Below are 46,645 nucleotides of genomic sequence, written 5' to 3'. Positions count from 1 at the left end.
CTGTACTACCTGAAACATAGGACTATACCCCTCCCCAATTGAAGGAATTGAACCCTGTCCAATGGAATCATACCATAAATGTGCAACGCCGTCGGCTCTGACGTACAATGCAGACTGATAATAAGGTGGATTTTCAGGAAACATTAAAGCGGCAAACCTATAGCCATTATCTTTTGCAGCAACAGAAATGATCGGAGACAGGGTAAAGGCAATATCCCACTGTTTCTGAGCTATTCGATTCTTAGCTTCTTGGTAAGGTAGATTCTGCTCACCATCGATCGCCAAGCCTACTTTTTTCCCCAGAAAAAATTCAATAAAATTACTGGGAATTAACTCTTTTTGCAAATAATCGGCTAAATCCCCGTTGTACTTGGGATCGCTTAACGTTCCAATCGTTAAGGCTTTGGCTTGTACTTTCGGTTTCCATAAGTAGGGAAGCGATCGCATCCCCATTCCTAAAACAACCAGAGAAACAACAGCAGCAATCACCAAACCCTGTCTATTTTTTGATGCCGATAAGCGGGATGCTGTTGCTATGGGTGTAGGTGGTGGCACAGGATAAGGAGTATTCGGCTGCACCTGCGTAAAAGATTCTAAGGCATAGAGCATTTCCCCTGCGCTAGAGTAGCGATCGCGAGCGTGGGAGCGAACTGCCTTATCTAACACATCGCCTAAACTGGTACTCACGACAGGCGCATCATGCCGCCAAATAATTTCTCCCGTAACGGGATCCGTCGCCAAATCTTGCGGCAGCTTACCCGTGAGCAAATAAATTGCCGTCAGTCCCAAACTATATAAATCACTAGAATAAACAGGTCTACCCGTTGCCTGTTCGGAAGCCATAAACCCAGGAGTACCAATTACAATCGAGTTAACAGCGTTTCCTTGGGTATTGAGCAGGGTACTCATGGCTTCCTTAACCGCACCAAAGTCAATCAAAACCGGCTTGCCATCGGGATGGCGCAAAATAATATTGTCCGGTTTGATATCGCGATGAACTATTTTATTGCCGTGGATGTACTCCAGCACTCGCAAGAGACTGGTCAAAATTTCTCTAACGGCACTTTCACTGAGTTTACTCTCCCTTTGCACCTTCGCTTCTAGGGTTTCACCGTTGATATATTCCTGCACCAAGTAAAACTCTCCCGCATCCTCAAAGTAAGCGTACAACCGAGGAATCTGATTATGCTCCCCCAAAGTTTGCAATGTAGCGGCTTCCTGTTTGAATCGTTCTTTAACGATTTGGTAAAATTGGGGTTTGACTTGGGGTTTGAGTTGCTTAATGACACAGTTTTGCTGCAACGGCATCTGGGTGTCTTCTGCCAGGAATGCCTCGCCGAAACTACCGCTTCCCAGGGATTTTATAACTTTATAGCGATTATTTAAGAGGATCGGCACGATGGGTACTCCTGGCTAGGGATGGCTAAATGAGTATGATGCTCTGGGAACTCTGCTTGCTTTTTACCGTCTATAGTGGATTTTGCTTATTACTTATTAAAACTTTTCTTATGTTTCCAAGCATCAGTAATTTTACGGAATTTTGTTAAAAAAATCAAGGAGCCATATTAGCTCTTTTAGGGATGGTAATGGGTGATTATATGAGAAAGTGAGCAGCACAAAGTAATAAGCCTTGGGGTAGGATGTTGGCAATCGGTGAGGAGGATGGCGAGTTTTTGCAGATCGCCTGGAGGTTGGATGGTGTGGATGTGGCAGCGCAGTTGTGAGGCGGTGGTGACTTCAGGATCGTGGCGATCACTCTGAGGTTGGCAAAGGACGATCGCCTCAACACTCCTAATTCTCACCACCTCTATTTTCTCAATTCTATATACTCGAATTTTTTGTAAAAATACACCTCACTTGACTACTGATTTCTTGAAGTTTTTTGATTCGTTCTAAATGAAATTCTTCTGGATTTTCCAGCCCTTCTCCTAGATAAAGCGCCCGTGGAGATAGTAAATACCAACTGGCTGGAACTACCTCTAATAACCACCAGTCAAATAAATGACGTCGTTCCGAAGAAGCCGGGGAAATGGCATATCCTGCCAGACAATCTTTTAAAATTGCTAAGGTTGCTTCTTTCGCTTGCTCGCGATCTAGCACCCCGATGGCATTTTTAAAAACATTTCGGCATTCAGAAATAATTTGTAAATTTGCTATTTCTCCATTTTTAACTGGATCAATTGGGTCTGAAAAAATGGCTTCTAACTTGTTTGTATCTTGTTGTAATTCAAGATTTAACTGTGCGGATGATAGGGTGGAGTCAATTTGGAAAAATATCCAACGCTCTAAAACTTCTAAGGTGGCTTTTGTAAAATTATTTTGCGGCTGATAAGACTCTACTATTGGCTCGACGACTAACGCCAAAATTAAGGCTAACCAGACATATCGAAGGTGACACAAGGTTTTTCCACTGTTTTGAAAAACATCTAAAATGTCGGTTAAAGCATCGTCTAGGGAGGCTGTTTCATCAGCCTCGGGTTCATAAAGCTCTGGATAATGATCCTCCCTGATTTTGTTGATTAAGGTTTTGAGAGGTTCAGGTATTTTATTTAATAAAGGTAATTTTTTATCCGCTGAAGATTGTACCATAAATTTACCCTTGTTTACTGTTTTTGTAGGATACGAATAATTCCCCGAGACGATTCCCTCTAAGTGGAGAGAATAGTCGGGCTCAAGCATCAATTTTATCGAAGCTAGATTCAGTAAGATGTGAGCGCGATCGCCCCTTACTGTCCCCAGTTGCGATCGCCTCTAATTATACGAAAGATAATCACATCCGTCAAGAGACAAGGCCGAAATAAGATATACAGGTTCTTCTCTCAATCCCGCCCTCAAAACCCCAGTCATACATCAAGGACGAGCTTCATTCTGTAACATTTAGGAGAAATTTCATTAAAAAAAGGTGGGTGATCCTTGTTCAACCCACCTTGACCCTAGATTTTATTGATGGGTAATTGATTTTCCAGAGTATTGAGTCTCTCTACCCAATTCCTCGGCGCAATCTTTTAACTGATTTCATCATTATCGACCCATTCATCATAGGAGGAATCATAATCGAGATAATGCAGGAAAGATTGCTTGCGTTTAACCTCCTGGATGATGGCGGTGTACCATTCCTCCTCTTCGTCATCCCAAACTTTCACTTTTTGACCAACGGCATAATCATAGTCATCTGAGGGCGAATAATTGCGATCGCGCAGATCTTCTTCCTCTATCCAATCATCATCAGAGGAACCATACCCCACATAATGGACAAAATATTCATCCTCTTTAATTTTGAGGATAGTTGCCTCATACCAATCCTCGTCCTCTCCATCCCAAACTTCTACCGTTTGACCCACCGCATACCCCGAGGAAATTTTTCCCGCTTCGGGTAGTTCCCCTAAGTTGATAGAATTTTTAGCCTCTACAATCAATTTTCGGGCTACAGTTTGAAGGCCAGTATGTTCGTAATAATTGGTCGTTTGGTCTAAAAATACTGCTACAAAGTCTAAGTTATCATCAGCAATTTGAATGAAATTTCCTAAACTTTGCACAATAGATTGAGGCGTCACCCCCGTTTTAGCCACTAGGTTATTCATCCAACCTTCTACCGCAGCAAAACCTTGATTAATAAATCCCACTTTATCCGAGGGACTGTTTCCGGGAATAAAATTATTCACCGCTACAAATATAGGATTTCCGGTGATGAGATTTCCCTCTGTCCCAGCCATCACTTCGTGAATTTTTCCTAGAAAATTGGGGCCAAGAGGCAACACGCCATCAATGCAAACCAATGCCATCATTCGCATTAAAGCTGCATCTTGATAGTTATTTGCCAAGGCAGCCGCAAATTGTTGAGGATTGGGATTTGGTAACCCATTAAGTTTGCAGTAGGCAATCAGTTCTACAACAACTTTTAGCAATAAATCAATGGTTTGTGTCGTATCGGCTTTTGGCGTCATTTTATTTAAAAACGACAGAAAACTGATTTTTTCTCCCACCTTATTGGCTAAAGCTGCCGTTGCTAAGGCTGCATCAGCACGGTCAATCGTCTGATAGAGTTTGATGGCGGTTTGATACCCTTGTTTCGGGTCTTGATACAAAGCGGCAGCCCGATCGCGAATCTTCTGTATAACCTGGGGGTCACTTTCTCCCGTAATGGCTCGGATACTATTGTCAAAACCAACTAGATTATCCCACTGACCGGGCATCAAATAATCCAATGCCTTTAACGCTTTTACCGTAATGTTGTCAGTGGGTAGCTCGTCAACTAACTGAATAATGGACTTATCCACAATTCGGAATCCTCACCATAAAAAAGGTTGTCTGCAATCATAGCTTTTCCCCTCTAAAATGGCCGGTTTCTTTAGGGAAACTTAATCTTGCAACCCAGAGAATATTTTGAACGCTCAAATTCAAGCTTTTTTCGCCTCACCAAGGGTTTGGATCCATTACCCCTAACCCGACTGCCCTCAATCTCGGTTCTACACCCTAGCAATTTTGCTCAGAGACTAGAGAGCGGTCACACCAGTAGCGTAAGATAAAAGATTATCCCGTTTTTACCAACCCCCCTGACCCCATGTATTGCGATTACCTGGTCCAAATCCTGACCGCCCGTGTCTACGATGTTGCCCAAGAAACGCCCCTAGAGTATGCCCCCAATCTCTCCGCCCGACTGGATAATCAACTCCTACTCAAACGGGAAGATATGCAGTCCGTGTTTTCCTTTAAATTGCGGGGTGCATACAACAAAATGGCGCAACTGCCGCCAGAACTCCTGGCAAAGGGCGTCATTGCTGCTTCTGCGGGGAACCATGCTCAAGGGGTTGCCCTCGGTGCCTCCCGTCTGGGAACCCAGGCGATTATTGTGATGCCGGTGACAACGCCTCAAGTCAAGGTAGATGCGGTAAAATCCCGTGGGGGAGTAGTGGTGTTGCATGGGGATACTTATGATGATGCTTATGCTTATGCCCGGGAATTGGAGGCGGAAAAAGGATTAACCTTTATTCATCCCTTTGATGACCCTCATGTAATTGCGGGACAGGGAACCATTGGCATGGAAATTTTACGGCAACATCAGAAACCGATTCATGCCATTTTTGTGGCGATCGGGGGGGGTGGTTTGATTTCGGGAATTGCCGCCTATGTTAAGCGCTTACGTCCAGAAATTAAGATTATCGGGGTTGAACCCATAGATGCCGATGCTATGTCCCAATCCCTCCAAGCGGGACATCGTGTGCGCTTATCTCAAGTGGGATTATTTGCTGATGGGGTAGCAGTTCGAGAAGTCGGGGAAGAAACATTCCGGTTGTGTCAACAATATGTAGATGATATTATCCTCGTCGGCACTGATGATACTTGTGCGGCGATTAAAGATGTGTTTGAAGATACGCGATCGATTGTAGAACCTGCCGGTGCCTTGGCGATCGCCGGTGCAAAAGCCTATGTCGAACGAGAAGGCATCCAAAGCGAAACCTTAATTGCCGTTGCCTGCGGTGCAAACATGAACTTTGATCGCCTCCGATTTGTTGCCGAACGTGCCGAATTTGGGGAACGCCGCGAAGCAATCTTTGCCGTTACTATTCCCGAAGAACCGGGAAGTTTGCGCAAATTTGGCGACTGTATCGGGAGACGAAATCTCACAGAATTTAACTATCGCATCGCCGACCAAAAAGAAGCACATATCTTTGTGGGAATGCAAATCACCAACCGCGCCGATGCCGCTAAGATGGTAGAAACCTTCGAGGCCAATGGATTCAAAACCCTCGACCTCACCGATGACGAACTCACAAAGTTACATTTACGTCACATGGTCGGAGGACATTCTCCCCTTGCTCACAATGAATTACTCTACCGCTTTGAATTTCCCGAACGTCCCGGGGCCCTAATGAAGTTCGTCGGACACATGAGCCGCAACTGGAATATCAGCTTGTTCCACTATCGGAATAATGGGTCTGACTACGGGCGCATTGTCGTGGGAATGCAAGTCCCGCCGGAAGAAATGCAGGAATGGCAAGCCTTTTTAGATAATGTCGGCTATCGCTATTGGGATGAGAACAAAAATCCCGCTTATACTCTGTTTTTGGGATAAAACAAATTGATTGTTCTCAGGATGAAGGTCTGAACAGGTAGAAGCGTTCCCTTCATCCTCTTCCCCTCCACTGGAATACGGCGCAAAAAATTTGGGGTGAAGGGGATTGCAATTCTTGATTTGATGTCGTATTATATTCATAATGGGATGTTGACTCTAATAATATTTTTACAAATCCTCCCATTATAAATAATAATTTATCAAAGTCAATCCCCCCTGTCAACCCCATTTCCCTTTTTTAGCGAAAAATCCCTAAAATTTTATAAAAATCAGTGAAACTAGGTGTAATCAGTGGTTAGAGATGTCAGCGCCCCCTCACACCACCCCGAGGAATAATTACATCAGTCGGGTCAAAAGTCGGGCCAATGCCCCGAACTTCAGGAGAAATCGGTACAAGTCCGGCATCGCTTTCTACACCTCCGCCAATCGTTCCGCCACCGATCGGGTCACTATTTCCATTGAGGGCATCCCGTAAAAAATTGTCAAATCCTCGCTGTTGAAATCCTCGTCTTTCCTCTTCAGAAAAAGTGGGTTGAATGGGGGTGCGGAGTCTGGGGGGACAAGCGGGAACCGGACTGGTGCCGGGTCTGGCTTCGACTAAACAGGGTTCGGTTTCTTGGGCGATAACCTTGATGGATGAAAGGAGTCCCAACAGGATGGGAAATATAGTCAGGGATAGGATTAATTTTGCAGTTTTTTCAGACATAAAATGAGTTTCCTAAAAGCGGAAGGTAGTACGAATGGTGCCGATAAAAATATCTTCATTATTAGCATTATGTTCGGGATTGGTGATGAACATGATGCCGGGGGTAATAGAAATGCGATCGCTGACACGCCAGCGATAAAAGGTTTCAAAATGCAGGGAGGTATCCGGGTCTTCCTCTAAAAATAAATCGGTGCTATCCACTAATTTTGGGGGTTGACCAACGAGCAAGGCGAGCAAATCTCCGGGTCTGCCGAAGGGGTCGGAATATCCGAGGGAAAAAAGGTAAGTGGTGGTAGTGGCAGAGGCATCGGAAACGGTGGAGTTGGTGAACATCCAGGCTCCCCAAGTACCAAAAGTGAGATTTGGATGAAAACGCCATTGCAGGGAACCCCCGATCGCATTAATCTGGGCTGGTTCATCCATAATTCCGCCGGTATCTGCGAGAAAACTGCCGGTGAAAGTATCTAGGCGGCCATCTTTGGCGTAGGCATTCACATAAGTTAAACCCGCGATCGCAGTATTGGTGGGTTTAAGTAGCAATTGTATCCCTGTCGCACTATGATCACCACCGACTATCCCAGCGCCTTCCGTGAGACTACTACTATTGCGGGTGCCATAAGCCGCCTGTAATCGCACGCGATCGCTGAGTAACAAATCCACCCCGGCACCGGCATCCAGGCTGCCAATTTTAAAAATCGGACTCGCTTCGGCAAAACGAGACAGGGCACCTCGACCGGCATCAAAATAGCCGGAATTAGCGGTGAGAACACTACTTAAACTAAAGCCAACCGGACGGAAAGTAACAACCGCCCGATCGCTCAGGGCAAAGCGATATTCTAACTTATCCAAAACCACGCGATCGCTAAATCCCCCTTGATAAGATAGCAATGCCATATCCGTATTAAAAGACTCCGGACTAGCAAAACCGCGATCGCCAAAATTGCCCGAAGATAACTCTAGGCGGAGTCTATCTCTCCCGGTAAAAGAAGCCACCACCCCAACGCGAGCGAGATAAGAAAACACGAGATTATTCTCTCCTTCTCCCGGGGGTTCTCCCCCACTCCCTCCGGTTAAGGCAAAAATTGCTTCTCCCCCCAACACTGCCGTGGGAGAAAATTGTTGCGACTCTAATTCAGCGGTTCGCACCTCTAAATTTTCCACCCGACCTTTTAACGTCGCTAATTCGGCGGCAAATTCCCGTTGTAGTTGTTCGAGGACCGATAAATCATCGCGGGAAATGACTTCCCCGGCACTAGCAATCCGCTCATTCATCCGTTCCAGGCAGGCATTGAACCCAGCGGCAAATTCATAGCGAGTTACAGCCCGATCGCCCCGAAATGTCCCGTCTGGATACCCTTGAATACAACGGTAGCGCTCGATCAGGGATTGGAGGGCTTGAAATGCCCAATCCGTGGGTTGCACATCAAAGAGTTGCGAGACTGAGGTCGTTTGGGCCATTGGATCGGTATCGAGAAGTCCCTGGGATAGGGGGAAAAGCGAGTCTGGATTGTCCAAGGTCCCGTTGACCGGAGACGACTGTTCGGATAGGGGGGGATTTGGATTGTCTTGAGTAACGAGAAGCGGGCTATTATCCCTCGCGGAGTCCGAAACATTGTCCGGGGAAAGAATCCCTAAATTCCCGGAGAGGCTGAGTTGCTCCCCAATCCGGTTATCAAAGATCTGTTTTCTCAATGAACCTGGGTAGGCAGGCTTTGTCCGTATAGCCCCACCCTCCAGGGTGCGGGTGTTTGCTGGAGCGTTGGGACTTTCTGTGGTCAGTTCAATCCGTTGCCGGTCCTCTGCCGGGGAGGGTTCTACCCTCAGTATCAAGGCAGGGGAAGCAGTTGCCCTAATGGAGGGCAGAGTCACGAGAAAGACGACAACACCAGCAATAGCGGTTTTCATGCGAGTCAGATAAAACAAGCTGTGGATAAGGTCTCTGGGATAAAATGCCACATAAAAGAGGGAAATGGGGTAGGGTGTTTCCCATCTCATTCTCTCGGAAGCGGTCCCAAAATGGGAAAATTAAGGGCGTCTCAATTACAGGGTTCTCCGAGTAAGAGGCTAGAGCAACCCCCAGAGGGGCTATCCCGCAGGAGCGATCGCAAGAAAGTAAAATCTTTATAAATATCTTCAATCGTGTCCGCCTGTTCCATATTGGTCATCCCGTGGGCGATCGCCTCGGGATCCACCGGGGGTTTCGCAAACGAGAGGGTAAGTTGCTCCCGTTGGACGCGATCGATAAAATGCAGGGTTTGGATCCCACAACTATTGTTTTGGCTTAACTCCGGATCGACACAATAGCGGTCTTCCTGAGCGCGTCCCCGTCCGTGAATGCCGACTAACTCCCCATCTTGATTAAAAACGGGTCCCCCGCTCATCCCCCGCTTCGTCTCGTTGGTATAGAGCAAGCTGTATCCCCCATCATCCGAGGGCGGATTGGCAATGTCCGTAAGATTTCCTTCCCGGAACTCGCGGACTCGGCGGGCGCTTTCATCTTCAGGATTGGGCCAACCGGAGATATAGACGGGTGCGCCGCGATCAATAGGGTGAGAGTCTCCCATCACGGCAATAGGATAGTCTTGATTGCTGGTAAAGGTAATAATCGCCAGATCAAGCCCCTGAATTGTCTCGCCTAACTCCCCTTGTTCTTCCCCCAGGGGAATAATATTACTTTGGGTCTCCACATCATCCACTTGATGCACTTTCCCGTCACTGGTCCTGACCCCATAAACTACTTCGCGGGTTCTGACGACATGGAGTGCAGTTAAGACCGAGTAAGTATTGCCATCCCGGGCCACAATCACCCCTGATCCGGGATTCCATTCTTGGCGAGCTTCAATGTCTCCTTCTTGTAATCCTTGGGCAATAATCACCGTGGTTTGGGAGGCGATCGCATTCACCTGTTCCGGAGCTAACGAGCCACTCGCCACCAGGGGGAGGGCCTGGGTGATCCGCACCACCAAGGCGATCGCCACTGCTCCCGTTGTAGCGAACAAATAAGTCGGAAATCGACCAAATAATAACATAAAAATGGGTAATATAGAGTTTTGAATCAAGCAGCTTGAGGGGAGAAAATTTAACCCTTCAAGCCCGTATTTTCCTAATAGGTTAGACCCCGGCCCTCGAATTGTAATTCGCCTTGACCCCGAAGAAGGATCAAGCTTTTGTGACGGGCTCTGCCGAGAGCAGGGATTGCTCCGGTAACCTTTAATGTTTCCTCTCTATTTTTCTGAATAAAAAACCTAGAGAAAGTTTCACCTCTCTCTAGGTTATTTACCAATGGACAGTCTCCCGGAGTGGGCAACCGGCGCGATCGGGTGGTGTAAAGCTTCGCGATCGCCCCACGTTCGGCACGAATCGCGGGCTATCTTGATAAAGCTCATACGCTTTCCTCACTTCTTTTCTCCTTGGGGTTCAAACAGAATCTCTACTACCCTGTCAAAACTAGCGTAGGCAGGGGGGAAAAATCCTGCAACAAATTCCCCACTACGACTAGGTTAATTAAGCTATCCGTCCCAAGTAATCCCCCCAGCAATCTAGCGGGTTCGGCACGGTTATTGCCATTGAAAGCAAACAAAACATTCTGGCGATTGCAGCCGACATCCGTCCGATTTACGGCACAAACCACCATCTCTCCATTGACTCGCCCAACGGTGAGATATAACCCACTGAGGCTATTGCCATTGTTATGCAACACGGCATTCAGTTGGTTTGACACCTGCTGACAGCTCGCCAGAGAATCATTGGCACTCGGATAGCCTTGATTTCTCCAAGAAATCATCGACTCTGATACCGATCCATCGGTTCGGACCGCGCGAAGGGTATAAACGTTATCCGAGGGGTGGCATTCAAAAGACACCACTGACGTGGGGGATGACGCCATACTGCTGGGGGATAGGAGTAAACTGCCTGGGGTTGCCAGTAAAAGGGCTGCAACCCATCGGCCCATTGTTTTCAGACTCATAATTCGATTCTCTATTCCTGACTGGACCCATCGACTGAAATCTTGCTATTCCAGTTCGCCAAGCCTCGGCGATTTCCAGCAAAATGCTTTGTACAAGTTCTAAGGATAGGAGGATTAAAAGAGTTGATTGACTAGGATTTGTAAATCCACGTAGGGTTGTCCTCCGGACTCTTGAATCGCGCTTCCGCTGCCTACAACCCCTGCACTGGCGAGATTTCTTAACATTTGGCTGGGGTTACGACGGTTGGCATGGTTGAGGGTAAATAGCACATTTCTGGTATTGCAACCGGCTCGGGTGCTGCTAACGGCACAGAGAACCGCCTCACCATTGACTAATCCAGCCGTCATGTAAAGTCCCTCTAAACTCTGGTTATTTTCCTGTAACAAGCTATTGAGGCGGTTGGTAACTTCTGTACAGCGGCGTTCGGGGGTATATCCTGCTCCGCTAAACTCCTCGGTTTTCCAGACGATCATGGGGTCTGACACCTGTCCATTTTGGCGAACCGCTAGGGTGACAAAGAGTTGATCGGGAGAAATCTGACACTGAAAGGAACTGAGGGGTGCTGCAGACTGGGCAACCGATTTTGGGGCGCTGATCAGGGGAATAGCGGTGGCTACAACCCCGGCGATCGTGATTTGTAATAGCTGTTTAAGATTCATGGGTTCCTCTCCGGTATAGACTAAATAGAATGACGTTTAAATGCTTCAAAATTATCCTGAATTTCACCCCTTAATTTTTCCAGTCTTCCTCACGCCGAGGTTAACTTTTATGAAGCCCCCTCAAAAAATTTGTCCGCGAGGGAATAATCGCGATCGCCAGAGTGATTGCTCTATCGGCGAGGAAGGGCTTCTAAACTGCTGGATGTAACCTGGTAACTCTGACTTAGGCGGGTTAGGCTTCGATGACTCTATGACTCTCCAGCCCTCCACAAATGGAATATCTGGAAATCCACTCACCCGGAAACTCCCTCCTACCGGCTCGAAAGACGGAAAACCTGTGTAAGGGTTTCGCTTTCTTAAAGTATGGGATTCAAGATCCTCTCTCGTCATCCCCTATAGAGCATCTACAATCGATACAGTTCCCATTGAGAGGTTATTTCTAAAGGAGGATGCTATAAAGTCATTGATATGATATCAATCCTATTGTTCCCTAGATAACAGGAAAATGTGTGTAAATCTTTAGTAAAGTTATGGCTCTATCGATTCCCTCTAAAAAAATTAGATAACCTAACCCTGGCATAACGAATGAGACAAGAATCAGGATGGATAAAAACTCCGTAAAGTTTTATCTACAGAGGGTAAAGCTCTCAAGGAATGTTCCCTGGCTCGGAATTTCATTAGCCCAGATTAGTCAGTTTAAACTTCGGGTTCGGTTATGTTTAGGATGACCGTAAAATTACGGAGAAGAAGCCCTTCATCGCTCATCGCAATGGAGTTGAGACAATGTTTTTAACCTCTGAACTGCTCCTCTAAGGGATTAATTCGGGGTTTTGCAATTCACAGAACAAGAAACCGGCTTTCTGGTCCTCTGTTAGGGCGAATGTGTAAAGATTAGGTAAAGAAAGGGGGTTTTTAACGTTTACTGTCCAGACTCCCTTGCTCATCCGTACCCTAAAAATTCGTAGGAATCAGCAATTCAGTTTTTTCACCCACTTTGGGGCTTTCATCTATTGGTTTTATTTTCAAACTGGGTTCCGAGATTCTACGGATACCCTAGATAAATCGTTCGGTTTTCCGTATCGGTTATGAAAAGAGGTTTTTACAGACTAGCTCATTTGCGCGGGTTTAAGAGTAAAGTAGGTCTTGCACAACCGGATTTGATAATAGAGATTCTATAGCGGGTTGCAAGCAAAAGCCCATAGCTTTAGCCTATTTCCATCCTTTGCAGAAGGGAGCAGCTTTAGCTATGGGCGATCGCCGATCAGAACACCCGTTTGATTTGTTCTTTTCACCCAATCTCTGGTATTTTTGTATGATTTTTGCCCCGTTCACATCAACTCGATCCCATCCCAGGAATCCCCCAGTTCACCCTTAACCTTGTGAGTCCTGATTCCGATTGAGTTTATCTCATTATTCCACAAACAAAGCGCGGGATTCAATGGGTTTGGGTTCTGTCGCTTCCGGAGCTTCCGGAATCTCGACAACTGAACCATTTAAGGCAATCATCAAGCGTTCAGAAGGCGTTGGGGTTTCTGCGGGGACCGTTGCCATTTGAGGGCTGTAGGTCCGATCGCGGAAAATGAGGCTTGATAACCCGGCTAACACCAAGGCAGCGATCGCGACGCCACCCCATAAAACCCGCCGCTGACGCTGGCGATCGAGGCGTCGGAACAAGTTCTGGACGGTTTCTTGCACAGGTTGCACCGGCGCAGGAACAGGCATAACTTGCACACTTTCGCGCAGTTTAATCAAGTTCAAATAGAGGCGTTTCACCTCGGGATCGCGATCGAGCCACTCTTGAACCTGACGACGTTCGCTCTGAGTTGCCTCGCCATCGATATAAGCACTCACTAATTCAAATCGTCCCGCAGCAATGGCGGCATTTTCTCCTTCACAAACCACTGGAATTTTAGCTTCCAATTGTTCGAGTTGGTCAATCCGACTAAAGACCCCACTGAGGAAGGCATCGACAGGTTGTGTCTCTGATGGTGTCGGGAGGGAAACCAATTCCTGACGGAGGTTTAAAAGTCTTGAATGGACCTGTCTGAATGTGGCATCACGGGAGAGCCAGGTTTCCACCTGTTCTGATTCGGCATGAGTTGCCTCACCATCGAGGTAGGCACTGAGCAACTCAAATTGCTCGGCAGGAATTGCGGCAAGGGCGCGATCGCCAACGAGAGGCATGACGGCTTCTTGTTGTTCGATTTCGTCAATCCGACTAAAGACTGCACTAAGCAAGGCATCGACAGGTTGTGCTTCTGATGGTGCCGGAAGGGCAACCCATTCCTGACGGAGGTTTAAAAGTCTTGAATGGACCTGTCTGAATGTAGCATCACTGGAGAGCCAGCTTTCAACTTGCTGAGATTCGGCAGAAGTTGCCTCACCATCGAGGTAGGCACTGAGCAACTCAAATTGCTCCGCAGGAATCGCAGCAACTGGGCGATCGGCAACAAGAGGCGTGACGGCTTCTTGTTGTTCGATTTCGTCAATCCGACTAAAGACTGCACTGAGCAAGACATCGACAGGTTGTGCCTGTGATGGTGCCGGTAGGGAAACTAATTCCTGATGCAGGTTTAAAAGTCTTGAATGGAGGTCTCGGAATGACGGATCACTGGAGAGCCAGCTTTCAACTTGCTGACGTTCCGTTTTAGTTACTTCACCATCGAGGTAGGCACTGAGCAACTCAACGCGATCGGCAGGAATTGTGGCAACTGGGCGATCGGCAACAAGAGGCGTGACGGCTTCTTGTTGTTCGATTTCGTCAATCCGACTAAAGACTGCACTGAGCAAGACATCGACAGGTTGTGCCTGTGATGGGGCCGGAAGGGAAGTCCACCCCTGATGCAGCGTTAAGAGTCTCGAATGTAAGTCACGGAGTGAGGCATTCGTCGAGAGCCAGGTTTCAACTTGCTGACGTTCGGTATCAGTTACTTCACCGTCGAGGTAGGCACTGAGCAACTCAACGCGATCGGCAGAAATAGCAGATCCAGTGTGATCCGTAACGATGGTGGTGACAGATTCTTGTTGTTCGATTTCGTCAATTCGACTAAAAACCGCACTGAGCAAGGAATCAACCGGCTGGGTCTCCGGCGGTGCCGGTAGCTCAGTCCATCCCTGATGCAGGGTTAAAAGTCTGGAATGTAAGTGTTTAAGTGAGGCATCATCTTCTAGCCAGCCCTGCACTTCTTCCCGTTCGGTGTCCGTTACTTCACCGTCAAGGTAAGCGCTGAGTAATTCAAATTGATCGGCGGTGAGATCATCGTCGAGCTGGGCTGAATGTGGGGTCACGGAATTCCATAGTGCCATTGGCTGATTGCGATCGGTTAAGTTAAAAGATCGTGAACCCCCTAGGGCTGGTTTTTTAGGAGTGTGATGGGATTCATAGTTAGGATTCATGTCAACACCACCACCAAATCAAACTGGATAATGCACCCTGAATAATAATCACAACTGCAAGCTTGTTTACTAATAATCATATCTGAATAGATTGGGCGTCTAACGTTGGAAAATACAACGTTACGTTATATGAAAAACTTGCGTTTCAAACACCGCAACCCGACGCCTAACTGTCCAAATAAGTTTGAAGTTGAACTTGCAGACGCTGACGGGCGCGGGCAATTCTGGATTTTACTGTGCCGAGAGAAACGCCGGTAATTTCAGCAATTTCCTCATATGCTAACCCTTCAATTTCCCGCAAAACAATAGTCGTGCGGAATACTTCCGGTAAATCAGCGATCGCGGCGCGTAATTGGTCGTAAAATTCGCGAGTAGTTAAGTCATCTTCGGGACCCGGTTCATCCGCAGCTATTTCCCAATCCATTTGCCCATCCTCTAACATCCGAGGGGCATCTAAAGAGAGGGGGTCGCGCACCCGCTTGCGCTTGCGTAGCTCATCGTAGAACAAATTGGTGGCAATTCTGCTCAACCAACCCCGGAATTTAACCGGATCGTTTAACCGTTTGACATTGCGGTAAACCCGAATCCAAACTTCCTGTGCTAAATCTGCTCGGTCTTGCCAATCAGGAGCCAAGTGGTACAAAATTTTATCCACATGAGACTGATAGCGGCGTAGCAGTTCAGCAAAGGCAGAACGGTCCGGACTCAGACCCTCCTGACAGCGCAGGACTAAATCGTAATTTGACAGTTTATCTGGTTGCACTGAGGCTGGAGAATTAGTGGCCTCACCCGTTTGCCAGGATGTAGAAGGAGTGTAACTCATCTGTTAAAAACGGGTCGGAAACCCCGTCATTTACGGCGAGAATATGGAGAGTTTTTTTCCTGGATAAATAATAATCCGCTGGAACTCTCCGAAACCCGTAGGTGTTCTCTTGGCCGACCGTTACCCTGATGTTTGCCTTTTAGACAAGTCTGGCAATTTCAGACTTTTACATCATCCGAATTAAGGGGGTATTCATCAACTGTTTACCCGGTAACGGCACAATTGGCAGTGTCAGCGTTTAAGTTCCGGATGATTGCCCGAAGTCCCTTCCTGTCGAAAGGGTGCTGATGGGGTTGGAATGAGTGTTATAACATTCCAGGCACTGGAGACACTTTTATCCTAGCAAAAGTTCCCGTTTCCGGGAGTTGGGTGAATGGCAGGTTTGGGTTTGTCCCTATGGAGTGCAAGACTCGTGAACAGGTCAATTGTTTCCCCAGCTTATGAATTTTCAGCGATTATCCCCTCTTAACCAGTGGATTTCTGGTTATTCATCCTGGGTTTCACAAGCGCCAATACTCACCCACGAACTAGAACCATCAGCCCAATGTTCTTTTTTCCAAATGGGGGCATTGTGCTTGAGGGTATCGATCGCATACTGACAGGCTTCAAAAGCCTCCCGCCGATGTGGAGAACCCACCGCCACTAAGACACTAATTTCACCAATTTGTAAGCGCCCCATGCGATGAAAGATCACCACGCGCTGCACATCGGGCCAAGTAGACCGGATTGAGGCCGCTATTTGCTGAAAAACCGCCTCTGCCATTGGTGCATAAGCTTGATACTCTAGGGCAACGACGGGTTTCCCATCGGTTTGATTGCGAACCATGCCACTCATGACCACAACAGCCCCATTGCCAGGGTCATCAGCTAAGGCATAAACTTCCTCTAGGGAGAGGGGGGCAAAAGTCAGGGCAAAGCGATCGCCTTTTGGGGTGGCGATCGCATCCGGGACCGGGCTTGATAAGGTTGGATTGGTCATCGTTGATGCAGGGGTTAGGGTCAGTTACCCCTCAGTTTAAAATCCCTCGGTTCATTCTACTGAACCTTGCCGCCCCCCATCAGATAGAGCAACGCCATGCGGACTGCCACCCCGGACGTGACTTGTTGGGAAATCAGGCTAAACTGGGGGTCATCCATCAGATCGGAACTAATTTCTACTCCCCGATTCACGGGACCTGGATGTAACACTTTGACATTCGGGTTACAGAGTTTAAGGCGATCGCGAGTAATTCCATAATGCTGATGATACTCCCGCAAACTGGGCAAAAGATGCTGGCTCATCCGCTCTTTTTGTAATCGCAGAGTCATCACAAAATCGGCATTTTCCAGGGCTTCTTCTACCGTCCAATGTAACGATAACTGACCCGCTCTACCCACTCCCATATCTGCAAACAGTTGAGGTAGGAGGGTCGGAGGTCCCGCCAGATGCAGTTCAGCCCCTGTAGCTGCTGTCAAACTCCAAATATTCGATCGCGCGACCCGCGAATGCAGAATATCCCCGACGATCGCAATTTTTTTCCCTTGCAGCAGTTCCAGGCGAGGGCGGTCCCGATCCAGCACAGAGCAAATGGTAAACAAATCGAGCAATCCTTGGGAGGGATGTTCATGTTGCCCATCTCCGGCATTCAAAACCCCCACCCGTGAACCCAGTCGGTCCATTTCCGTGGCGATCGCCTGGGGAACTCCCGCCTCCCGATGGCGAATCACCATCAAATCCGTTCCCATTGCCAAATAAGTTTTGGCGGTATCCAAAATCGTCTCCCCTTTCGTCAGGGAAGAGGATCCGGGGGCAAAATTTAGGGTATCTGCCGAGAGTCGTTTGGCTGCCAGTTCAAAACTGCTGCGGGTCCGGGTAGAGGGTTCAAAAAATAAATTAGCCACCACCTGCCCTTGCAGAGTCGGCACTTTTTTCATGCGTCGGGAGAGGACCTCCCCAAAACTAGCGGCAGTTTGCAGCACCGTATCGTATTCTGAAGAAACAAAATCAGCCAAAGAAATAATGTGGCGGCGAGTCCAGGTAGTAGCCATGCAAAAAGTTTTTCACGCGAATTCTATCCTCAAAAAATATATAGCCCAGCCGATCATTGGCATCACTCTCGTGATGTTATTGTCCGTGACGGGCTGTGGGACGCCACCCACCACCACGGACCCGGGGATGCCCTCATCCCCCTCCAATGGGGCGGTTTCTCCGGATACCCAACAACCCCAGTCCGTGGCGATGGCGAACGTAACGATTTACGAAGCGGACCCCCAGTGTCAAGAATTGTTGCCGCAAACGGTGTCGGTTCCCAGCGATCGCCCCATTGAGGCGGCAGTCGGTGAAGTGATCCAAAATGCCGGGACAGTAGATTTTGATATTGTCGGTTATCGGGTCACTGTGGATAACACTACGGGAGTTGCCACGGTGGATCTGCGGGCGGATCCCAATTCTCAACGGCAATTTGTCTCCCTATCTAGCTGTGAGCGGTTTTCCCTCTTCGACAGTCTGGAACGAACCTTAACGGAAAATCCCCAGTGGCAAATCCAGAGGGTGGAATTTACTGAACGCGGAGAACCTTTGGAGATTTAAGCGCAGCCCCCACCCTTTTCTAACGGAACGCTCTATGAAGAGGGTGCGAGTTTTTATAGATCCCATCAAATCTTTAAGGTTTCGAGACTGCTGGACTATTTGCCAAGTACCAGCGCCAAGGCAAGTCGGTTCCCACGGAAATCCCTATTCGGTAGGTTTGAACCAAGCTTAGGGTCCCCTGGTTTAACGGGTGCTGAAATTCTGGGGGCCGATGTTCCAACCACAGGGGACCTCCTGTTTGTAAGGGGCGATCGTTCAAACTGCGATCGATTTGTAGGGTCCGACAGAGTTTCCCGGGTCCTGCGGCAATGCGAGCTAATTTTTCCCGCGTCTGGATCCCCGGTGGCATCCCATCCAGTTGTAAAGCGCGAATCAGGACCGCACTGGCAACCCCGGGGCGATCGCATACAATATTCAGGCAGTGGTACATCCCATAAATCAGATAGACATAAATCGTTCCTGGTGGCCCAAACATAGCCTGATTACGCGGGGTGGGCCGTCGGTAGGCATGACTGGCTGGGTCTCCCGGTTCGTAGGCTTCAGTTTCTACGATTGTCCCCCGAATTCGTTGACCATCGGGCAGTTGCCGGACTAAAGTGCAACCAATTAAAGCCGGTGCGACGTCCGTAGATGGACGGGCCAGCCATTCAGGTTCTACAATAGTCCCTGGGGTTTCATTCATCCTGGTTTTGTTGTTACTGGAAATTTATGGATATCAAATTAATTCTGCCAATTCTGAGCATTGTTTTTATCGTATCCTGCCTATTTTTTGGCACCAAAAACGGCTTCTACGATTCTGATAACTATCACGGTAACGGATCTGCCCACTAAAGCGCACTCATTTAGACTTTTTGCCGAAGTGTAAAAAGCCGATTGGCGTTTTTAAGGGGATTTGGGGGGATCGATGCTCCCCTGAAAGCAAGAGGTTTATTTAGGCTAAATCCCTGCGATTCGCAGTTAAAAAAGACACCTACCAAGGGTGTCTTTTTTTGCGTTGAACCACTGGAAATGAGGGAAGGGAGAGGCAATGGGCGATCGCTTCTGTTCTCCCCTCTCCTGCACCTTGTCAAGTTTTGTAAAGGTATCCTGAAATACTTGACACAGACTGGCAAAACTGTAAAAATTAATACAGAAATTATTCATACGTTCATCTCTACGGGTTTTACGAACTATCAGATTGTTAGATTCCCGGCAGGGACGGAAGTAGGGAGTTGTCCCGAAGGAACGCGGCTTACTCGATCACGACACTGTTTTAGGAGTAGAAGACGCGCATGAAACTTACCTATCGTGGGATTAGCTATGAATCCAACGCCGTTCCCACCCCCAACAACCCCCTAGTAATGACAGGTCAATATCGGGGCGTACACTGGCGGTTAAACAATGCCCAAGCGTATCCGATGGAGGAACCAACCCCTGAACTGATGTATCGCGGGGCCAGCTATTCTACAGGTCCTGCTCAGGTGGTTGTTAAAGAAAGCTACGAGACTCCCTCCTTCATTCCCACCGCACCTGTCGATCAATTATGGGTCGCGAATTTAGAAGAAAAAGCTCGGGCTTTGACCCTTTCCAATGGCAGGTCTATTAAGAAACGTCAACAGGCTATGCTCGGTCGAGTGGCTGCGGAAGTGGGTCTGTCTACCGATATTTCCAACTACTGGAATCGCATCCAAGGCAAAGTTCATCCGACGTTCCGAGCTTCCTATTCCCGCAGTTCAGTTTCCTTAAGTTAATCAAAGATTCCTGAACTAGATTTAGCAACTTTTAACCCATTTAAACACTCCTTTGGGGGTGTTTTTTTTGCACAATCCAGTTCAGGAGAAAACGTTAAGAGAGCGAGGGTAAAAAACTCACAATTCCCGGAAAAATAATCAACAGAATCAAGACAAAAAGCTGAATCAAAATAAAGGGGATGACCCCGCGATAAATATCGCCCGTTGTGACTTCCGGTGGGGCGATACCTCTCAGATAAAATAAGGCAAACCCAAATGGAGGAGTTAGAAAAGAGGTTTGGAGGTTTGCGCCTAAAATGACCCCAAACCAGACTAAATCTAAGCCTAATGTTTGGGCGACGGGGACAAATAGGGGAACTACGATAAATGCAATTTCAAAGAAATCGATAAAGAACCCCAGGATGAAAACCGTCAGCATACTGACTACCAAAAAACCAGTAGTTTCCCCAGGCAAGTTGGTAAGTAAATCAAACATAAAACTATCCCCATGTAAGCCTCGGAAAATTAGGCTAAATGCGGTAGAACCAATGAGGATAAACATTACCATTGTGGTGGTCCGGAGGGTAATGTCACAGACGCCTTGAACAGATGCCCAACTGAGTCTACGGTTGGCCCCGGCTAGGATAAGTGCACCCAATGCACCGACAGCACCAGCTTCCGTAGGGGTGGCAATTCCAAAAAAGATACTACCCAAGACCAGTAAAATTAACAGGGTCGGGGGAATCATGACCGTGACGATGCGCATGAATAATTTGGTCCCAGTCATGGTGCGGACTTCTGAGGGCAATGCGGGGGCTAAATCAGGCCGTAAAAAGGCAATGATTACGACGTGCAAGGCAAAGGCACCGGCCATCATTAATCCGGGGATTAATGAACCGATAAATAAATCCCCTACAGAAACTCCTAACTGATCCCCAAGCACCACTAATACGACGGAAGGGGGGATAATTTGTCCGAGGGTTCCCGAGGCGGCGATTACTCCGGTTGCCAGTTGTTTGTTATAGCCATATCGCAACATAATCGGTAGAGAAATTAATCCCATCGCCACGACAGTTGCGGCCACAACGCCGGTGGTAGCGGCTAATAATGCCCCGACTAAGACCACGGCTAGGGCTAATCCCCCACGCAAACGCCCGAACAGAATCCCCATTGTTTCTAATAGGTTTTCGGCAATGCCGGATTTTTCTAGCATCGCCCCCATAAAAATAAAGTAGGGGATAGCGAGGAGGGTATAGTTTTCCATGATGCCAAAGATTCGCAAGGGCATCGCGTTTAACAGAACGGGATCAAAAACACCTAAAGCCATCCCGATTAGACCAAATATGATGGCGACACCACCGAGAGAAAACGCGACGGGATAGCCAAAGGATAAGAGGACTAAGGCACCGGCAAACATGGCAGGGCCTAGCCATTGATAGTCATAACTCAGATTCATGACGTTCCTCTTGGGGGGTTAGCCAGCCTTGGAAAATAGCAAACTTTTTAATCGCTTCAGAAATTCCTTGGAGAATAAGGAGGAAGAAGCTGATGAGAATAACCGTTTTAATGGGGTAGCGGGGTAATCCCCCTGGATCTGGGGAAACTTCCCCGATCGCCCAGGATGCGGCGATGGTATTCCAAGAGAAAAATATCGCCAAAATCGAAAAAGGAATGAGGAATAACAGGGTGCCAATTAAGTCTAATAAGGCTTTTCGTTTGGGTGACCAACTGCTATAAAAAACATCAACCCGAACGTGCTCATCATGCTTGAGGGCATAAGCTGCACCTAATAGGAAAATTAGGTCAAAAATATACCATTGGGTTTCAATCAGGGCATTGGAGGTCAAATTTTGACCCACGGCACGTCCCAGATAGCGACCGATGACGTTCCAGACGCCAACGAGGACCATCAGCAGGACTAGCCCATTCATGAACCGTCCGATATATTCATTGAGGCGATCGATCAGGGTGGATAGGCGTAAGAGTTTATCCAAGGTCGGATCTTGTCTAATGAACGAAGGAACTGGAGATGATTTTATGCTGAATGGGGGATGAAATTATACCCGCGATCGCACCGGAAGAGCGATCGCGGGTATTCTGTAGAACTGTGGCGGGTTGCAGTTGACACCGAACCCAGAAGTCTGTTCAATCAACTAGAGTCAGCTATTCTACCGGATCACAATCCTGGAAGAAGGCTAGGGCGACTGCAAGGGAAACGGCAAGAATCAGGATGCCACCCTCTGGACATCCCCGAATCCAATGGGGGAGATCCTCGGTCATCCTGCGACCTAGAATAGGGTAAGGGTGGGCGCTATTTCTGGCTACCCTAGACTATCCCAGGCTTGAGAGACTAATTCACTCAGCCACCGTCGCTGATGTAAGTCGAGTAGGGAGTCATCGGCTAAAACTTCTGCCGTCACTTCCTCCAAGGACTTCCCCTGCGCCCTGGCGATTTTTATCACCCCCGCGATCGCTGATGCCACTAATTCTTCATCAATAGGCTGGTGCCGCAGCGCAACCAGTTCTTGTGGACTCGTGGGAATGGGATAATTCATGGTTAATCCGCAGATCTCCTGGGTATCAATCAATATGATGAGTTTCTTAACTTTTTTTAAGGAATTTTAATTCTGTAACCGGAATCTTAGCGCACTTTTCCCCCTTGTCAACCCTATTTTTAGCCGATTTATCGGAGTAAATTTCGCTCATCATGAAAGAAATCCTCTATTTAGAAGTTCCCACACCGGATATCGAAGCGGTTCGGACTTGGTTGCATCAGGACTTCACTCCGGACTCTGGAAAAAAACTCCTTACCCGTGATGGCATAAGACTCGAATTTTGTCAAGAACTCAACCCATCCGCCACGGAACCGGGAGATATACCGGAACTGTCTATCTTTGCCTGGACGGTTCAGAGAACCGCCTACCTTAAAGTATTCCGATGGTCTCAACGACCTATTCCCCGGGAAAAACAAATCCTGGCGGGGTTGACTCGTCAGGTGAGAGATCGGTTTCCCTGCTACTATCCTAAACCTCCGGAAATCAACTTATCTGAACAAACTATCTTTGAAGCGTTAGCTTCTGATTACCCCCTCACGGTTAAATATTTTCAAAAAATTCCCAACGGAGAATATGACCTCAAGCGGGTTTACTGGTGGGAACAACGGTGGCGCGAAGGAGTTCGCAATCCCCAAGAACCTAAACAGGTTCTCTTTCAAAAACCCCAAAGTGAATCTTTTATGCCTCCCCCCTACGATTTAATTTATATTGGCGGTGCCTTGGGGGTAATTCATGCGGCAGTTATGGCGCGACTGGGTTATCGGGTTCTCCTGTTGGAACGGTTACCGTTTGGTCGGATGAACCGGGAATGGAATATTTCCCGGGGAGAATTTCAAAATTTGATTGACTTGGGTTTATTTACCCTAGCCGAATTTGAAAGTGTAATTGCCTGTGAATATAAAGATGGGTTTCATAAATTTTTTGATGCTAATAATCCCCCCCAATGTAAAGCGGCAATTCTACATACCCCGACGGTTCTAAATATTGCGATCGATGCTGAAAAACTACTGAAACTTTGTGGGACAAAACTCCGAGAAGCGGGGGGGGAAATTTGGGATGAGACGGAATTTCTTACCGCTGAGATTGAACCCCAACAAGCAGTCATCAAGGCCAAACATCTCCCAACAGGGGAGGACCGAGTGGCTGGGGGTCGCCTGTTGGTGGATGCAATGGGAACGGCTTCCCCGATCGCATGGCAACTCAACGGCAGTCGCACCTTTGATAGTGTCTGTCCCACGGTGGGGGCTGTGATTGCCGATGGGTTTGAACCGGGCGTTTGGGATGTCCAATATGGAGATGTACTCAACAGTCATGGGGACATTTCCCGGGGACGACAACTCATTTGGGAGTTATTCCCGGCAGCTGGTTCAGAACTCACCTTTTATTTGTTTCACTACCATCAGGTTCACCCCGATAACCCGGGTTCATTATTAGAAATGTATGAGGACTTTTTTACCATTCTGCCGGAGTATCGGCGCTGCGATCTCGATCGCCTAGAGTGGAAAAAAGCCACATTTGGCTATATTCCGGGATATTTTAGTGTGGCAAGTCACGATCGCCGGGTGGCCGTGGATCGGTTGATGGCGATCGGAGATGCCGCCTCTTTACAATCTCCCCTAGTCTTCACCGGATTTGGTTCCCTGGTCCGCAATATGGCCCGGTTAACCACTCTACTCGATACTGCCCTTAAACATGATTTATTGGAGTCGCGTCACTTAAACCAAATTCGCGCTTTTCAAAGCAATGTTGCCGTAACTTGGCTATTTTCTAAAGGGATGATGGTGCCAACGGGTCGGTTCTTACCCCCCGAACGGATTAACTCTATGCTGAATACATTTTTTGGGGTCTTAGCCGGGGAACCGGGACCCGTAGCTGATACCTTTATTAAAGACCGCGTAGACTGGCTGACCTTTCATCGACTCGCACTCAAAGCCGCTTGGCAAAACCCATCCCTATTGTTGTGGATTTGGGAATTAGCCGGACCCAAAGATCTGCTGCGGTGGGTAGGCAGTTACTTGTACTTTACCCTGATTTCTCTATTAGGTTGGTTATTAGGTTGGTTACCTGGATTTGTGCGCACTATTCAACCAGGATTAGAACCCCGATTTCCAGGGTTATGGCTATGGTTATTGGCTAAAAGTTATGCCCTAACCGATGGACTAGGACGCCCTCAGGGCGAGTTAAAGCGCTGGAATTTGGGCAAAAAAAATCAAACCGTAGAAGAAGGGGTCAGGGGTTAAGACTCGACGGGGGTTTGAACCCCCGTCAATTGGGTTATTTTTTATTTGAGAAACTGGGTAATTCTACCGCTGAGAAGGAGTTGCGTTTTTTCTGGGCCGATCGCACGGGATAGACGATGGGTGCAGGCCAAATCGATGGGTTTGACCCCCCGCCACTGGTGGAGGGGATATTTGACCCTAAATTGGCTTGTTCCTGCCCTGTTTGAGGGGGTTCTCCGGGCAATTGGATGGGGGAGGGAGTAGGACTTTGGGATTGTTCGGAGAAGGCTTTCGCTTGTAATAAGAGTTGCATCTCACTATTGCCGGTGAGGAGGGGTTGGGGCTGAACAGGGGCAGGGGTTTGATTGGTTTTGATATTAGGGTCTGGGGTGCGATCGCCTATTCTGTCGGTTAAGGGAGAAACCACAGGGACAGAGGGAATATGCAGGGATAAGACGGGAGTTGCCGGGGCCAAAATCACCGGGCGATCGCGTTTGGGTTCTAAGTGGGGCTTCTCAATCAATGAGTCTAAATCTTCCCAGACAGGTTGCTCATTTTCTGCGTCTTGAGATTGGGTTTCTTTAGGATTAGAAGGTTTTTCTAGGATAGGTTCCTGGGCTGGAATATGGGAGGGAAAGGGTTTTAAATGCTCTCCCTTAGCAGATAAAGGCAGGCGAATTTTTGATAAATCTGCCCCGGATTTCACGTTGGGGACGGGTTGCTGTCTGGGTTCGGCTTCATCAGCATCCGCAAGGGACCAAGGTTTGATCGGGTCCGCTTTGGGGAATAGGGTGGTGTTAGCAGGATTCGGGTTAGCGATCGCCTCTTTTGCGCCAGTTTCGAGAAGATCCGTGGGTTCTTCTAAGGTGGACTGCCGTAGGGAGGCCATCGCGTTGGCTTTTTCTAAAGGGGTCTCAATACATTTTTCCAGGGCTGCCTTAAATTGCAAGGTGTGGCGTTGCTGGCGATGCAGGCGAGCTCGCAGGTCCTGACAGGTGGTTTGGGTTTGAACTAAAATCTGGGACTGTTCGTGATACCGTTGCTGGGTCAGGGCGCATTCCCGTTCCAGTTTTGCTCTAATTTCTTGGCTGGTTTGTAGTTGGGTCCCTAAGTAGGCGATTTGTTGTTGCTGTTGTTGGATCTGTTTGGTCGCCGATTGGATATGTTCCGACAATTGTTCGATTTGGCCGGTGATACTTTTGAGTTCCAGAGTACGCCGGTCTAAGAGTTTTTGGCGATCTAAAGCTTGCGATCGCTGCTGTTGCAAGGATTGTCTACATTCATGCAGCAGGGTTTCAAGTTGTTCAATTCTGCCATCAAGTTCCAAGTTTTCTTGTTGCAGTTGTTCTACAAGTACCGCTTCGGGTGACGCTGCTGAGGAGATGGAGGGGGCTTTGATGCGGGCGATCGCCTCCCCAATGGATTCAGTCGGGCTGAGGATCTGGGGGATGGGTTCTTCTTCCTGACTGTTTACCAATAAGGCATCAAGACTGATGGCATTGGGAAATTCTACCGTTTCCCAGTCCTCTTCTTGTGGGTCTAAATTTGTGGGGGATATCTCCGGGTTCCCGATGGGATCACCCGCTTGAAAAGCCGGTTCTATCTGTTTCAATTCTTGGGGTGCGATCGGTTCCGGTTTAGGGTTGGTGGGATTTTCAGCGTCACTCATTGCTTTCCTTGGTAAACTAAATACAGTTTAGACTCCAGTTGAGTTCCACTTGGAGGCTATCAAACCCAGGGGAAAACAACGGAATTGGGCCATGCACTCCGAATTTTATGGGTCCTGAAAAACCTGAATTAGAGGTCAATCCTGGGGGACAGTGATAGCCATTTTTTGATTCCTCATATTCTTCAACTCTGCGTTTTTTATTTTATAACTTATGACTGGGAAATTTTGGGAAAAGAAAACCGTTCGAGATTTTAAATTTGCTGTGATCAGCGATCCACACGTTGCTGTCCCGGAAACGATTTTAGATCACCCCAGCCGGTTTCATTTGGTTGAAGTGAGTATCCCGGCTTTAGAAGCTGCTCTGGCCCATTTAGCTGAACTAGATCTTGATTTTTTACTCCTCCCTGGGGATTTAACTCAGCATGGAGAACCGGCCAATCATGAATGGTTAGCAAACCGCTTGACAAAATTACCATTTCCTGCGTATGTAGTTCCTGGAAATCATGATGTGCCCGTGGCGATCGCGGATAAAAAATCGATTGGGTTGGGCGATTTTCCCTATTATTATCGTCAATTTGGTTATCACAATCCCGAGCAACTTTACTACAGCCATGAGGTCTTACCTGGAGTCCGGCTCATTGGTCTTAATTCTAACCAATTTGACGAAAATGGCAAGCAACTTGGGCGGATGGATTTACAGCAATTGCAGTGGTTGCAAGAGGTATTGGATCAGGTCACGTCAGATGAACGGGTGATAGTGATGATTCACCATAATGTTTTAGAACATTTACCGGGCCAATCCCAACACGCGATGGGAAGGCGGTATATGTTAGACAATGCACCAATTCTGGTGGAAATGCTACAAAAGGCAGGGGTACAGCTGGTGTTAACGGGACATTTACACGTCCAGGATGTCGCCTCAGAGCATGGCATCTATGATATCACGACTGGTTCTTTAGTGAGTCATCCTCACCCCTACCGAGTGTTTCACTATCGCACGGATCGGGAAGGTCGGCATTTTTTAGAGATTTGCACCCATCGGATTGAGTCGGTCCCGGGATGGCCGCAATTGTTGGAACTGTCGCGCGAGTGGATGGGCGATCGCTCTCATCCCTTTATGATGCAATTACTCATGGCCTCCCCGTTAAATTTGCCCCAGTCTCAAGCGGAGATTCTGGCCCCGACTTTACGCTATTTTTGGGCGGATATTGCTTGTGGAGATGGGAGTTTTGATTTTCCTGAGTTTCCACCCCAGGTCCGCCGCTATTTTCAAACCTTTAGTGCAGCGAGAAATTTCCGAAATGGCGATCGGGCGGATTGCCCACAACCTATGGCAATTGACAACAACGGGACTTTAATCTTGTCGAAATGAGCAGGATACCCAATCCATATTAGCCCCTTAATTTCTTGTATAGAGGCAAAATTTTCCGTCTCTACAGAGAATCCGCCGATGAACCCACTTTTTAGGAAAAAGCAGTTCATCGGCGGATGAGTTGATCGAGGAATTCTGTTTAAGGAATCTCTAGTTTGGGGGTAAAGTCACGGTCAGACCAACCGGGTTTCTTTACACCAATGTCAGTTATGAGCAACTGTTTCTGGTGCAGAAACCCGGGTTCTTGTCCTAGCGAGCAATAGCAAGGGACTCTCTCATCTGAGACAGCATGGGGGTAACTGCTTCAAGCAAGGTGGTCATGCCTTCAACTTCGGTGATCATATTGGCGATCGCCACTGCCTCGGATTCGGAAGCATTCTCCGACAGATTACCTAACTGTTCCAGTAACAAGGGGAGGGACTCACGCAGACTGCCTACGGAAGTCATGGATGGATTTAATCCCGGGGCATTCAGTCCACCACCAACAGGTAACAAAGTTTGGAAGGTGGAAGATAATTGGTTCAAATCGGTTTGAACCGCTGCGACAGTGCTTAAGAACTCCTGACGTTTGCTGGAATCGTCAATTCCTTGAGCAATGCGATCGGCATTTTCCTGCAAGACTTCCGATGTAGAAGCGGGGACGATTTCCATCTTTCCACTATCGCTGAGAATATTAAAGGTGAAAGGTTCCGGTCCCACGGGATTTTCTTCATAGAACGCCATCGCTTCGGGATCGAGAATCGCAGCCATTGTAAAATCAGCGGTTTCGGTATCAAACCCGACTTTCAAGGGGAAAGCGATCGGGTTTTCTGGATCGACTAAGGGGGTTAGACCCGTGATGGTAAATTCTTTGACACCACCACCGGGAAATTGGGTAAAATCTACCGAATCGCCAGGACCAAATTCACCCAGTTCTTGACCGTTGACAGACACTGTAAACGGAGTGGGGAAACCTGTCGGGAAGTCTTGAATCTCCGTAAACAGAGAATCCGAGGTCGTGGTGTAGCGGAATCCTTCGGCAACCGGAGGATCAACCCAGGCCCCAGTGACAACGCCCACGAAACTAAAGGCTCCATCTTCCATGCCACCGGGTAACACCGGGTTATTTTCAGAGGAACCCGGAGAAATTCCGGCGAGGCTAATAAACACTCGCTGATTGCCAATTCGGATCAGCATTCCGCCCCAGCTACCCCAGGTCCAACGGCCTAACAAGCGCATGGGAGCCATTTCACCTAAGTTGGCTAATGCAACCAAAGTTCCGAAAGCATTGCCGCGTCCATTATTACCCGCAGGCACTAGCATGACAAACCGTTGAGGCCCTAGGGGCAGTTCCACAATTTGAATTGCGGGGTTTTGGGTCGTTGCTGCTACGGGGCTAGGGGCTGTGGGCGGGGTATTTCCAGTGGAATCCGATTGATTCGTGGAAACGGGAGCAGACTGTTGGGGTTCGGGCTGTTGGGCGGCGGGGGGTGGGGTTTGCGGGGTCGGTTCAGGAACAGTAGATTCCACAACGGGGGCGGGTTCCGGGGTAGGAACCTGCTCGATCGCGGGCGGTGGAGTTGGAGTTGGGGTTGGAGGTGGGGTGCTTTCTCCGCCCGGGGTCGGCATCAGAAACGCCGTCATGGTCGCCAAATTACTATCGATTAAAATTCGCGTAATCGTGATGGTAATTTCTCGAACAATCGTTCCGGGTGTGTTGGGTCCCCCAGTGCTATCAGACTGGTTGGTAACAACGGTCGTACCACCCCCGGAAGACCCACCTACGACAACGACTGTGGTGGTAACGGTAGTATTCTTGGTGGTAGTGGTGGTGGTGGTATTCGTACCCGCGCCGGTACTATCCGATTGATTAGTTTGGGCTTGGACTGGAATCGGGGCAATCAAAGTGGCCGCTAGGGAAAATCCGAGAGGCAGACTGAGACACAGACCGGTTTTGAGTAAGAAATAGAGAATTTTCACGTTCACCCTCCTGAAATGGGGTTAAAAAAAGGACATTCCGTAGCCAACTCCAACTGAAAAGCGAGTGCCATCACCAGCGGTTCCAGTGATATCGCTTAGGGTTGGGGTAATGACGATGGGTAAATTACGAAACGGCAAGACTGATGCACCAATGTTTAAGTCTTGGCCGGTCCATTCGGTAAAAACGCTGACCGGGGGGATGACTTGCACGGCAACGCTACCAAATACGCCGACGGTCCCTTCGTCTTCTTGCACCTGGTCTTCGGTGCGAAAGCGTCCGTTTCCAACTCCGGCAGAAACGGAGAGTCGGCTAAAGGGGTCTTGGCTATTTTCGGTGAGGCGAAATCGTTTACTGACGACTCCGTAAAGGCTGGTATCGGCATCGGAAAAGCCCCAGATTAAGGCGTTTTCTAGTCCAACGGCGACGGCCACATCACCGGGAAGGGCGCGGTGTACTTTGAAGTTAAAGGAACCGCGATCGCCATAGTCCGATAGGTCTAAGGCGCTGACCCCCACATCGAAGCCAACGACGGTTTGGGGATCTCCAAAGCTGACGACAAGACCGGCGGTGCCGTCGGATTTGTCGGTGTACCGGGTTCGTTCTTGATAACTTAAGCCAACTCCTACACTGCCAAAGCGTCCCCCATAAGCGGTAGGGGTATTAGAACTGGTTCCCGGTGCGCCGAGATAGATTTGTTGCAGGGGCACTTCTTGCAGGGTTTGTAGGCGCTGCTGGAGTTGCTGAGTTTGTGCTCTGACGTCTTGCCCGGTGGGATTATCAGAGGTTTGGGACCTGATCTCCGGATCGGTCCGAGATAGGTCGGTATGATAGGGAGCAAGGGGTAAACCCAGGGGGGGAGTTGTCAGGCGATCGAGTAAGCAGGCTTGACAGTCCTGGGTGGGAGCGTCAAGGTCTAGGGAGCTTGGGGTTTGAGCGATCGCGCTGGGGTTCCACCCGAGAGGTCCTAATAATGCGATCGCGAGAATCGCAGGTTGGACAGGGCAAATCTTCATAAAATTTTTGATGAGGAAACTTGCTCATTTGTTTCCCAGTGAATAGTCTGGAAAACGGTGATCACCCGCCCAGGTTTTGATTCAAGCGGGAGGGTTTGCAGACCAATCCATAGAATGGGATGGATGGAAAAGAAAAGCCAGACATCCAATAACTGGATACAAATCCTAGAGTTTTTTTATTTTTTAAAACTTAAACTCCCGGATCAATGCGGGTTGTCTAGACGAAGGTGAATAAGCAGAATTTTTATCTGCTAATCGCTAACATAGCACAAAATAAATCAACTGAATGTTCTTTTTGAACCGGAAAATTTTTGGTGATTTTTATCTCCTCAAATCTCAGTAATTTTAAGGAGTTTTTCTTTGTTTAGCCCTACTACAGAGAGTTAAAAAAGTAAAAACTTCCCCTAAAATTGTCTCTACACCGTTTCCGGCTTTGAATTTCCCAACTTCACTTTAGAAAAGAGGTGAAAGAATTGCTCTAATCGCCAGCAGTTGCCTCCCTGGAAGGAAGACAATAACGGTTAGCCCAAATCAGCATTAAAGAAATCGATAACTTGCATGGCGTTTCCCCTAAGGGGTGAGCGAACACTCAGTTTATCGATCGCTTTTAGAGCGGGTGACATATTGCAAATACTGACGTGTATCCATGAAGGAAGGTTCCACCCCCCACCGGGCCAATTTCACCGTTACAAAAAAAGCCACTAACGGGGATGTTCCCGACATATTGCCTAAACAGACGAGAGTCAAAATCCGGCTGACCATAAAGCTGTTCACCACGCCCAAGACAGGCAAACATTAACGCTCCCACAGAAGAATTTTCACCAGAAAAACGGCTCTGATACCGTTGCAGGAGCATTTCTAGGTCTTCAGCAGAGGTTTGGGCATCCCGGAGGTGGAACTGGATGCGCTGGCCGGGACGGAGGCGATCGCCGATGGCAATGGCTCCCTCTCTGGGGTCCACTCCCAAGACATTCCGGATTAAAAAGTCCCCCTGTTCCAGTTCGTCTTTAAATTCATTTCGCGCAATCCCAATAAACAAGGAATGCTGGGCCAACTGCCGGTCTGATTCGTTGAGGCTTTCAATCACGGTTTTAAGGGCTTCTAGGGGTCTTTGAGATACCCCAGAACCACAGGGACCAGCATCTAGGGCCAGGAGAATATTGCGCTCACACTCTTTGACGGTAAAGGGATTGCCAATGGGTTTACAACCCTGAGCGACAATGGTTTCTAAGACAATATTGCCACTCAAGGCCACACCAACAGCCCCTTCTCGATAGAGGCGATCGCCGCTAAATAATGCAATGGTGTTTCCCATCCCTCCCCCACTGGCTAATCCCCCAACTTTAGCCGACCCGGGGTAAGCAAAATCTAGTCCTTGCAATAAGTCATTAATTTTTGACGTAAACGGATCTGCCAGAATGACAAAGTGGGGGTGACTGCTTGCGGGGACCCCAATGGCCTCTACCCAGGCATCGGGAGGACTATCCAAGTCCGGCAGTTCTTCCCCATCCAGATGAAAGGCTTGGACTTTAACTCCAGGCAAACAAGCTAAAGTTAGACTCAAGGCGGGCTGTTCTTCCAATTCTCGGGCGGCAAGCTGCCCATCCATGCCAATAATGCCGCTACCGGAACAGCCAATGAGAACGGGCACCCCTAACTGCTCTTGTAGTAAGGGCATCAGCCGTGAATATTCGCTGGCAAAAGCGGAGGAAATAAACACGAAGCCCAGATCAGCTGGATCTGATAACAACTGCTGCGATCGCTCTACGACCTCGAATACCGCCCCTTCCAATGAAGGACGGGTTGACAATGCATTGGCCCACTTCATCTGGTCTGCCACGGGTTCCACCTTTTTGAGAGAGTGCTAAAACTTTGAGTGTTAAAGATATTTATTTTTGAGTTCATTTGGGAAGGCCAACTGCCCTAAAGCGGCTACATGAAGCACCGGACTTGTGGCGATCGCCCCCTCCAAGCCCAGATCGGCACGGCTACCCAGGCTTGTGTTAAAATAATTTAACATTTCTAGGGAATAAGACAGTAGAGTATCTACTGGGGGGAGGACTGGGTAAGACTGCAGAATCTTAAAAAATAACAACGGATACAATGCCTCAGCCCTGGTTTCCTGTATCTCTGGTAAAAGAAATTAGCGTTCTGTCCAACCCAGGTCCCTTCTGCGGTCCCCTGTTGGTCCCCGGCCCGCTACCAGACCCACCCGAAGAAGTTAGCGCTAAGATTGAGCGGAAACCTTTTCTATAGTGCCAAAGTTGTTGAGAAAACAAAAGCTATGAGCAATATCAAAGAACAAATCGAACAAGAGCTTCAAAATGCCCGCGCTGTCTGCGATGTCAGCGGCTCAAACTCCCAAGAGTGTGCGGCAGCCTGGGATGCGGTTGAAGAAGTGCAAGCAGAAGCAGCCCATCAGCGCCAAAACAAACCCAAGAGCTCGTTAGAGAAGTATTGTGATGACAACCCGGATGCTGCTGAATGCCGGATCTATGACGAATAAATGAGAGTGCAGCCAGGGAATAACTCTGGATAAAGGGCTTTAACCTCGATTGCAATTTCTTTTTTTGGCAACTGGAACTCTCTGCTCAGAGGGTCCAGTTGCTTGTGCTGGTTGGTTATCAAAATAGGCGATCGCCCGGGGTCGTCTATTAACCCCCGGTACACAGTTTTCCAATTCAATCTAGCATTCAACCTGATGGATCGCCCGGGGTCGTCTATTAACCCCCGGTACACTGCTAACGTTCGATGGTCATGAAATCCACAATGGAGCAACCTTGGTTTCAAGCGCTAGTCTGGATGGATTACCGACTAGCGGTCTTATTTACTGTAATCCTGCCGCTGATTCTTCTGATCTGGTCTTTGACTCAGAATGCGGATTCAATTCAGCGGTTATTAATGATTTATTGGCGAGTTTCGAGCTTACTTGCCATTACGGTCTATCTGATGATTGGAGCGTTGCCTCTCAGCTTTGTTTCAGCGTTTGTGGCTCGCTTTTTGATTCCGCTTTCTCTATGGTTTTGGGTGGATCTGAATGAAGATTTGGACGATCGCCCTCAGTCTCCGTTAAAGCTGGCTTTTACCTCTTGGCGTTGGGCGATTTCCATTTATATGGCAGTCGGCACTTTAATTCAAATCCCCTTTTTAGGCTGTGCTTTCTCTAGTCAATCTGCACTCCTGAATAACCCTTCATGCCGAGTTTGGCTTGATCCCCCCTGGGGTTTTAAAGAAATTTTACATCCCAATGGCGACCCTGGTTTATTAGGATTTTGGGGCGTAGTGGGTTTAGTGATTTATGTGGTTTGTTTTGCTTACTTTGTCCTGATTCGTCTGGGTAAGCAAGGGCGATCGGCAACGGGACAATAAATGCGCTTTTGGCGGTTTTGGTCGGTGTTGTAGTGCAAGGGGCGATCGCCTACGGATCTACTCCGCTCAATTTACGGAAGATTTCCCCTTGCGCTCACCGGATAGATGATTCACAAATACCCGCTCATTTTAATTTTAAACTCGACTGAAACTTGAACGATGGTAATCACTCCCTCCCAGGGCCAACGTCTCGAAAAATATACTCAAAAACGTCCCCAAGAAGTCTTGATCGTGACGGCAGAAATTGATCAAGAACTGGATGAAATTACAATTTTCAAGGGATTTTCTAGTTCTTTAACTCGTCCCACTGCTTTCGATCCCGATGTGCCGATCTTACCGGACTCCAGTAAAATTATTAAAATTGATCGCCTCAAAAGCCCCTTAAATCCAGAAAACCCCGACTATATTGAGCAAGGACTGACTTGGGAGACGATTCAGCCTTTACTCGACCAGGTTGGAGTCTAATTTAGGGTATAAAAAAGGTGAAGGGTGAAGCAGTCAGTCCTTACTGTTACCGCCTTCACCCCAATCAAAATTGATTGAATCCGTTGAACCGTTAAACCATGCCGCCTGCAGCTTGGACCCGAGCTCTAGCTCGTTTCAGGGCTTGTTTGGCCTGAATTTGCTCTTGACGGGTACCCGTAGTCGCGCTATTCAGACGGGTTTCTGCTTCTGAATAGGCTTTTTTAGCTTGCTCTAGGTCGATTTTGTCGCCCTGTTCAGCACCGTTAACCAGGATGGTGACTTCGTTTTGCTCCACTTCAGCAAAACCACCCATTAGGGCGATCGCCACCCACTCTTTATCGGCACGAACCCGCATCACACCCACATCGAGGGCAGTTAGCAAAGGAGCGTGTTCGCTGAGAATACCCAGTTGTCCTGTGGTACTTGGCAGAATCACTTCCTCAGCCTTAGAGTCCCAGACCGTTTTATCTGGGGAAATCACGCGAACCGTTAATGTCATATTCCAGTTTTTAATGGTCAAAAGTTACTCGCGAATTGACCCGAGCTAATGGTTAATAGCGTCTAACGGTTATTAACCACTAGCAAGAGCGCGCGTTTGAGCAATTAGCCTTTCATTTTTTCGGCTTTGGCGATCGCTTCGTTAATATCGCCCACCAAATAGAAGGCTTGTTCCGGCAGGTCATCCAATTTTCCTGACAGAATCATCTGGAATCCTTTGATGGTGTCTTCCAGTTTCACATATTTACCGGGAGAGCCGGTGAACACTTCTGCCACAAAGAACGGTTGCGACAAGAAACGCTCCATCTTCCGAGCACGGGCCACAGTCAAGCGGTCATCTTCGGACAATTCATCTAAACCGAGAATGGCGATGATGTCTTGCAGTTCTTTATAACGCTGCAGGGTGGCTTGCACCGCACGGGCGGTATCATAGTGTTCTGCACCGACCACGCTGGGTTGCAGCATGGTGGAGGTAGAATCCAGAGGATCCACAGCCGGGTAAATCCCTTTGGATGCCAAGCCCCGAGATAACACGGTGGTCGCATCTAAGTGAGCAAAGGTGGTCGCCGGTGCAGGGTCGGTTAAGTCATCCGCAGGGACGTAAACCGCTTGAATCGAGGTGATGGAACCTTCCGTGGTGGAGGTAATCCGCTCTTGGAGTTCACCCATCTCGGTGGCTAAGGTCGGTTGATATCCCACAGCAGAAGGCATCCGGCCTAGCAGTGCGGATACTTCCGAACCCGCTTGCACGAAGCGGAAGATGTTATCGATGAACAACAGCACGTCCTGTTTGTTGACGTCACGGAAATATTCCGCCATCGTCAGGGCCGAGAGACCGACACGCATCCGGGCACCCGGGGGCTCGTTCATCTGACCATATACCAGGGCCACTTTCGATTCGGGGAGGTTATCGATATTAATAACCTTGGATTCGATAAATTCGTTGTAAAGGTCATTTCCTTCACGGGTGCGCTCACCGACCCCACCAAAGACGGATACGCCGCCGTGGGCTTTGGCGATGTTGTTGATCAACTCTTGGATGATCACGGTTTTGCCGACTCCGGCTCCACCAAAAAGACCGACTTTTCCACCCCGACGATAGGGGGCGAGTAAGTCGATGACTTTGATGCCCGTTTCTTGAATCGAAGGTTTGGTTTCGAGTTCGGTGAAAGCGGGGGCCGAACGGTGAATGGATAAAGTTTGCTCGGCATTGACTGGCCCTTTGTTATCTACGGGTTCGCCAATGACGTTGAAAATTCGGCCTAGGGTGCAGGTTCCCACGGGAACGCTGATTGCTTTGCCGGTGTCCACGACTTCCATGCCGCGTACTAATCCGTCGGTTCCGCTCATGGCAACGGCACGAACTTGGTTGTCACCAAGTAACTGCTGCACTTCGCAAGTGACGGAAACTTCTTGTCCGGCATCATTTTTACCGGAAATTGTCAGCGCGTTATAAATTTGTGGCATATTCCCAGCGGGAAATTTCGCATCTATAACGGGGCCGATAATTTGGGTGATGTGTCCTACGTTGGTTTTTTCTGCGGTGGCTACCATGCTTGGGTCTTTCTCGATAATTCAGCTAAAGGGATCCGCTCTGACGCTCTGAGTTAGCGTTATTTTTGCCATCCTCAAGGGTATCACTAATTGGGATCGCCTTACACTTCTATTTTTGGTTGGATTTTTAAGGAGTTGAAGTCACTTTTTTTAGTCCGGGTAAGGAGCAAGGGCGTGAATATATTTTGGGGTTCCCGCTCAAATATTGCAAATTATTAATTAGAAATATAAGAAGTCAATAATTAGGTTAACTAGAAGGAAGCTGAGGTTAGATCTTGAGTCTTTGGATATTGCGGTGGGTCATGATAATGTTCATGGAAACAGTGACTTGGAACGTGACCCGATGGGAAGGAGTGCGATCGCCCTGAACTGAAACCCTAAGCAAAATTTTCTCTGAATAGTGGCTGCACCCTGAGTAGGTGAGCAATCCGTGGCGGATTCAATCGTTAAACGTCAAGTCAATTTTAGGGAAAAAAAACTTAGTCCCGGGAACGGTTGGAGGATTTGCGACCCTGGCGGAGGATGAGACCCCCCACCAGACAGGAGGCGATCGCTAAACCGGGTTCCGGCACTTTCTCCAAGTCCGGGGGTAGAACTGTTCCCAAAGACCCCCCCTTCAAGAAAACAGCGGAATCCAGGTACCCATCCCCGACATCTTTGATATCAATCGTGAGGGTGTTCCTGGAATTTTGTAGAAGCAGCCCCTCAAAGGTCAATATTTTGGTAAAGCCATCCAGTTTGGTTAAAGTGTCAGGTCCCTTGGGATTGTTGATATAGTCTGGGTGAAAAGGCCCTTCTGGGTCAGATACCAGATTGTTAATGGTTACCGTTTGCTCATCACTCAGCTTGGCGAGATTGGTACCGTTGAGCAACAATTCAAAGGAATCATTGTATTGACTCCCTCCAAATTCTACAAATTCCTCAGAACCAAACACATATTGAAAGAATAACTTACTCGCGGTCTGGTCCGCATCAAAGCTAATTTGCAGAGAAACGGAGTCTGAGATGTTTGGCTCGATAAAATAATCACTCAGGTCATTAGGCATATTAAACAGGTCGGCAACAATCCCCCCATCTGTTTTATTTTCGCCTGGTATATTGCTCACTTTACCTGTGCTCATAACAATCCCTGAACCTAAGCCAAAGGGGTCGTTGTTAAATAACCCGCTGGCTTGGGAATTGCCATCCAGCGTCATTGAGAAATTGCTCAATCCATAGGTTGTACCCAGCAGTGCATTTAACAGCAGGGCTGTATCGTCGTTGGAAGTGATAGTAAAAGCTATAGCCGAGGGGCTAAAGAGAGTGATAGCAACGGTTGATGTAAGTACCGCTCCAATTGTAAAGTTTTTGTAAAGTTTCATACTCGGATTGGGAGCTAGGGATAACTCAAGTTTGGGTTCATTTTAGTGTAGCTCAAACTCAATAAATATACTGAAAATTTAAGAATTCAGAAAGGTCAGCGAACTTCACCCAGTTATCATCTGGGCTGATGTCAGGGTGACAGGATCTCAGCGTCCCGTTTTAGGGATGTAGCCAGTGGGAGAATGGGTTAACCAATGGGATTTTTGAAAGTTCTATCGGATTGAACGACGCAGGAACAGGCCAAAACAGGGCAGTTAATCGCGATCCCTAGCACTGCCACGATAATGGGAGGAAATAGGTTTTTCAACGTGGTGATGAGAAGATGAGGGGTGATCCAGTTGGGTTTGATGCCAATCGGACCAGCAGAGTTTGATGTTGGGTTCATCTACCCCCAAACCCATCAGGAGCCAGGTAGACAGTAAAAGTGGAAGCATCAGATAGTTATGTGTGGCAACTCACAGAAACCTGGGATACCTGTTGACACACCCTTAATGGATTGAGATTGAGAATTAAAGGTTGGATGAATTGTTTCCCACTTTGATCGTAACTCAAACTCTTCCCACTTCAGGGATTTCAGTTCAAACCCTGGAGTGAGAAGGCTCTGAGGGAGTTTCTTTTTCCGGACCCGGAAAAATTGGTCTCGAAAAATTTACGTTTCTTTATATTTCCGCAAAAATACGGAGTTGCCCGCCCGGGTTTTTCGAGTTTAACTTTACAGAAAAAATATAATACCAACATCAAAACTTTACAATGGGACAGAGTGGGCCTCTGTGAGTTGCACTGACGGTAGTTTAATGTCTGCCTATCCCCATGAAAGGTATGATTTAAAATCTTCACAGAATCTAAAAAAAATCCGGGTAATATGGGAAAGAATATGGGGATAGTTTAGGCATTCTGTTACAAACTGTTTTTGGATTAAATAGGGTTGTCTGAAAGGAAAAAGAGGGGAGCTAGATAAACCCTGCTTCCCGATTTTGTGGCAATTGTTAAAACCATTGGATCAATCAGATTTCAATTGATTGTTTATAGTCCATAAAATTGAGGTAAATTTTGAGGATTAACGGTCAATAAAATAAGGATTTGTGAACCTACCTGATAATAAAAGTGTTGGAAAATAATGGTTTGCTCTCCTTTTCCGACTTTTCAGATTCTGCTCCCATAACCCTTGGAAGGGACGAAGCTAGAGGAATAAATATTAGTTCGGTTCCCCTCCCCTAGACCTTCTAAAGGGGGCAGTTATATTATGTTTGCTCGATCGCAGACACTGCTCTAACCCTCCACACTCTTCCTTGCAAAGGATGGGGGAGAAGAGGAACACAGAAATTTTTAGGTTAATCACCGGACTTGATATTAGAGGAATAAATCTTTATCTGGGGTTTTCCCCTAATAGGGTGCCAGGTTGGTAAAACTCTTTTGAAATCATGGGGATGGGGTTGTGAACCGCGACCGATCGCCCTTCTAGTCAGAGCTAGAATATGGGTTAGAAACCCGCTAAGGAGCATTGATCGCCCGCTAAAATTATCTAGTTTAAATGGGTAAGCAGCTTAGAGATTAAAAAAAAGCAGGTCTTTATAAAGAGGCCAACTGGGAGAGAAGGCGATCGCCGATTTGAATCAAGAGGGAGAGGTTGATTCCGCAGAGGGGCTTAATTCCGCAGAGGGGCTTAATTCCACAGCGGGGGTTAATTCTTCTACAGTGGGGGTTAATTCCGCAGATGGGGGAGGTGGGGTAAATGAAGGGGATGGGTTTTCTTCTTTGACTCTGCGGATAGGGAGATTAGCAATTAAGGCTGTGGCACGCTGATTGTTTTCCAGGGAAATATCCAACCCTTCGAGGTCGAGTTCGACGTAGCGAGACACCACCTGGAGTATTTCCTTTCGCATCGCCTCCACGGTGTCTGGGTCGAGGTCAGCGCGATCGTGAGCCAGCACCAGTTTCAGACGACGCTTGACCTCCTCACGACTATTTTCTTCGCCAGTTCGAGGGAAAAGTCTTTCGATAAGTTCGCTAATCATGGTGCTTGGGGTGTGGTAGAGCCTTACATTATTTTACCCGAAAATCCGTTTCCGCAGACGGCTAAAAAAGTTCTCTTGAGGAACGCGCATATCCAGAAAAGCCACCTTTTCACCTTCTAAGCGGCGAGCAATGTTGTCGAAGGCAACTCCAGCCACGGAGGGCTGATCAGCTAATACTAAGGGTTCGCCGCGATTGGTGGAAACAATGACTCGTTCATCGTCGGGAATGACCCCGAGGAGGTTAACGGCCAGAATTTCCTGAACGTCCTCGACGGACATCATATCATTAGCTTCGACCATTGCGGGTTTGATGCGGTTGACAATGAGGTTAATTTTCTTGACCCCATTGGCTTCAAGCAAGCCTACAACCCTGTCGGCATCTCGAACGGCGGCGATTTCCGGGGTGGTGACGATAATGGCTTCGGTGGCGGCGGCGATCGCATTTTGAAAGCCCATCTCAATCCCAGCGGGAGAGTCGATCACAATGTAGTCATATTTTCCGACTAATTGAGCGACAATTTGCTTCATCTGATCGGCGGTAACCACATCTTTCATGCGGTTTTGGGCAGCAGGTAACAAGGATAGGTTGGGCTGCCGTTTATCTTTGACTAATGCCTGCTCTAACCGACATTGACCCGAGAGCACTTCAACGGCTGTGTAGACGATCCGGTTTTCCAATCCCAGAAGCAAGTCTAAATTTCGTAGACCGAAATCGGCATCCACAACAGCAACATTGCGGCCCCGTTTTGCTAGAGCCATACCTAGATTCGCTGTGGTTGTGGTTTTGCCCACTCCCCCTTTACCGGACGTGATAACTATAATGCGACTCATGTAAGAAGAAGACTCTACAACTAACTGCTATTGGATCGGTTGGTGTGTCTGACTCTCCCGGATAAAGAAGAGCGGCACAGTGACGGACCTGATGAAGGCTTTTACGATCTAACGAGCCGATTTAATTTAGCACGATCGCGGAACCCTTGGTTGAGTGGAATGCGATCGCTTTAGGATTTTAATTCCAACTGAGCTTTAGAAAAATCAGCGGCTTTGGCAATTCGGATCCCTTCAGGAGAGACGTAGGCGACTTCCGGATAAAACTCCGGTAGGGGTTCGGGCGATCGCGCTACCCAGTCGGCGATCCGAATTTGGGTGGGTTCCATTTGGAGTGCCATGACGATACATTGCTCGTTACCATTGGCACCGGCTTGCGCGAGTCCCCGCAAGCGCCCCCAAACCAGAATATCTCCATCAGCAATGATGGATCCCCCGGGGTTGACATCGCCGACGAGGACGACGTTACCGGGATGTCGAATATCAACGCCCGATCGCACTGTGGTTTCCAAATACAGGGGGTCGGCGAGGGCTTTTCCAGTGGTAACGGGGTTGGGATTAAAAGGGGTAACGGTGGTGCGTTGTTCGACGGAGTATCCGGCGGTGACGGCGGCAACGGCGGTTTGACGACGAGAGGTTTCGATACGTTCTAGTCTGAGTTTGGATTCGGCTAGGGCTTCAGCGATCGCCTGGAGTTGTCTACCATCTAATAAGCGGTCCTGGGCGATTAATTGCACGGAGGTGTCTGCTTGCCAAAAGCGATCGCCTGCATTCAGGCGATGCCGAATTTGTTGTAAAATTTCGGTCCAAGTCGCCTGGGTTGTGGTGTTGGCGTCGGGACTGCTACTTTCGTTGGGCAATAGGAGTGACAGGGTGCCATCCTCTTGGGTTTTAAACCGAACTTGTGCATTAGGGGCGATCGCCTGTTTTTCGGCAATCCCAACACTTTCTGTACTGTCTGTCCCGTTCGGTTCTCCCTGTTCGGAAACGGTGGAATCGGGAGGGGTTTCTGTGGACTCTACCTGTTCAGACAGGATGGACGGGTCCGCGTTGGCGGAAAGATCCCCCTCGGAAACCGTTGATTCGCTTGATTCGGTTGATTCGATAGAAGAGAGTGACGTATCAGAACTCATGCCAAATATTGCCTATTGCCATCCCGTGAATGGGATTGTACTTTCGATTCGCATGGATTTTAACATATTTAACGGGACTTAATCGGCCTTGGGATGATTGGGTGGGGTTGGGGTGCTGGGTTGGCTTTCCCTTCTGAGCGATCGCTACGGCTTGGGGTTACGCGGCTCAATGGGACCCACGCCGCCGCTTTGGTTACCATTCTAAATCATTCCTGAAAAGTGCATGATATGTACCAAGGAATCGAGATTGACCACAATATCCTCATAGAGGGGATGATTGTAATACCGTCTGGGGATGGAGATGGGAGTTATATACTCATCTAAGTCTTCTCCGATTAAATAAGAATAATCTAAGCCGATAATATTGCTAACAACCCAGTAGTTCACTGACACCATATCGGGGGAGAAAATTTCTATCAGTCGCGTGCCCGGGTTGCAAAAGACGGTATTGGTTAATCCGGCACCATGAGGGGCGATAATGGCTTTAGCATTCGCAAATAAGGCGACTTGTTCGAGAAATGAAAGAGATTCTAGGATAATGGGAACGAAACCATAGGGAGATAACCGGGCGATCGTCTCCTCTTCATTGAGGATGCGGCGATAACTGGCATTACGACGACTGATATAGATGCGATCGGGGGTTTGCAATCCCTGGGCTGTGGCTTTTTCTAAAAAGGATTCTCGGAGAAACTGAGAACTCCAGGGAGACATTAATCCCACATCTCCCGGTAAAGATGGAACGACTAAGTTTGAGGTTTTGATATGGGGATTTTGCGAATTTTGGATAATTTTATGAGTCGGGATTCCCAGCAAATTTAAGGTTTCTCGCTGAAATGGTAAATGACAGCTATTGACGACAAAAAAATCAATCTCTTCTAATTGAAGATCTGCCAGTTGTAATAATTTGATACGGGGTAGCAAATCCGCCATCCAATGATAGTAAGTATTGCCTCCTCGCACAGATAAAAAGGCGGTTGTTCCAGCTAGGGGAGTGGCTGGGGGTAATTTTTGGGAAATGGCAAGCGTTGAGGCGCTACCTTGACAGAGTTCATCTAGGAAAAGACCCTCGGAGTTGATCACGGCTGTGGAGTAGGAATCTCCCCAAGCCCGTCCAGAAGGAATCTGGGTGACAAATGTTTCGGGATTGCGGTAAACTTCCCACCTAAAATAAGAATGAAAACTGCTATTATAGGTCTTTGGGGGAAAGAGCTTGACTGAGGTTTTGAGATTAATGGGTAGATAGGTTCCCGTTTTATAAGTGGTGAATTTAGAGGAGATAGTAGTCGGAAAAACACCGGATACAAAGTCTGTTAAGAGCGAATTAGGAAGGAGATGAATAGCACAAGCAAAAGCTTCTTCCATCCGCTCTTTTTTGATTAAGGCTTGGCCTAAATTCTGATAAGCCGATTCAAAATAGGGTTGAATCTGCAAGGTTTCGAGATACGCAATAATTGCCTCATCCAGGCGTTCTTGTTCTAAAAAGATATTGCCTAAGTTAAAATAGGCTGAATGTAAGCTTGGCTCCAAAGCTAGGGCTTGTTGGTATAAGGCGATCGCTTTAGTTAACTCCCCTTTTTTTCGCCACATTACTCCCAGATTTAAGTAAGATTTGGTATAAGTTGGGTCAATTTTTAAGCAGTAACTATAACATGAAATTGCCTCGTTAATTTCCTCTTTTTCAACGAATTCTCTGCCTAAATCTAAAAAGAAATCTGCTGAAATTAAATCCGGTTGAAGTTCTAAAACTTTCAGATAGCATCTCAAAGCGGGTGATAGCTTGCCTTGCGATCGCCAAATATCTCCTAACCCTTGGTAACTCAAGGCAAACTCTGGCTGGAGTTTGATGATTTCCTGAAAAAGTAACGTAGCTTGGGTAGAATTCCCTTCCTGGAGATGCCTCTGAGCTTCTTGATAGAGAGATGCCGCTTGTTGTCCTAATTTAGGAATAGAGATGGCCTGAATTTGATTCATAGAAAGGAAAAATTAGCCCACGGGAAAATAATAGTACAAACCGCCGGAAAGTTTACCTCCCGGCAGTGATGAATCGGAAAATTTTAATCGTTATTTCCCTCTAATTACGATGCGTAAGTCGCCGGTACACCGTCACTAATCCATCGGCATCGCCGACATTACCCGGAAATAAAACCACGGGTAGATTGGGAAATAAAGGGTGATGATTCGGCGTTTGAACCATTGAACACCCAGCAATAATTTGACCGAGGAGACGAGCGCTGGTTAAGGCTAATCCCGTACTTAAAACATCATTGGAGGTAATCCCACCCTTGCTAATTAAAAAGCCGATATCTTTAGGCAATCCGCGCACAACATCCATTAATAAAGCAGAAACAGCGACGCCAAATTCTAAGCGGGTTTGAACATCGGGAAAAGCAAGTTCTTGGCGACTGGTATAAACTACCGGAGTATTTCCCGCCTGGTGTGCTTGTTGGACTTGATCCAGAATGGTTTGTAATAATTTTTCCCGTTGGGTGGGTGATTCTTCGAGTAAATGCGAGACATCAATTTCAATGCCGGTTACGGAGGTTTCTAATAGTAACCGTTCTAATTGTTGGGTTGTTTTTTTAACGTGAGAACCAACAATGATTGCACCCGGTTTGGCTTCTCGCACAAATTGACTCATGTCGATCGCCGCAACAGGTTGGGGTCCTAGATTCGCCAGGGAAGTGAGAAGACTGGCTGCACTCCGAAATAGGAAGCGTTTCCCTTGACTCGCAACGGCGATCGCCGACGCCGCAAAGGTGTCCAAATCCGATTGAATTTCTGCATCCACGGCACAACAACGGTTACCCGATAACTGCATTAACCGTTCTTGAAGAGAAGGGTTTGTAGGGTTTTCAGAGGAACGCAAATCCGCGAGTAAAAAGCAATCCACTTCGGTGGCGGGAATCCGTCCCTTGGTTTTTTCTGCTACATAGTCGGGAAGATAACTATATTGATATCCGAACACGGAATCTTTAGCAAATTCGGTTTCATGAACCGGAGTTTCTACCCCATCAATAATTAAATAATGGGTACTATTTTTGGTGATCCGTCCCCCTTCAAAAAAGGCGGGGACGAGGAAATGTGCGTCAAAGGGACCAAGTTCTTCGGCGATCGCATCGGTTTCGATGGGATAATGTCCGCGTAGGGTGGAGTCAGAACGACTGACAACCAGGAAATCTGAAATATTTTCTGCCGCGAGTGCTTGTTTGAGGTTCTGGCAGACAACGCGAGTGGTGGCATTCGCTTGATCCGGGGTCAGCGATCGCGTATTAGTGAGAACGAAGAAAATGGGGACTTCCTCGCGCAATCCCAGGCGCAAGGTTTCGACATCCCATTGAGTCAGCAACAGGCAACTATGTACGGTTTGGGAACCCGTCGGATCGTCATCGAGAACGATAATTTTCGGTTGAGTGTTCATGGTTACTTTTGACGCGGTTGCTCCCATTTTCTCATCTTCGGGGAACGGGCGATCGCGATCGCACCCCATCTGGATGCAATTTTTGCTGAAAGTTTGGCGACTCCCTCCCACGCGATCGGTGCAAAAACAACTCCACCCAAAGGGTTTGGGAGGGCGACTCTCTTGATTAGGCTTTAAAAACGGTTAATAATGATGCCCTCTATCTTGCAGTTTTCTGAGTTCTCCTTGGGTGTTTAAGGCAATTTGTAAAGCTTCATTGAGCAATCGTCCCCGTTCACTGGCTTTATCGCTCACTTGCAACGCTTCGATCGCGTTTAAATTATTGGCAAATAATTCAGGATTGCGTTCGATAAAGTTGCGATTTTCTCTTAAAATGCGTTCGGTTCTTAAGGCACGAATTAAATCTTGCCGGGTAAGTTTCAAAGCATCAATGATATCATCGCGGTTGGTCAATCGAACCCCGGGATTTCCCACATCTTCCAGGGAGTCATTCAGTTCGATCGCCTTAATTAAATCATTATAATTTTCGACATCATCGAGAAGACCCAGAAGAGAATCCCCCTTCCGGGTGTTATTTTTCAGCCAGATAAACCGGGAGGCGATCGCACTGATACAAGTGGTACTCGCTAGGGTTCCCAAAACAATCCAAGATGGGGCATTATTAAAAGCTAAATCCAAGGGAACTCCTCTAATTTCCCAGGCAATCCAATCTCCAAAGGCTAAGAGGGCTATAAATAAAATAATGGTTAAACAACTAATGAGTAACGTCTCTTTATATAAAAAATTTGACCTTCTGTTTGCATTTTCCATCGTCGAAGGTCGAATTAACTCATCTACGGACACCCCGCTGAGGCGTCTGAGTTCTCCTTTGCTAATTTCTAAGCCTTGTAAATCTCGTCGCACGGTTTGATACTCCTATCAATAGAATTGCCACTGACTTGATTATGCCAGTCCAGGCCCTTAGTTCAGAGTACCCTTGGACTGGTCGATATTTTAACAAATTCAGGGATAGGATTTCCCTGCCAGATGTCCGATTGTTTTAGGTGGAGTCGGGAGTTTGAGGAGACGCGGATCGGGTTCTAGGGGATAATTTGCCAATTTCTTCATGGGCACTAAGGGCAATCTGCAAGGCTTCATTGAGGAGGCGTCCATGTTCACTGGCTTTGTCGGCAACTTGCAAGGCGGCTAAAGCGGTTAAGTTGTTGGCAAAGATTTCGGGATTTCGGGCGATGAATGTTTGATGTTTGCGGAGGATTCGTTCAGTTCTTAAAGCGCGAATTAAATCTTCTTTGGTTAATTGGAGGGCTTGAAC

The 46,645-nt window shown here is 47.8% G+C and carries 43 protein-coding genes and 1 riboswitch (1 of these 44 only partly in view); of the genes, 11 read left to right on the top strand and 32 right to left on the bottom strand.

All coding sequences use genetic code 11. From position 1 onward, the window contains the following. The 4 genes from NG796_RS09705 to NG796_RS26435 form a co-directional block, all read right to left on the bottom strand. A partial coding sequence (locus NG796_RS09705; RefSeq protein ID WP_411268794.1) for a protein kinase domain-containing protein occupies positions 1 to 1,398 on the bottom strand: 1,398 nt, incomplete at its 3' end. 176 nt (positions 1,399 to 1,574) lie between these two features. Next, on the bottom strand, positions 1,575 to 1,805 hold the full coding sequence (locus NG796_RS09700) for a hypothetical protein (RefSeq protein WP_261206274.1): 231 nt from the start codon (positions 1,803 to 1,805) through the stop codon (positions 1,575 to 1,577). Positions 1,806 to 1,821: 16 nt separating this feature from the next. Beyond that, positions 1,822 to 2,589 carry a hypothetical protein gene (locus NG796_RS09695; RefSeq protein WP_261206273.1) on the bottom strand — a complete coding sequence of 256 codons (768 nt, stop codon included), beginning with the start codon at positions 2,587 to 2,589 and terminating at the stop codon, positions 1,822 to 1,824. A 416-nt stretch (positions 2,590 to 3,005) separates the two neighbouring features. Continuing rightward, the gene (locus tag NG796_RS26435; RefSeq protein WP_261206271.1) at positions 3,006 to 4,277 is read right to left on the bottom strand and encodes a Tudor-knot domain-containing protein; all 1,272 of its coding nucleotides are present in this window, start codon (positions 4,275 to 4,277) and stop codon (positions 3,006 to 3,008) included. A 284-nt stretch (positions 4,278 to 4,561) separates the two neighbouring features. On the opposite strand from NG796_RS26435, the gene ilvA reads away from it, so the two are divergent. Further along, complete coding sequence (gene ilvA / locus NG796_RS09685) at positions 4,562 to 6,073, top strand: threonine ammonia-lyase, biosynthetic (RefSeq protein WP_261206269.1); 1,512 nt, start codon at positions 4,562 to 4,564, stop codon at positions 6,071 to 6,073. Positions 6,074 to 6,377: 304 nt separating this feature from the next. Here the strand turns inward: ilvA and NG796_RS09680 are convergent, their stop codons facing one another. From NG796_RS09680 to NG796_RS09640, 9 genes are all read right to left on the bottom strand, one after another. Next, positions 6,378 to 6,779 (bottom strand): hypothetical protein, encoded by a 402-nt coding sequence (locus tag NG796_RS09680; RefSeq protein ID WP_261206267.1) that lies wholly within the window; start codon positions 6,777 to 6,779, stop codon positions 6,378 to 6,380. A gap of 12 nt (positions 6,780 to 6,791) precedes the next feature. Then, positions 6,792 to 8,774 carry an iron uptake porin gene (locus tag NG796_RS09675; RefSeq protein WP_261206265.1) on the bottom strand — a complete coding sequence of 661 codons (1,983 nt, stop codon included), beginning with the start codon at positions 8,772 to 8,774 and terminating at the stop codon, positions 6,792 to 6,794. A gap of 41 nt (positions 8,775 to 8,815) precedes the next feature. Further along, the gene (locus NG796_RS09670; protein WP_261206263.1) at positions 8,816 to 9,808 is read right to left on the bottom strand and encodes a serine protease; all 993 of its coding nucleotides are present in this window, start codon (positions 9,806 to 9,808) and stop codon (positions 8,816 to 8,818) included. 404 nt (positions 9,809 to 10,212) lie between these two features. Continuing rightward, positions 10,213 to 10,746 (bottom strand): COP23 domain-containing protein, encoded by a 534-nt coding sequence (locus NG796_RS09665; protein ID WP_261206261.1) that lies wholly within the window; start codon positions 10,744 to 10,746, stop codon positions 10,213 to 10,215. 114 nt (positions 10,747 to 10,860) lie between these two features. After that, positions 10,861 to 11,406: a COP23 domain-containing protein gene (locus tag NG796_RS09660; RefSeq protein WP_261206259.1), complete on the bottom strand. Its 546-nt coding sequence runs from the start codon at positions 11,404 to 11,406 to the stop codon at positions 10,861 to 10,863. A gap of 1,410 nt (positions 11,407 to 12,816) precedes the next feature. Continuing rightward, entirely contained in the window at positions 12,817 to 14,802 is a 1,986-nt protein-coding gene (locus NG796_RS09655; RefSeq protein ID WP_261206257.1) for an anti-sigma factor family protein, read from the bottom strand. Positions 14,803 to 14,968: 166 nt separating this feature from the next. Continuing rightward, the gene (locus NG796_RS09650; protein ID WP_254564807.1) at positions 14,969 to 15,625 is read right to left on the bottom strand and encodes a sigma-70 family RNA polymerase sigma factor; all 657 of its coding nucleotides are present in this window, start codon (positions 15,623 to 15,625) and stop codon (positions 14,969 to 14,971) included. Between the two features lie 484 nt (positions 15,626 to 16,109). Then, complete coding sequence (locus NG796_RS09645; protein WP_261206254.1) at positions 16,110 to 16,604, bottom strand: molybdenum cofactor biosynthesis protein MoaE; 495 nt, start codon at positions 16,602 to 16,604, stop codon at positions 16,110 to 16,112. A gap of 56 nt (positions 16,605 to 16,660) precedes the next feature. Beyond that, positions 16,661 to 17,653 (bottom strand): aspartate carbamoyltransferase catalytic subunit, encoded by a 993-nt coding sequence (locus NG796_RS09640; RefSeq protein WP_261206253.1) that lies wholly within the window; start codon positions 17,651 to 17,653, stop codon positions 16,661 to 16,663. Here NG796_RS09640 and NG796_RS09635 point away from each other — a divergent pair. Continuing rightward, on the top strand, positions 17,652 to 18,194 hold the full coding sequence (locus NG796_RS09635) for a GerMN domain-containing protein (protein ID WP_261206251.1): 543 nt from the start codon (positions 17,652 to 17,654) through the stop codon (positions 18,192 to 18,194). The genes NG796_RS09640 and NG796_RS09635 overlap by 2 nt on opposite strands. A gap of 73 nt (positions 18,195 to 18,267) precedes the next feature. Here NG796_RS09635 and NG796_RS09630 read toward each other — a convergent pair whose 3' ends face one another. Continuing rightward, positions 18,268 to 18,876: a DNA-3-methyladenine glycosylase gene (locus NG796_RS09630; RefSeq protein WP_261206249.1), complete on the bottom strand. Its 609-nt coding sequence runs from the start codon at positions 18,874 to 18,876 to the stop codon at positions 18,268 to 18,270. Positions 18,877 to 19,336: 460 nt separating this feature from the next. Next, positions 19,337 to 19,425, top strand: a riboswitch (Glutamine riboswitch). 40 nt (positions 19,426 to 19,465) lie between these two features. Between NG796_RS09630 and NG796_RS09625 the strand changes: the two genes are divergently transcribed. Further along, on the top strand, positions 19,466 to 19,924 hold the full coding sequence (locus tag NG796_RS09625; RefSeq protein ID WP_261206247.1) for a DUF4278 domain-containing protein: 459 nt from the start codon (positions 19,466 to 19,468) through the stop codon (positions 19,922 to 19,924). Positions 19,925 to 20,018: 94 nt separating this feature from the next. On the opposite strand, the gene NG796_RS09620 is transcribed toward NG796_RS09625, so the two are convergent. Together NG796_RS09620 and NG796_RS09615 are read right to left on the bottom strand one after the other, a co-directional pair. Further along, the gene (locus NG796_RS09620) at positions 20,019 to 21,359 is read right to left on the bottom strand and encodes a TRAP transporter large permease subunit (RefSeq protein WP_261206245.1); all 1,341 of its coding nucleotides are present in this window, start codon (positions 21,357 to 21,359) and stop codon (positions 20,019 to 20,021) included. Beyond that, a complete protein-coding gene (locus tag NG796_RS09615; RefSeq protein WP_261206244.1) occupies positions 21,343 to 21,897 on the bottom strand; it encodes a TRAP transporter small permease subunit in 555 nt (184 codons plus the stop codon). The genes NG796_RS09620 and NG796_RS09615 overlap by 17 nt, the downstream gene beginning before the upstream one ends. 57 nt (positions 21,898 to 21,954) lie before the next feature. Between NG796_RS09615 and NG796_RS09610 the strand changes: the two genes are divergently transcribed. Further along, the gene (locus tag NG796_RS09610) at positions 21,955 to 22,200 is read left to right on the top strand and encodes a hypothetical protein (RefSeq protein ID WP_261206242.1); all 246 of its coding nucleotides are present in this window, start codon (positions 21,955 to 21,957) and stop codon (positions 22,198 to 22,200) included. A gap of 24 nt (positions 22,201 to 22,224) precedes the next feature. Here the strand turns inward: NG796_RS09610 and NG796_RS09605 are convergent, their stop codons facing one another. Next, positions 22,225 to 22,458 (bottom strand): hypothetical protein, encoded by a 234-nt coding sequence (locus NG796_RS09605; protein WP_261206241.1) that lies wholly within the window; start codon positions 22,456 to 22,458, stop codon positions 22,225 to 22,227. 152 nt (positions 22,459 to 22,610) lie between these two features. Here NG796_RS09605 and NG796_RS09600 point away from each other — a divergent pair, with 152 nt between their 5' ends. After that, entirely contained in the window at positions 22,611 to 24,698 is a 2,088-nt protein-coding gene (locus NG796_RS09600) for an NAD(P)/FAD-dependent oxidoreductase (RefSeq protein ID WP_261206240.1), read from the top strand. A 34-nt stretch (positions 24,699 to 24,732) separates the two neighbouring features. Here the strand turns inward: NG796_RS09600 and NG796_RS09595 are convergent, their stop codons facing one another. Beyond that, positions 24,733 to 26,346, bottom strand: a complete 1,614-nt coding sequence (locus tag NG796_RS09595) for a hypothetical protein (protein ID WP_261206238.1) — start codon at positions 26,344 to 26,346, stop codon at positions 24,733 to 24,735. 211 nt (positions 26,347 to 26,557) lie between these two features. Here NG796_RS09595 and NG796_RS09590 point away from each other — a divergent pair, with 211 nt between their 5' ends. After that, positions 26,558 to 27,718 (top strand): metallophosphoesterase family protein, encoded by a 1,161-nt coding sequence (locus tag NG796_RS09590; protein ID WP_261206236.1) that lies wholly within the window; start codon positions 26,558 to 26,560, stop codon positions 27,716 to 27,718. A gap of 249 nt (positions 27,719 to 27,967) precedes the next feature. Here the strand turns inward: NG796_RS09590 and NG796_RS09585 are convergent, their stop codons facing one another. The 3 genes from NG796_RS09585 to NG796_RS09575 form a co-directional block, all read right to left on the bottom strand. After that, positions 27,968 to 29,677 carry a hypothetical protein gene (locus NG796_RS09585; RefSeq protein WP_261206234.1) on the bottom strand — a complete coding sequence of 570 codons (1,710 nt, stop codon included), beginning with the start codon at positions 29,675 to 29,677 and terminating at the stop codon, positions 27,968 to 27,970. A gap of 21 nt (positions 29,678 to 29,698) precedes the next feature. After that, positions 29,699 to 30,691 (bottom strand): hypothetical protein, encoded by a 993-nt coding sequence (locus NG796_RS09580; protein WP_261206232.1) that lies wholly within the window; start codon positions 30,689 to 30,691, stop codon positions 29,699 to 29,701. Positions 30,692 to 31,298: 607 nt separating this feature from the next. Next, the gene (locus tag NG796_RS09575; RefSeq protein ID WP_261206230.1) at positions 31,299 to 32,519 is read right to left on the bottom strand and encodes an FIST N-terminal domain-containing protein; all 1,221 of its coding nucleotides are present in this window, start codon (positions 32,517 to 32,519) and stop codon (positions 31,299 to 31,301) included. Positions 32,520 to 32,975: 456 nt separating this feature from the next. Between NG796_RS09575 and NG796_RS09570 the strand changes: the two genes are divergently transcribed. From NG796_RS09570 to NG796_RS09560, 3 genes are all read left to right on the top strand, one after another. Further along, on the top strand, positions 32,976 to 33,197 hold the full coding sequence (locus NG796_RS09570; protein ID WP_261206228.1) for a Calvin cycle protein CP12: 222 nt from the start codon (positions 32,976 to 32,978) through the stop codon (positions 33,195 to 33,197). Between the two features lie 263 nt (positions 33,198 to 33,460). Further along, positions 33,461 to 34,060: a DUF3177 family protein gene (locus tag NG796_RS09565; RefSeq protein ID WP_261206226.1), complete on the top strand. Its 600-nt coding sequence runs from the start codon at positions 33,461 to 33,463 to the stop codon at positions 34,058 to 34,060. A gap of 159 nt (positions 34,061 to 34,219) precedes the next feature. Further along, entirely contained in the window at positions 34,220 to 34,525 is a 306-nt protein-coding gene (locus NG796_RS09560; protein WP_261206224.1) for a hypothetical protein, read from the top strand. 91 nt (positions 34,526 to 34,616) lie between these two features. Here NG796_RS09560 and atpC read toward each other — a convergent pair whose 3' ends face one another. The 6 genes from atpC to minD all read right to left on the bottom strand — a co-directional run bounded on the left by atpC (position 34,617) and on the right by minD (position 40,785). After that, entirely contained in the window at positions 34,617 to 35,024 is a 408-nt protein-coding gene (atpC, locus tag NG796_RS09555) for an ATP synthase F1 subunit epsilon (protein ID WP_261206222.1), read from the bottom strand. A gap of 104 nt (positions 35,025 to 35,128) precedes the next feature. Continuing rightward, positions 35,129 to 36,577, bottom strand: a complete 1,449-nt coding sequence (atpD, locus tag NG796_RS09550; protein ID WP_261206220.1) for a F0F1 ATP synthase subunit beta — start codon at positions 36,575 to 36,577, stop codon at positions 35,129 to 35,131. 479 nt (positions 36,578 to 37,056) lie between these two features. Next, positions 37,057 to 37,938: a choice-of-anchor L domain-containing protein gene (locus NG796_RS09545; RefSeq protein WP_261206218.1), complete on the bottom strand. Its 882-nt coding sequence runs from the start codon at positions 37,936 to 37,938 to the stop codon at positions 37,057 to 37,059. Between the two features lie 255 nt (positions 37,939 to 38,193). Further along, on the bottom strand, positions 38,194 to 38,373 hold the full coding sequence (locus tag NG796_RS09540; RefSeq protein ID WP_261206216.1) for a hypothetical protein: 180 nt from the start codon (positions 38,371 to 38,373) through the stop codon (positions 38,194 to 38,196). Between the two features lie 1,179 nt (positions 38,374 to 39,552). Beyond that, a complete protein-coding gene (gene minE, locus NG796_RS09535; RefSeq protein ID WP_261206214.1) occupies positions 39,553 to 39,954 on the bottom strand; it encodes a cell division topological specificity factor MinE in 402 nt (133 codons plus the stop codon). Between the two features lie 33 nt (positions 39,955 to 39,987). Beyond that, positions 39,988 to 40,785, bottom strand: coding sequence for a septum site-determining protein MinD (gene minD, locus NG796_RS09530; protein WP_261206212.1), 798 nt, complete (start codon positions 40,783 to 40,785; stop codon positions 39,988 to 39,990). A 42-nt stretch (positions 40,786 to 40,827) separates the two neighbouring features. Here minD and NG796_RS09525 point away from each other — a divergent pair, with 42 nt between their 5' ends. Beyond that, entirely contained in the window at positions 40,828 to 40,959 is a 132-nt protein-coding gene (locus tag NG796_RS09525; protein ID WP_261206210.1) for a hypothetical protein, read from the top strand. Here NG796_RS09525 and minC read toward each other — a convergent pair. The 3 genes from minC to NG796_RS09510 form a co-directional block, all read right to left on the bottom strand. Next, positions 40,956 to 41,915 carry a septum site-determining protein MinC gene (gene minC, locus NG796_RS09520; protein WP_261206208.1) on the bottom strand — a complete coding sequence of 320 codons (960 nt, stop codon included), beginning with the start codon at positions 41,913 to 41,915 and terminating at the stop codon, positions 40,956 to 40,958. The two genes, NG796_RS09525 and minC, sit on opposite strands and share 4 nt — an antisense overlap. A 201-nt stretch (positions 41,916 to 42,116) precedes the next feature. Further along, a complete protein-coding gene (locus NG796_RS09515) occupies positions 42,117 to 43,886 on the bottom strand; it encodes a glycosyltransferase 61 family protein (protein ID WP_261206206.1) in 1,770 nt (589 codons plus the stop codon). 100 nt (positions 43,887 to 43,986) lie between these two features. Further along, positions 43,987 to 45,333 carry a four-carbon acid sugar kinase family protein gene (locus NG796_RS09510; protein WP_261206204.1) on the bottom strand — a complete coding sequence of 449 codons (1,347 nt, stop codon included), beginning with the start codon at positions 45,331 to 45,333 and terminating at the stop codon, positions 43,987 to 43,989. On the opposite strand from NG796_RS09510, the gene NG796_RS09505 reads away from it, so the two are divergent. Then, on the top strand, positions 45,332 to 45,499 hold the full coding sequence (locus NG796_RS09505) for a hypothetical protein (protein WP_261206202.1): 168 nt from the start codon (positions 45,332 to 45,334) through the stop codon (positions 45,497 to 45,499). The two genes, NG796_RS09510 and NG796_RS09505, sit on opposite strands and share 2 nt — an antisense overlap. A gap of 17 nt (positions 45,500 to 45,516) precedes the next feature. On the opposite strand, the gene NG796_RS09500 is transcribed toward NG796_RS09505, so the two are convergent. Both NG796_RS09500 and NG796_RS09495 read right to left on the bottom strand, forming a co-directional pair. Further along, positions 45,517 to 46,236, bottom strand: a complete 720-nt coding sequence (locus NG796_RS09500; RefSeq protein WP_261206200.1) for a hypothetical protein — start codon at positions 46,234 to 46,236, stop codon at positions 45,517 to 45,519. A 136-nt stretch (positions 46,237 to 46,372) separates the two neighbouring features. Continuing rightward, on the bottom strand, positions 46,373 to 46,645 hold the 3' portion of the coding sequence (locus tag NG796_RS09495) for a hypothetical protein (RefSeq protein WP_261206199.1). 438 nt of this gene lie beyond the right edge of the window; only the last 273 of its 711 coding nucleotides appear in the window; its start codon lies beyond the right edge, outside the window — the gene reads right to left on this strand; it ends in the stop codon at positions 46,373 to 46,375.

The organism is Laspinema sp. D2d (genome assembly GCF_025370755.1).
Classification (GTDB): domain Bacteria; phylum Cyanobacteriota; class Cyanobacteriia; order Cyanobacteriales; family Laspinemataceae; genus Laspinema.
Note: the sequence above shows the minus strand (reverse complement) of the source record. Positions and strands in the feature narration are given on the sequence as shown.

What these genes read in the sequence shown, in the direction of transcription:
- NG796_RS09695 (WP_261206273.1), bottom strand. Translation starts at nt 2,589, where the DNA reads ATGGTACAATCTTCAGCGGATAAAAAATTACCTTTATTAAATAAAATA.
- ilvA (WP_261206269.1), top strand. Translation starts at nt 4,562, where the DNA reads ATGTATTGCGATTACCTGGTCCAAATCCTGACCGCCCGTGTCTACGAT.
- NG796_RS09680 (WP_261206267.1), bottom strand. Translation starts at nt 6,779, where the DNA reads ATGTCTGAAAAAACTGCAAAATTAATCCTATCCCTGACTATATTTCCC.
- NG796_RS09675 (WP_261206265.1), bottom strand. Translation starts at nt 8,774, where the DNA reads ATGAGATGGGAAACACCCTACCCCATTTCCCTCTTTTATGTGGCATTT.
- NG796_RS09670 (WP_261206263.1), bottom strand. Translation starts at nt 9,808, where the DNA reads ATGTTATTATTTGGTCGATTTCCGACTTATTTGTTCGCTACAACGGGA.
- NG796_RS09665 (WP_261206261.1), bottom strand. Translation starts at nt 10,746, where the DNA reads ATGAGTCTGAAAACAATGGGCCGATGGGTTGCAGCCCTTTTACTGGCA.
- NG796_RS09660 (WP_261206259.1), bottom strand. Translation starts at nt 11,406, where the DNA reads ATGAATCTTAAACAGCTATTACAAATCACGATCGCCGGGGTTGTAGCC.
- NG796_RS09655 (WP_261206257.1), bottom strand. Translation starts at nt 14,802, where the DNA reads ATGAATCCTAACTATGAATCCCATCACACTCCTAAAAAACCAGCCCTA.
- NG796_RS09650 (WP_254564807.1), bottom strand. Translation starts at nt 15,625, where the DNA reads ATGAGTTACACTCCTTCTACATCCTGGCAAACGGGTGAGGCCACTAAT.
- NG796_RS09645 (WP_261206254.1), bottom strand. Translation starts at nt 16,604, where the DNA reads ATGACCAATCCAACCTTATCAAGCCCGGTCCCGGATGCGATCGCCACC.
- NG796_RS09635 (WP_261206251.1), top strand. Translation starts at nt 17,652, where the DNA reads ATGCAAAAAGTTTTTCACGCGAATTCTATCCTCAAAAAATATATAGCC.
- NG796_RS09640 (WP_261206253.1), bottom strand. Translation starts at nt 17,653, where the DNA reads ATGGCTACTACCTGGACTCGCCGCCACATTATTTCTTTGGCTGATTTT.
- NG796_RS09630 (WP_261206249.1), bottom strand. Translation starts at nt 18,876, where the DNA reads ATGAATGAAACCCCAGGGACTATTGTAGAACCTGAATGGCTGGCCCGT.
- NG796_RS09625 (WP_261206247.1), top strand. Translation starts at nt 19,466, where the DNA reads ATGAAACTTACCTATCGTGGGATTAGCTATGAATCCAACGCCGTTCCC.
- NG796_RS09620 (WP_261206245.1), bottom strand. Translation starts at nt 21,359, where the DNA reads ATGAATCTGAGTTATGACTATCAATGGCTAGGCCCTGCCATGTTTGCC.
- NG796_RS09610 (WP_261206242.1), top strand. Translation starts at nt 21,955, where the DNA reads ATGAAATTATACCCGCGATCGCACCGGAAGAGCGATCGCGGGTATTCT.
- NG796_RS09605 (WP_261206241.1), bottom strand. Translation starts at nt 22,458, where the DNA reads ATGAATTATCCCATTCCCACGAGTCCACAAGAACTGGTTGCGCTGCGG.
- NG796_RS09600 (WP_261206240.1), top strand. Translation starts at nt 22,611, where the DNA reads ATGAAAGAAATCCTCTATTTAGAAGTTCCCACACCGGATATCGAAGCG.
- NG796_RS09595 (WP_261206238.1), bottom strand. Translation starts at nt 26,346, where the DNA reads ATGAGTGACGCTGAAAATCCCACCAACCCTAAACCGGAACCGATCGCA.
- NG796_RS09590 (WP_261206236.1), top strand. Translation starts at nt 26,558, where the DNA reads ATGACTGGGAAATTTTGGGAAAAGAAAACCGTTCGAGATTTTAAATTT.
- NG796_RS09580 (WP_261206232.1), bottom strand. Translation starts at nt 30,691, where the DNA reads ATGAAGATTTGCCCTGTCCAACCTGCGATTCTCGCGATCGCATTATTA.
- NG796_RS09575 (WP_261206230.1), bottom strand. Translation starts at nt 32,519, where the DNA reads ATGAAGTGGGCCAATGCATTGTCAACCCGTCCTTCATTGGAAGGGGCG.
- NG796_RS09570 (WP_261206228.1), top strand. Translation starts at nt 32,976, where the DNA reads ATGAGCAATATCAAAGAACAAATCGAACAAGAGCTTCAAAATGCCCGC.
- NG796_RS09565 (WP_261206226.1), top strand. Translation starts at nt 33,461, where the DNA reads ATGGAGCAACCTTGGTTTCAAGCGCTAGTCTGGATGGATTACCGACTA.
- NG796_RS09560 (WP_261206224.1), top strand. Translation starts at nt 34,220, where the DNA reads ATGGTAATCACTCCCTCCCAGGGCCAACGTCTCGAAAAATATACTCAA.
- atpC (WP_261206222.1), bottom strand. Translation starts at nt 35,024, where the DNA reads ATGACATTAACGGTTCGCGTGATTTCCCCAGATAAAACGGTCTGGGAC.
- atpD (WP_261206220.1), bottom strand. Translation starts at nt 36,577, where the DNA reads ATGGTAGCCACCGCAGAAAAAACCAACGTAGGACACATCACCCAAATT.
- NG796_RS09545 (WP_261206218.1), bottom strand. Translation starts at nt 37,938, where the DNA reads ATGAAACTTTACAAAAACTTTACAATTGGAGCGGTACTTACATCAACC.
- NG796_RS09540 (WP_261206216.1), bottom strand. Translation starts at nt 38,373, where the DNA reads ATGCTTCCACTTTTACTGTCTACCTGGCTCCTGATGGGTTTGGGGGTA.
- minE (WP_261206214.1), bottom strand. Translation starts at nt 39,954, where the DNA reads ATGATTAGCGAACTTATCGAAAGACTTTTCCCTCGAACTGGCGAAGAA.
- minD (WP_261206212.1), bottom strand. Translation starts at nt 40,785, where the DNA reads ATGAGTCGCATTATAGTTATCACGTCCGGTAAAGGGGGAGTGGGCAAA.
- minC (WP_261206208.1), bottom strand. Translation starts at nt 41,915, where the DNA reads ATGAGTTCTGATACGTCACTCTCTTCTATCGAATCAACCGAATCAAGC.
- NG796_RS09515 (WP_261206206.1), bottom strand. Translation starts at nt 43,886, where the DNA reads ATGAATCAAATTCAGGCCATCTCTATTCCTAAATTAGGACAACAAGCG.
- NG796_RS09505 (WP_261206202.1), top strand. Translation starts at nt 45,332, where the DNA reads ATGGTTACTTTTGACGCGGTTGCTCCCATTTTCTCATCTTCGGGGAAC.
- NG796_RS09510 (WP_261206204.1), bottom strand. Translation starts at nt 45,333, where the DNA reads ATGAACACTCAACCGAAAATTATCGTTCTCGATGACGATCCGACGGGT.